At 54.9% G+C, this 57,407-nt stretch carries 50 protein-coding genes, 2 tRNA genes and 1 other RNA gene (1 of these 53 running past the window's edge); 38 read left to right on the top strand and 15 right to left on the bottom strand.

Annotated elements, in window-relative coordinates:
* Window positions 1-430, top strand: partial view of an ion transporter gene (locus tag L1F30_RS05885; RefSeq protein ID WP_253360610.1) — the 3' portion only. The gene continues 410 nt to the left of window position 1, outside the view; the window shows 430 of its 840 coding nt (coding positions 411-840); its start codon lies beyond the left edge, outside the window; it ends in the stop codon at window positions 428-430.
* Window positions 431-451: 21 nt separating this feature from the next.
* On the opposite strand, the gene L1F30_RS05890 is transcribed toward L1F30_RS05885, so the two are convergent.
* Entirely contained in the window at window positions 452-1,066 is a 615-nt protein-coding gene (locus tag L1F30_RS05890; RefSeq protein WP_253360612.1) for a LysE family translocator, read from the bottom strand.
* A gap of 88 nt (window positions 1,067-1,154) precedes the next feature.
* Between L1F30_RS05890 and L1F30_RS05895 the strand changes: the two genes are divergently transcribed.
* From L1F30_RS05895 to L1F30_RS05905, 3 genes are all read left to right on the top strand, one after another.
* Window positions 1,155-2,309 carry a serine hydrolase domain-containing protein gene (locus L1F30_RS05895; RefSeq protein WP_253360614.1) on the top strand — a complete coding sequence of 385 codons (1,155 nt, stop codon included), beginning with the start codon at window positions 1,155-1,157 and terminating at the stop codon, window positions 2,307-2,309.
* 9 nt (window positions 2,310-2,318) lie between these two features.
* Window positions 2,319-2,549, top strand: coding sequence for a SlyX family protein (locus L1F30_RS05900; RefSeq protein WP_253360616.1), 231 nt, complete (start codon window positions 2,319-2,321; stop codon window positions 2,547-2,549).
* 206 nt (window positions 2,550-2,755) lie between these two features.
* Complete coding sequence (locus L1F30_RS05905; protein WP_253360618.1) at window positions 2,756-6,097, top strand: EAL domain-containing protein; 3,342 nt, start codon at window positions 2,756-2,758, stop codon at window positions 6,095-6,097.
* 90 nt (window positions 6,098-6,187) lie between these two features.
* Here L1F30_RS05905 and argS read toward each other — a convergent pair whose 3' ends face one another.
* Window positions 6,188-7,921 (bottom strand): arginine--tRNA ligase, encoded by a 1,734-nt coding sequence (gene argS, locus L1F30_RS05910; RefSeq protein ID WP_253360619.1) that lies wholly within the window; start codon window positions 7,919-7,921, stop codon window positions 6,188-6,190.
* A 161-nt stretch (window positions 7,922-8,082) separates the two neighbouring features.
* Here argS and L1F30_RS05915 point away from each other — a divergent pair, with 161 nt between their 5' ends.
* The 3 genes from L1F30_RS05915 to L1F30_RS05925 all read left to right on the top strand — a co-directional run bounded on the left by L1F30_RS05915 (window position 8,083) and on the right by L1F30_RS05925 (window position 11,948).
* Window positions 8,083-9,891 (top strand): aminopeptidase P family protein, encoded by a 1,809-nt coding sequence (locus tag L1F30_RS05915; protein WP_253360621.1) that lies wholly within the window; start codon window positions 8,083-8,085, stop codon window positions 9,889-9,891.
* An 87-nt stretch (window positions 9,892-9,978) separates the two neighbouring features.
* Complete coding sequence (locus L1F30_RS05920) at window positions 9,979-10,989, top strand: response regulator (RefSeq protein ID WP_253360623.1); 1,011 nt, start codon at window positions 9,979-9,981, stop codon at window positions 10,987-10,989.
* Complete coding sequence (locus L1F30_RS05925) at window positions 10,989-11,948, top strand: sensor domain-containing diguanylate cyclase (protein WP_253360625.1); 960 nt, start codon at window positions 10,989-10,991, stop codon at window positions 11,946-11,948. Before L1F30_RS05920 ends, L1F30_RS05925 begins: the two co-directional genes overlap by 1 nt.
* Window positions 11,949-11,964: 16 nt before the next feature.
* On the opposite strand, the gene L1F30_RS05930 is transcribed toward L1F30_RS05925, so the two are convergent.
* On the bottom strand, window positions 11,965-12,678 hold the full coding sequence (locus L1F30_RS05930; RefSeq protein ID WP_253360626.1) for a class GN sortase: 714 nt from the start codon (window positions 12,676-12,678) through the stop codon (window positions 11,965-11,967).
* Window positions 12,675-15,005 (bottom strand): marine proteobacterial sortase target protein, encoded by a 2,331-nt coding sequence (locus tag L1F30_RS05935; RefSeq protein ID WP_253360628.1) that lies wholly within the window; start codon window positions 15,003-15,005, stop codon window positions 12,675-12,677. Before L1F30_RS05935 ends, L1F30_RS05930 begins: the two co-directional genes overlap by 4 nt.
* 210 nt (window positions 15,006-15,215) lie before the next feature.
* Between L1F30_RS05935 and pdsR the strand changes: the two genes are divergently transcribed.
* The 7 genes from pdsR to L1F30_RS05970 all read left to right on the top strand — a co-directional run bounded on the left by pdsR (window position 15,216) and on the right by L1F30_RS05970 (window position 24,566).
* Window positions 15,216-15,905 (top strand): proteobacterial dedicated sortase system response regulator, encoded by a 690-nt coding sequence (pdsR, locus tag L1F30_RS05940; RefSeq protein ID WP_253360630.1) that lies wholly within the window; start codon window positions 15,216-15,218, stop codon window positions 15,903-15,905.
* Between the two features lies 1 nt (window position 15,906).
* Window positions 15,907-17,952, top strand: coding sequence for an ATP-binding protein (locus L1F30_RS05945; protein ID WP_253360632.1), 2,046 nt, complete (start codon window positions 15,907-15,909; stop codon window positions 17,950-17,952).
* Between the two features lie 332 nt (window positions 17,953-18,284).
* Window positions 18,285-18,998, top strand: coding sequence for an OmpA family protein (locus L1F30_RS05950; protein ID WP_253360634.1), 714 nt, complete (start codon window positions 18,285-18,287; stop codon window positions 18,996-18,998).
* A gap of 824 nt (window positions 18,999-19,822) precedes the next feature.
* Window positions 19,823-20,665, top strand: coding sequence for a DMT family transporter (locus L1F30_RS05955; RefSeq protein WP_253360636.1), 843 nt, complete (start codon window positions 19,823-19,825; stop codon window positions 20,663-20,665).
* An 83-nt stretch (window positions 20,666-20,748) separates the two neighbouring features.
* Window positions 20,749-22,212 carry a diguanylate cyclase domain-containing protein gene (locus tag L1F30_RS05960; RefSeq protein WP_253360644.1) on the top strand — a complete coding sequence of 488 codons (1,464 nt, stop codon included), beginning with the start codon at window positions 20,749-20,751 and terminating at the stop codon, window positions 22,210-22,212.
* 106 nt (window positions 22,213-22,318) lie between these two features.
* Window positions 22,319-22,415, top strand: an RNA gene (ffs, locus tag L1F30_RS05965) — signal recognition particle sRNA small type.
* A 261-nt stretch (window positions 22,416-22,676) separates the two neighbouring features.
* Window positions 22,677-24,566 (top strand): DUF885 family protein, encoded by a 1,890-nt coding sequence (locus L1F30_RS05970; RefSeq protein WP_253360646.1) that lies wholly within the window; start codon window positions 22,677-22,679, stop codon window positions 24,564-24,566.
* Between the two features lie 102 nt (window positions 24,567-24,668).
* Here the strand turns inward: L1F30_RS05970 and L1F30_RS05975 are convergent, their stop codons facing one another.
* Together L1F30_RS05975 and L1F30_RS05980 are read right to left on the bottom strand one after the other, a co-directional pair.
* On the bottom strand, window positions 24,669-25,076 hold the full coding sequence (locus tag L1F30_RS05975; protein WP_253360648.1) for an HU family DNA-binding protein: 408 nt from the start codon (window positions 25,074-25,076) through the stop codon (window positions 24,669-24,671).
* 291 nt (window positions 25,077-25,367) lie between these two features.
* Complete coding sequence (locus tag L1F30_RS05980) at window positions 25,368-26,456, bottom strand: HD domain-containing phosphohydrolase (protein WP_253360650.1); 1,089 nt, start codon at window positions 26,454-26,456, stop codon at window positions 25,368-25,370.
* A gap of 170 nt (window positions 26,457-26,626) precedes the next feature.
* On the opposite strand from L1F30_RS05980, the gene L1F30_RS05985 reads away from it, so the two are divergent.
* The 22 genes from L1F30_RS05985 to L1F30_RS06090 all read left to right on the top strand — a co-directional run bounded on the left by L1F30_RS05985 (window position 26,627) and on the right by L1F30_RS06090 (window position 43,662).
* On the top strand, window positions 26,627-26,899 hold the full coding sequence (locus L1F30_RS05985; RefSeq protein ID WP_253360652.1) for a zinc ribbon domain-containing protein: 273 nt from the start codon (window positions 26,627-26,629) through the stop codon (window positions 26,897-26,899).
* 85 nt (window positions 26,900-26,984) lie between these two features.
* Window positions 26,985-28,760, top strand: a complete 1,776-nt coding sequence (aspS, locus tag L1F30_RS05990; RefSeq protein ID WP_253360659.1) for an aspartate--tRNA ligase — start codon at window positions 26,985-26,987, stop codon at window positions 28,758-28,760.
* A 41-nt stretch (window positions 28,761-28,801) separates the two neighbouring features.
* On the top strand, window positions 28,802-29,545 hold the full coding sequence (locus tag L1F30_RS05995) for a YebC/PmpR family DNA-binding transcriptional regulator (protein ID WP_253360661.1): 744 nt from the start codon (window positions 28,802-28,804) through the stop codon (window positions 29,543-29,545).
* 78 nt (window positions 29,546-29,623) lie between these two features.
* The gene (gene ruvC, locus L1F30_RS06000; protein ID WP_253360663.1) at window positions 29,624-30,142 is read left to right on the top strand and encodes a crossover junction endodeoxyribonuclease RuvC; all 519 of its coding nucleotides are present in this window, start codon (window positions 29,624-29,626) and stop codon (window positions 30,140-30,142) included.
* A gap of 28 nt (window positions 30,143-30,170) precedes the next feature.
* Window positions 30,171-30,788 (top strand): Holliday junction branch migration protein RuvA, encoded by a 618-nt coding sequence (ruvA, locus tag L1F30_RS06005; RefSeq protein WP_253360665.1) that lies wholly within the window; start codon window positions 30,171-30,173, stop codon window positions 30,786-30,788.
* Between the two features lie 73 nt (window positions 30,789-30,861).
* On the top strand, window positions 30,862-31,872 hold the full coding sequence (ruvB, locus tag L1F30_RS06010; RefSeq protein WP_253360666.1) for a Holliday junction branch migration DNA helicase RuvB: 1,011 nt from the start codon (window positions 30,862-30,864) through the stop codon (window positions 31,870-31,872).
* Window positions 31,865-32,275 carry a tol-pal system-associated acyl-CoA thioesterase gene (gene ybgC / locus L1F30_RS06015; RefSeq protein ID WP_253360668.1) on the top strand — a complete coding sequence of 137 codons (411 nt, stop codon included), beginning with the start codon at window positions 31,865-31,867 and terminating at the stop codon, window positions 32,273-32,275. Before ruvB ends, ybgC begins: the two co-directional genes overlap by 8 nt.
* Window positions 32,276-32,295: 20 nt before the next feature.
* Window positions 32,296-32,979, top strand: a complete 684-nt coding sequence (tolQ, locus tag L1F30_RS06020; RefSeq protein WP_253360670.1) for a protein TolQ — start codon at window positions 32,296-32,298, stop codon at window positions 32,977-32,979.
* 48 nt (window positions 32,980-33,027) lie between these two features.
* On the top strand, window positions 33,028-33,453 hold the full coding sequence (tolR, locus tag L1F30_RS06025) for a protein TolR (RefSeq protein WP_253360672.1): 426 nt from the start codon (window positions 33,028-33,030) through the stop codon (window positions 33,451-33,453).
* Between the two features lie 7 nt (window positions 33,454-33,460).
* Window positions 33,461-34,219, top strand: coding sequence for a cell envelope integrity protein TolA (gene tolA / locus L1F30_RS06030; RefSeq protein ID WP_253360674.1), 759 nt, complete (start codon window positions 33,461-33,463; stop codon window positions 34,217-34,219).
* 29 nt (window positions 34,220-34,248) lie between these two features.
* Window positions 34,249-35,502, top strand: coding sequence for a Tol-Pal system beta propeller repeat protein TolB (tolB, locus tag L1F30_RS06035; protein ID WP_253361755.1), 1,254 nt, complete (start codon window positions 34,249-34,251; stop codon window positions 35,500-35,502).
* A 27-nt stretch (window positions 35,503-35,529) separates the two neighbouring features.
* Window positions 35,530-36,009, top strand: coding sequence for a peptidoglycan-associated lipoprotein Pal (pal, locus tag L1F30_RS06040; RefSeq protein WP_253360676.1), 480 nt, complete (start codon window positions 35,530-35,532; stop codon window positions 36,007-36,009).
* Between the two features lie 252 nt (window positions 36,010-36,261).
* Window positions 36,262-36,978: a tol-pal system protein YbgF gene (gene ybgF / locus L1F30_RS06045; RefSeq protein WP_253360678.1), complete on the top strand. Its 717-nt coding sequence runs from the start codon at window positions 36,262-36,264 to the stop codon at window positions 36,976-36,978.
* A 79-nt stretch (window positions 36,979-37,057) separates the two neighbouring features.
* Window positions 37,058-37,708 carry a 7-carboxy-7-deazaguanine synthase QueE gene (queE, locus tag L1F30_RS06050; protein ID WP_253360680.1) on the top strand — a complete coding sequence of 217 codons (651 nt, stop codon included), beginning with the start codon at window positions 37,058-37,060 and terminating at the stop codon, window positions 37,706-37,708.
* A 2-nt stretch (window positions 37,709-37,710) separates the two neighbouring features.
* On the top strand, window positions 37,711-38,568 hold the full coding sequence (locus L1F30_RS06055; RefSeq protein WP_253360682.1) for an ABC transporter substrate-binding protein: 858 nt from the start codon (window positions 37,711-37,713) through the stop codon (window positions 38,566-38,568).
* Window positions 38,569-38,582: 14 nt separating this feature from the next.
* Window positions 38,583-39,257: a 7-cyano-7-deazaguanine synthase QueC gene (gene queC / locus L1F30_RS06060; RefSeq protein ID WP_253360684.1), complete on the top strand. Its 675-nt coding sequence runs from the start codon at window positions 38,583-38,585 to the stop codon at window positions 39,255-39,257.
* A gap of 96 nt (window positions 39,258-39,353) precedes the next feature.
* Window positions 39,354-39,429, top strand: a tRNA-Lys gene (locus L1F30_RS06065).
* A gap of 51 nt (window positions 39,430-39,480) precedes the next feature.
* Window positions 39,481-39,556: transfer RNA gene (locus tag L1F30_RS06070), tRNA-Lys, on the top strand.
* 145 nt (window positions 39,557-39,701) lie between these two features.
* A complete protein-coding gene (gene nadA, locus L1F30_RS06075; RefSeq protein WP_253360686.1) occupies window positions 39,702-40,736 on the top strand; it encodes a quinolinate synthase NadA in 1,035 nt (344 codons plus the stop codon).
* 84 nt (window positions 40,737-40,820) lie between these two features.
* Window positions 40,821-41,696, top strand: a complete 876-nt coding sequence (gene dapA, locus L1F30_RS06080; protein ID WP_253360688.1) for a 4-hydroxy-tetrahydrodipicolinate synthase — start codon at window positions 40,821-40,823, stop codon at window positions 41,694-41,696.
* Window positions 41,697-41,740: 44 nt separating this feature from the next.
* Window positions 41,741-42,904 (top strand): outer membrane protein assembly factor BamC, encoded by a 1,164-nt coding sequence (gene bamC, locus L1F30_RS06085; protein ID WP_253360690.1) that lies wholly within the window; start codon window positions 41,741-41,743, stop codon window positions 42,902-42,904.
* Window positions 42,904-43,662, top strand: coding sequence for an MBL fold metallo-hydrolase (locus L1F30_RS06090; protein WP_253360692.1), 759 nt, complete (start codon window positions 42,904-42,906; stop codon window positions 43,660-43,662). The genes bamC and L1F30_RS06090 overlap by 1 nt, the downstream gene beginning before the upstream one ends.
* Here L1F30_RS06090 and L1F30_RS06095 read toward each other — a convergent pair.
* On the bottom strand, window positions 43,655-44,086 hold the full coding sequence (locus L1F30_RS06095; RefSeq protein ID WP_253360694.1) for a PaaI family thioesterase: 432 nt from the start codon (window positions 44,084-44,086) through the stop codon (window positions 43,655-43,657). The two genes, L1F30_RS06090 and L1F30_RS06095, sit on opposite strands and share 8 nt — an antisense overlap.
* A gap of 247 nt (window positions 44,087-44,333) precedes the next feature.
* Here L1F30_RS06095 and L1F30_RS06100 point away from each other — a divergent pair, with 247 nt between their 5' ends.
* Entirely contained in the window at window positions 44,334-45,518 is a 1,185-nt protein-coding gene (locus L1F30_RS06100; protein ID WP_253360696.1) for an acetyl-CoA C-acyltransferase family protein, read from the top strand.
* A gap of 266 nt (window positions 45,519-45,784) precedes the next feature.
* Entirely contained in the window at window positions 45,785-47,077 is a 1,293-nt protein-coding gene (locus tag L1F30_RS06105) for an MFS transporter (RefSeq protein WP_253360698.1), read from the top strand.
* Between the two features lie 257 nt (window positions 47,078-47,334).
* Here L1F30_RS06105 and L1F30_RS06110 read toward each other — a convergent pair whose 3' ends face one another.
* From L1F30_RS06110 to L1F30_RS06140, 8 genes are all read right to left on the bottom strand, one after another.
* Window positions 47,335-47,961 carry a hypothetical protein gene (locus L1F30_RS06110; RefSeq protein ID WP_253360700.1) on the bottom strand — a complete coding sequence of 209 codons (627 nt, stop codon included), beginning with the start codon at window positions 47,959-47,961 and terminating at the stop codon, window positions 47,335-47,337.
* A gap of 521 nt (window positions 47,962-48,482) precedes the next feature.
* The gene (locus tag L1F30_RS06115; protein ID WP_253360702.1) at window positions 48,483-49,481 is read right to left on the bottom strand and encodes an alpha/beta hydrolase; all 999 of its coding nucleotides are present in this window, start codon (window positions 49,479-49,481) and stop codon (window positions 48,483-48,485) included.
* 383 nt (window positions 49,482-49,864) lie between these two features.
* The gene (locus L1F30_RS06120) at window positions 49,865-51,037 is read right to left on the bottom strand and encodes a hypothetical protein (protein WP_253360704.1); all 1,173 of its coding nucleotides are present in this window, start codon (window positions 51,035-51,037) and stop codon (window positions 49,865-49,867) included.
* A 174-nt stretch (window positions 51,038-51,211) separates the two neighbouring features.
* Window positions 51,212-51,553: a hypothetical protein gene (locus L1F30_RS06125; protein ID WP_253360706.1), complete on the bottom strand. Its 342-nt coding sequence runs from the start codon at window positions 51,551-51,553 to the stop codon at window positions 51,212-51,214.
* 632 nt (window positions 51,554-52,185) lie between these two features.
* Window positions 52,186-52,389, bottom strand: a complete 204-nt coding sequence (locus L1F30_RS17590; protein WP_371922651.1) for a transposase — start codon at window positions 52,387-52,389, stop codon at window positions 52,186-52,188.
* A gap of 74 nt (window positions 52,390-52,463) precedes the next feature.
* Window positions 52,464-53,294, bottom strand: coding sequence for a TIR domain-containing protein (locus L1F30_RS06130; protein ID WP_253360708.1), 831 nt, complete (start codon window positions 53,292-53,294; stop codon window positions 52,464-52,466).
* A gap of 66 nt (window positions 53,295-53,360) precedes the next feature.
* Window positions 53,361-53,816 carry a hypothetical protein gene (locus L1F30_RS06135; RefSeq protein WP_253360710.1) on the bottom strand — a complete coding sequence of 152 codons (456 nt, stop codon included), beginning with the start codon at window positions 53,814-53,816 and terminating at the stop codon, window positions 53,361-53,363.
* A 437-nt stretch (window positions 53,817-54,253) separates the two neighbouring features.
* Window positions 54,254-57,151 carry a ribonucleoside-diphosphate reductase subunit alpha gene (locus tag L1F30_RS06140; RefSeq protein WP_253360712.1) on the bottom strand — a complete coding sequence of 966 codons (2,898 nt, stop codon included), beginning with the start codon at window positions 57,149-57,151 and terminating at the stop codon, window positions 54,254-54,256.
* Between the last annotated feature and the right edge of the window lie 256 nt (window positions 57,152-57,407).

Genomic DNA, 57,407 nt, shown 5'->3' on the forward strand with positions numbered 1-57,407 from the left:
CCGCTATTTAAAAGAGGCCAATGTGCTGGTGCGTTCAATGGTGATGGCGCGCCGGAAAATACTCGTATTTTTCAGCTCGGTGTTGGTGCTTACCACTGTGTTTGGCTCGCTCATGTATGTGGTAGAAGGGCCGGAAAACGGCTTTACCAGTATCCCCAAAAGTATTTACTGGGCCATTGTGAGCATTACTACCGTGGGCTATGGCGACATTACGCCCCAAACAGGCTTTGGGCAGTTTTTAGCCGCACTGGTGATGCTCACGGGTTATTCCATCATTGCCATTCCCACGGGGATATTTACCGCAGAACTTGTGCAACAGGTAACCCAGCAGCGCCAGAGTGTGCGCTGTGGGCGCTGCACCAAGGCCGATCACGATATAGACGCACGCTTTTGCAAGCATTGCGGCCATGGGCTTGAAGGCGATACCTAGCCGCGCCACCTGCTCCGCGTACTATTGCCAGACAATACTGAGCGCGAGCGCGGCAATCACTACGGCAAATACCCGGTTAATGCGGCCCTGATGGCGCGAAAGCCAGGTGAGTACAGCAGGCGTGGCCAAGCCCCAGGCCACCAGCAGATACCAGAGGGTGTCTATCACACCGGCGGTTGCCGCAAGAATGAGCTTATCTTGCAGGCTTGCCCCGGTATCAATGAACTGGCTAAACAGCGCCAGAAAAAACACCGCCATTTTCGGGTTTAGCGCAGCAATCAAGAGGCCGCTGATAAACCCCTTGCGCTTGTGATCGGGCTCGGGCTGGCTGCCTGTTTCTTGTGGTTTGGGTTTCCCTGCAGTGAAGCTTTTGTAGGCTAAATACAACAGAAAAGCCGCACCTGCGTAGCGAATCAAATCAAAGATCATGGGTGAGCTGGCAATGATCACCGCCAGCCCAAGTGCGGTGGCTGCGGCATAGCCGGTAACGCCCAAGCCATGGCCGAGGGCCGTGAGCATGCCCGCCTGGCGCCCGTGGGACACGGTATTGTTCATTACCACCGCAAGGCTCGGGCCTGGTGACATGGCACCCAGGGTGCAAATGCCCGCCACCGCGAGCCAACTGCTTAACAGCATGGGTAAACCTCAACGCATTTCCTGAAATTCGGCCTCGGAGTGTGCAGATTTCGCGGTACAATTGCCAGCTTTTGCACAGGGCGATGTTATGGCCGCTTTTCCACTTGAGGGCGAAATTGCACCGGGGCTAGAGCCGGTAGCCGAGGTGTTTGCCGGGCTGCAAAGCACGCAATCGCAAGGTGCGGCGCTGGCGGTTTACCGCGACGGCGAATGCCTGCTGGATGTGTGGGCCGGTGCGCGCGATAAGGCCCAGAGCAGCCCTTGGGAGCGCGATACGCGGGTAAATATATTCTCTGCCGGCAAACCGCTGGTGGCACTGGTGGTGCTGCAGCTGGTGGCAGAGGGGCTACTGGATTTGGACAAACCCATTGCGGATATCTGGCCGGCCTTTGGCGCTAACGGCAAGGCAGACATCACACTTGCGCAGGTGTTGTGTCATCGTTCAGGCGTGAACGCCTTTCACGAGCCTGTGAAAGACGCGCTTATTTTCGACAACCCCGCCATTACCGAACGCATTGCCAGCGAGCGGCCCTGGTGGGAGCCTGGTAGCGCCCAGGGGTACTCGCCCATAATTTATGGCTGGATTCTCGCAGAGGTCATCAAGCGCGTAACCGGTGCCGCTCAGTTTGCCGAGGTGTTTGATGCGCGGGTAAACGGCCCGCTCGATACCGCCATTGCCTTTGGTGTGCCAGCCGCTGAACAACCGGACCTTGCTGAGGTGAGTGCCATTCGCGGTGCCAAGGCCGAGCAGGGTGTGCTCCAGCTTGGGCGCGCCATGAAAGACGACCCGCAAGGGGTGGTGAACAAGGCCTTCACCAACCCCATGAGCCTGATGGTAGGCACCAATGGCGAGGCTTGGCGCAGTGCCGAAATTCCGGCCGCTAACGGCCACGCAAGCGCCCGGGATATAGCCTGCGTGTATGACGCGCTGATCAATACCGAAACCCTGTTGCCGGCAGCACTGCGTGCCGAGTGCTGGCGCGAGCAAAGCGCGGGTGTTGATCGTGTGTTGCAAACCCCAATGCGTTTCTCCCGGGGCTTTATGCTCACCCAGGAGGGGGCAGATCGTAGGCTAGGCCGCGGCCAAAGGGCCTTTGGCCACGCCGGGGCCGGTGGCTGCCTGGGCTTTGCCGATCCGGATTACCAGCTAAGCTTCGGGTTTGTGTCTAATCACATGGCGCAAAGCTTGTTAATTGATAGCCGGGCCCAAAAATTAATAGATGCGTTATATCAGGTCATTTAGGAGGCTGTGATGTCTGACGATAGCTTGGCGACCTGTGTGGGTCGCGTGGAAGAACTGGAAATTCGCTTGGTGTTTCAAGAAGACATGTTAAGCGAGTTAAACAAGGTGCTGGCGCGCCAGGATGCCGAGTTGATCAAACTGCGTGAACAGGTAAAAAGCCTGAGTGAAAAGCACCTGGATTTACAGTACCGGGTTGATCAGCGTGGTGAAATCAGCGATGAGCGCCCACCCCACTACTAGGTAGGCCGGCCGGGCGCTATTTAGAGTCAGATGCTAGGTATTTGTGCATTGATATAAATTAGTGCTAGCCATTGACCTTATTTCTCATACTTTTGGCACGAAAATCCGCCAAAGCCCCCGGATTTACGGGTATTTAGCCGGCACTGGAGTATTAGTCAGCTAGACTCACACTGAATACGGACGTACCGCGGAGAAGTTCGCTCGCAATGACGGCGTCGCTTAGCCAGACCAAAGCCAACACCCACCAGCAGGTGCTTGATCAAAGCACCGCGGCGGCTTTGTGCTGGCAGGTAATGAACGACAACCAGGTGAGCCTGTGGCGCTGGCATATACCCAGCGGTGAATTTCTGCTCTCGCCCCAATTTCTTGCCCTTGCCCAATTGCCCGCCAGCCAGCGCATTGGCCGTTTGGATGATTTTCTGTCATTGGTGGCAATGGATCACCAAGCGGTGTTGTTAGCGCAAGTGGGCCGTATGCTCAAGGGCGCCAATACCCGGTTTCAGTGCCCGCTAACCCTAAAAAACGGCTGCCAGCTGGTGCTCTTTGGCAACTTCGATCTCTCTACCCGGGCCGCCACCGGCATGATTACCGGTGCGTTGCCAACCGGGCCCATTGCCTCGGATAACTATGCGCTGTTATTTGATGGCCTGTTTCAGCACAGCCATGTGCCCAAGGCACTGTTGGATGCAGAAGGCCACATGATGCGGGTTAATCCTGCCTGGGAGCGGCTGTTTAAACACATGCCGGGCCAGTTTTTGCAAACCCACACCCACTTCGATTTGCTGAAACACCCGGGCTGCTCGCTCACCGATGACGAGCGTGCCGACATCGCCATAAAGTTAACCGGTGGCCAATCGCAAACCTTTAACTTTTCTTTTGAGCTGGCACGGCTGCTGGATATCCAGCCGGCCGAGGCTCCCACGCTGCACTTGCGCGCCACCCATTCACCCCTGCTGGATCACGAAGGCCAGCTGCGCTGTGTATTGGTGGTGTATGAAAACCGATCGGAAGAATTACGCGCCAGCTACGATTTGGCCCGCAACACCCAGCTGCTTACGGGGGTGTTGGGCCAACGCGGTGCACCTCCGGTGGCGGTAAAGGACCTGGATGGCAACTACCTGTTTGCCAATGAACTCTACCTGAAATTGTTCATGGGCGGCGCCACCAAGGTGCAAGGCATGCGCGACGAGCACCTGCTTGATGCCGCCACCGCCAACCTCATTGCACTGCGCGAACAACAGGTGTTGGCCCAGGGCCAGGCCATTACCGCCGAGCAAAGTTTACCGTTGGCTGCCGAGCAGCCGGGCTTGTTTATTTGGTCGAGCTTTTTGGTGCGCGACGAACAAGATGTCACCTTCGCCGTGGGCCATATGCTCACCGAAATAACCCATCTGCACGAGCAGCGCCAGGTGATTGCCAGCCAACGCCAAGAGCTGCGGCTGCTGTTGGATAACGTGCAAGACATCATTCTTTATCTTGATAAGTGGGGCCGGGTAAAACACGCCAACGCTGTGGCGAGTGATTTTTTCAAAGGCGACACGCTGGTGGGCAAAACCCTGGTAGAAGTGTTTCGCGATTGCCATCAAATGGCGCAATTACAGCGTGAAGTGATGCAAGTGGTGCGCACCAATATTCCGGAATTGGGGGTGACCGAATCGCTGCACTTTGGCAACCGCCAATACTGGTTTAATTCAGATAAGGCCCCCACGGTAGATTCCCAAGGCCAGGTTAACGGCGTATTGCTGGTGATGCGCGATATCACCAAAGAAAAGGTGATAGCCCGTGAGCTGCAAGATAGTGAAAGCCGCTACCGCGCATTTATTGCCAACAGCATGGATGGCATTTGGTGTTGCCGCATAGACCCACCCATAGACACCCGTCAACCCGTTGAAAAACAAGTGGAGCAGCTGGCCGAGCGGGCGCTGTTTTCCGAGTGCAATCAGGTGATGGCGGATTTCCGCGATTGCGAAGATGCCCAATCGCTGCTTGGCATGCCGATGTTTGATCACGGGATTGAGGCGCACCGCGCAGGCATGCGCCAGTTTATTGCCTCAGGCTACCGCCTGCGCGACATTAACACCTTTCGTGATAAGGCCTCCGGTGAACGGCTTGAACTCACGGTATCAACCCTCGGTATTCTCGACGGCCATTTATTGAAACACGTCTGGGGTACCACCCGCGATGTCACCGAAAAACGACGCTATTTGGCCGAAATGGAATACCAGGCCCAGCACGACTCCCTAACGGGCCTGCCCAATCGCAACTTCATGTATCGCACAATTAAAGAGCAGTTAAGCGAGCGCCCGGAGTCACAGAAAATGGCGCTGTTGCTCATTGATCTCAACCGGTTTAAGGATTTGAACGATACCCTCGGCCACCTGATAGGCGATAAGTTGCTCAAGCAAATTGGCCCGCGCCTGCAAGATGAGTTAAGTGATGTAGATTCCTTTGTGGCGCGCCTGGGTGGCGATGAATTTGCCGTATTTTTGCCGCAAATTCGCAACCCCCAGCAGGCGGTAGTGATTGCCCACAGGTTACTTGAGGCCATCCGCGAGCCCTATGAGCTTGAGGGGTTTAACAGCGAAATAGGTGCCGCTATTGGTATTTCACTGCGCCCGGATCAGGCCAATGATGTGAGTACACTCATGCGCTACGCCGATGTAGCCATGTACAACGCCAAGTCGCAGTATTCGGGCATTACAATCTACAGCCCCGAAATAGACCCGCACTCGCCCAAGCGTTTCGCGCTCATGAGCGATTTGCGGCGCGCCATTCGCGCCAATGAATTGATGATGTATTTCCAGCCCAAGGTAGAGCTGCATACCGGCCGCCTGCACGGCTTTGAAGCCTTGTTGCGCTGGAATCATGCCACCATGGGGTTTGTGCCGCCGGGCGATTTTATTCCCATGGCAGAGGCCACCGACATTATTCACCCCCTTACTGAGTGGGTGTTGGAGGCGAGCATTCGCCAGTGCCGCGAATGGCATCGGCGGCGCTTTTACGTTTCAGTGGCGGTGAATTTATCTACCCGCAACTTATTGGATGAACGCCTGCCGAAAAAACTTGAGGCAATGCTGGCTAAAAATGAATTGCCCGCCTCGGCGCTGGAACTTGAAATTACCGAGAGCGCCATTATGGAAGATCCTAGCCGCGCGCTATTGTTGCTGCAGCAAATCAGCGATTTGGGTGTGCGGCTTTCCATTGATGATTTCGGCACCGGTTATTCATCGCTTGCCTATCTTAAACGCCTGCCGGTACAGGCACTGAAAATCGATTACTCTTTCGTGCGTTTATTGCTGCAAGATAAACAAGACGAAGTGATAGTGCGCTCTACCGTCAACCTGGGGCATAACCTTGGCTTGCACGTGGTGGCCGAAGGGGTGGAAGATCAGGCCACGCTCGATTGTTTAAAAGAGATGGGCTGTAATCAGGCGCAGGGCTATTTCCTGGGCAGGCCCATGCCCGCTGCCGACGTACCCGGTTGGTATCAAACCGCGCCCTGGTCGGCAGACCGTGAAGAGGGCGATGAATTGCCCGATTTTTCTTGAGCCTGGAAGCTGAGTTTTAATTTCTAGTTTCTAGTTTCTAGTTTCTAGTTTCTAGTTTCTAGTTTCTAGTTTCTAGGCTCATCTGTGCGATTACATTTTGTCGCTGACTTCAATGCCCAATAAATCCAGCCCCTGTGCCAGGGTTTTTGCCGTGGCCTGGCTCAGAGCCAGGCGGCTGGCTTTTACGGGGGCCGGAATGCCGTCTTTCAAAATGGGGCAGGCCTCGTAAAAACTCATAAACTGGCTGGCCAGCTCATACAGGTAATTACACAATACGTGTGGCAGTGCCTCGGCGGCCACCTGGTTTAATGCCTCGCCAAATTGCAGCAGGCGCAGTGCCAGGGCCTTTTCCTGCTCTGCCTCAAGCAGCAGCGGTGCATCGGCGGGTTGTTCGCCCGCCTTGCGGAAAATACTTTGAATACGCGTGTAGGCATATTGCAGGTAGGGTGCGGTGTTACCTTCAAAGGCGAGCATGGCATCCCAGTTAAAGATGTAATCGTTGGTGCGGGTTTTGGAAAGGTCTGAATATTTCACCGCGCCAATGCCAACTTTGCGGCCAATTTCTTTGGCTTGCTCGGCAGACAGTTCCGGATTTTTTTCGCTTACCACTTGGGTTGCTCGCTCAATGGCTTCATCAAGCAATTCTGCAAGCTTCACGGTGCCGCCCGAGCGGGTTTTAAAGGGCTTGCCATCGGTGCCCATCATGGTGCCGAAGGCGTGGTGCTCAAGGCTGACAGCGTCAGACACATAACCTGCCTTGCGCGAAAGGGTAAATACCTGCTGCATGTGCAGTGATTGGCGGGCATCAATAAAATACATGATGCGATCGGCACCGAGTGTGTTTACCCGGTAGCGCATGGCGGCCAGATCGGTGGTGGCGTAGAGGTAGCCGCCACCTTGTTTTTGAATAATCACAACCGAGGGGTTGCCCTCTTTGTCTTTCATTTCATCCAAAAAGGCAACTAAGGCGCCTTGGTCTTGCACGGCAATGCCGCGCGCCAGCAAATCTTTTACCAGTACCGGTAAATCTTCGTTGTAGGCGCTTTCGCCCATTACGTCTGCCCGGCTCAAGGTGACGTTCAAGGTGCGGTAATTTTCCTCGCCGTGTTGCAGCGAGATATCTTTGAACTTTTCCCACAGTTTTAAAATGTGGGCATCGCCACCTTGCAGCTTTACGACGTAGTCGCGGGCTTTCTGGGCGAAGGCGTCGTCGTCGTCGAAGTGCTTTTTGGCCTGTTGGTAGAATTGCTCCAAATCTTTCAGCGCAAAGGCTTCGCTGTCTTGGGTGGCCAGCTGCTCTTCCAGCTCGGCAATAAGCATTCCGAACTGGGTGCCCCAATCGCCCACGTGATTTTGGCGAATAACCTTGTGGCCCTGAAATTCCAGCAACCGTGCCAGGGCGTCGCCAATAATGGTTGAGCGAATATGGCCCACGTGCATTTCTTTGGCGAGGTTGGGCGATGAGTAATCAATAACCACCGTGGCGGGCTTGGCCACAGGTGCCAGCGCCAGGCGTGCATCGGTAATCACATGGGCCACTTGCGCGGCCAGCCACTCGGGCTTTAAGTGAATATTGATGAAACCCGGGCCTGCTACTTCAATTTTATCGGCCACCTCGTCGAGTGCCAGCGCGCCCACAATTTGCTCGGCCAGTGCCCGCGGATTGGTTTTCATCTGCTTGGCGGCGGCCATGGCGCCATTGATTTGGTAGTCGCCAAAGCCTGCCTTTTTGGCCGGTGCCACATTGGGGTTAACGCCCTCGGGGATGCCAACGGCGGCCATGGCTGCTTGCGCTTTCTGGGTGAGTAATTCGCGGATATTCATAAGGTCCGTTGCAGGCCTGTGCCCGCGCTGAGATAACTGGAAAAGGATGCGAATTTTAACGGCCCCAGAGCCATATGCAAGGCGCAATCTGGCTTGCATTGTGTAAAGGCCGCTGGTGTTCGTTACACTGGCAAGTAAATTCGGGTTAACAGGAGTCTTTCATGCCCCAGCAAGCAACAAAAACCGCCGAAATCCAGGCACGCCTCACAGCTGTACGCGCCCACATGGCAAGCGCGGGCGTTGCGGCCTACATTCAGCCCCGGGCCGACGAGTACCTGGGCGAGTATGTGCCTGCCTGCAACGAGCGGCTTTTGTGGTTATCGGGCTATACGGGCTCGGCCGGGTTTGTGGTGGTGCTGGCAGACAGCGCCGGTATCTTTGTGGATGGCCGCTACACCATTCAGGTGCGCTCACAGGCTCCCGCCGAGTGCTACAGCTACCACAGCATGAGTGATTCACTGGCAGAGTGGCTGGCCGAACGCCTGCCCGCCGGCGCCAAAATCGGCTACGACCCGCGCCTGCACACCTTGGCCTGGGCCCAAACCACTGAAAAGGCGCTCAAGCCCGCCCGCCTGACGCTGGCCCCCTTGGCAACAAACCCCGTAGATGCCAGCTGGGCGGATCGTCCGGCCGCCCCGGCCACGCCGCTGCGCCTGTTCCCGCACAGCTCAGCCGGTGCCACCAGCACAGAGAAGCGCAAGCGTGTAGGTGGGCTGATTACCAAGGCCGGTGCTGATGTGGCGCTCATCACTGCCTGCGATTCCATCGCCTGGCTGCTGAATATTCGCGGCGACGACATCCCCTACTTACCGGTGGTGCTGGGTACGGCACTGCTCTATGCCGATGGCCAGATGACATTTTTTGTAGACCCGGCCAAACGCATAGATTCTTTGGCTGAGCATGTGGGCGAAGGGGTGCGTTTCGAGCCGGAAACTGCCCTGGAGGGCGCGCTCGCCAAACTTGGCGGCCAGCGCCTGTTGGCAGACCCGGCAGAATCCAACGCCTGGTGCCAGCAGCAGGCGCAGCAGGCCGGCGCTGAACTCATTGCCGGTATGGACCCGGTAGCCCTGCCGAAGGCTGCCAAAAATGCCGCCGAGCTGGAAGGTATTCGCCAGGCGCATCTGCGTGATGGCGCCGCGGTGTGCCGGTTTTTGGCCTGGCTTGATCGCGAAGTGGCGGCAGGGCGCTTTTATGACGAGGGCCAGCTTGCCGATAAGCTGTTGTGGTTCAGGCAGCAGCTGCCTGAATTTCTGGATTTAAGCTTCGATACCATCTCCGCCGCTGGCGGCAATGCGGCCATGTGCCACTACAACCACATGAACGGCACACCGGCCATGCTGCCCAACAACAGCATTTATTTGGTGGATTCCGGCGCCCAATACCCAGATGGCACCACCGACATTACCCGCACAGTGGCCATAGGCCAGGTGACCGATGACATGCGCCGGATGGTCACGCTCGTGCTCAAAGGCCACATTGCGCTGGATCAGGCGCGCTTTCCCAAGGGCACCAGCGGCCACCAGCTCGATGTGTTGGCGCGACAGTACCTGTGGGCCGCGGGCTTTGATTTCGACCATGGTACCGGCCACGGCGTGGGCCACTACCTGAGTGTTCACGAAGGCCCACAGCGTATTTCCAAGGGCCCCAATGCCGTGGCTTTGCTCCCGGGCATGGTGTGTTCCAATGAGCCGGGCTACTACCGTGATCACGCCTTCGGCATCCGCCTGGAAAACCTGGTAGCGGTGCGCCCTTGTGAGGCCTTGGCCGGCGCCGAGCGGGAAATCTACGAATTTGAAGCCCTGACTCTGGTACCCATGGATACCCGCCTGATGGATACCTCGCTCATGAGCCGTGCCGAAATTGATTGGGTAAACCGCTACCACCGCCGGGTGTTCGATGCCATGGCCCCGCAACTGGAGGGGGAAGATTTACACTGGCTAACCCAAGCCACCCAGCCCATCGGCGCTTAGGGTTATTCAATTGCCTGCCAAGCAGGCAATTCTTCCCATCTTTGCCATACTGATTGCAGGCTTTCGAACAGGAAAACTTGGCAATCAGTGCGCATTTTAATTTGTGATGACTCCGGCATGGCGCGCAAGCAGGCTGCGCGCTCGTTGCCGGCAGGCTTTGCCGAGCAAATCACCTTTGCCGAGCACGGCGCTATGGCTATGGAGGTGCTGGCGCAGCAAACCATCGATTTGCTGCTACTGGATTTAACCATGCCGGTTATGGATGGCTTTGAAACCCTGGCCGCCATTCGCGAGCGGCAAATCGAGTGCGGCATTGTGGTGATTTCAGGCGACATTCAGCCCCAGGCCCGTGAAAAAGTCATGGCCTTGGGCGCCCTGGACTTCATTCAAAAACCCATTGATACCGATAAACTGCACAAAACCCTGCGCGACTACGGTTTTATTGGCGATGCAACACCCGCCAGTTCGGAGGCAACACCTGAGCCAGTTATAACCACTCCCGATACCGAAACCAGCCCACTCGATAGCCTGCGCGAAGTATCCAACATCGCCATGGGCGATGCCGCGGCCAAACTTGCGGTATTGCTTAAAACATTTATTCAGCTGCCGATTCCCAATGTGGCCTGGCTAACACCGGCGGAGCTTGAAATGGCTATGGGCGTGTTTCAACTGGGTGGCCAAACGGTGGTGTCGCAGGGGTTTGTATCCCGCGGGCTTGCCGGTGAAGCCATTCTCTACGCAGATCGCGATGGCGTCACGGGCCTGCGCAAGCTGATGGCCGCGCTAAAATCGGAACCCGAAACCAACAATGCGCCCATTTTGGATGCAGCCTCCGTGCTGATTGGTGCGTTTTTGTCGCGCTTTGGTCACGAGGTAGATCTCACCTTCAGTAAAAGCCAACCTATTTTGCTGGGCCAGAATGTGATGGGCAGCGAGTTCGTATACAACTCTGCACTCGATGATGTGTTGCTTATTGAAATTCCCTATGAATTTTCTGAACTGAATTTCGGTTGCGATTTGATGATTCTGTTGCCAAAGGTCAGCGGCAAAAAAATGCTTGATCGCGTGGGCTTGTTGTTGGATGGAGGGGCAGGCTGATGGAAATGCGCGAAATTCATTGGCTGATGGACATGGTGACCCACATCGACCTGGGGCTGGTGGTGTTTGATCGCAACGGCAAGATTGCCGTGTGGAACCATTTTATGGAAAACCACTCGGGTTTCAGCTCTACAGAAATGCGCGAGCAATGTTTGTTTGATGTCTACCCGATCATGAAGGAGCCCTGGTTTCAGCGCGAGCTGGATACAGTACTGCTGCTGGAAAACGAAGTGTTTATTACCTGGGAGCAGGTGCCACACCTGATGGGTTTTTCGGCCTACCGGCCCATTACCGCCAAATCCCACTTCATGTTCCAGAACATTGTGTTGCGTGCCATTCGCAGTGCCAGCGGTGAAACCGATCTGGTTTCCATGACGCTTTACGATGTCACCGATATTGCCACTAACAAACTTGCCCTGGAATCTGCCAATAAAGAGTTGGCGATTTTAAGCCGTACAGACAGGCTTACGGGCTTGTTTAACCGCGGTTACTGGCAAGAACAGCTGGAATCTTCCTGGGCGTTACACAAGCGCTATAACCGCCAATACAGCTTGGTGATTTTTGACATCGACCACTTCAAAAAAGTTAACGATACCTACGGCCACCAGGCGGGCGATGAGGTGATTAAGCTGGTGGCAGACTTGGTAAAGGAATGCGCACGCGATAGCGATTGCGTGGGGCGTTATGGCGGCGAGGAATTTACCGTAATCTTGCCCCACACAGACGGCCCGGGAGGCCGGGTGTTTGCAGAGCGGCTGCGTAAAATTATTGAGCAGCAAGTGGTTACCCACGAAGATCAAACTATCACCTTTACTATCAGCCTGGGCGTGGCTGAAATCTCCTCGCACTATGAATCTGAAACAGCTTGGCTGGAAGCGGCTGATCAGGCGCTCTACCAATGCAAGCACGGGGGGCGCAACCAAACCTGTGTTGCCCCCCTGCCTGGCCCTGCCAGCTAAGGCTTAACGGCCCGCCTTAAAACCGGAAGCTTGTTGTGCCGCCTGGGCGGCCTCGGGCGTTGGCGCGGAAGCTGGCCCGCTGCTCTGCAGGTTTTTCCAATTCCTCTATTGCACCTTCTTTAACTTCTTTAGCTACAGCATGTTTAGCTACAGCATGCACCACCCAGCGTTTCGTGGGGTCGCTCTGCAAGCCGGTAAAGGGGTAGCAGGTCACCAGTACCAGTGCGTTACTATTTTCTTTCACCAAGGGTGTTTCGTGAATATCCACCACACCCGCAAACCGGACAGTAAATAAGGTGGTAGCCGTGCGCGTGCTAACGGCCAGCGTTTGCCCCGGCAGGGCGTGTGCCAATGGCGCAAAGTGCGTGTCTCTGTGCCCGCCAATCACCGCAAAGCCCGCACCCGGTAAATCACTGCCTTCCACAAGCCCTGGTCCGAAGGCCAGGCTGTTGCCTTGTGCGCCGGCCAATACAATCAATTCTTCGCCACTGGGCAGGCGCAACTTTGCCACCGGTTGGGTGTCGGCCCAGGGCCAGGGCGTGAGTGCGCCGCTCGAGGGTTGGTGTAAGGTTTGTGCCCAGGCGCGATCAATCAGTTGTTGTGCAAGCCAGGCTTTTAGGTGTATCCAGCTTGCCGCCCACAGGCAGTAAAGGCCCAACAAAACAAGCAGCCCCACCACCATTGCCCGAGCTTGGGGCAATGGGTACTTTAAAAACCAAGCGGCGTTCATAGGTTGCCGCCTTTCAAAAGGCGTGCTGCCTGCGCGCGCGCCCGAGCGGAGCTGGGCTGCAAAAGATGTAACAGCAGCGAAAGCGCGAGGGCCATAAAGGCTGCAGCCAGCCACACAGGTGCGCCCGTTGCAGTGCGTGGGTACATGAGGCTCGGTGCCTGTTGGCCGCGGGGCAGCAGGTTGGTGACGGCGTTGCTGGCCAGTGGCTGATCCTGTGCGCGCCGTGGGGTTTCATCTACGGCAACCAGGCTTGTGTAGGGTGAAATTAGTTCATGTTGCAGCGCTATGGGCAGCACTTTATCGCGCACTTCCGAGGGCGCAATACCGCGGGTTTTTTCATCCAAAAGCGCCTCAATTTTTGCCCTGGCCCACAAAGTGGCAATGCCTTTGGGTGATTTGGTTTCTGGTGTTTGTTGGGCTTGGCCTTTCGCAAAAACGTTTGCCATTGAAAGGGTGCGCGACCAGGGGCCTGCGCTAGTAATGCCCTCTATGTGCAGTTGTGTTTCGTGCACAGGCTTCAGGGCCAAGTGTTCCAGATTGGCGCCGGAAAATTTCATGGCTAAAAGTAAGGGTTCATTGGCGTAGACATCCGGTATGCGTTCAGGCCAGATTTCTGCGCTAACGCCATCGGGCAGGGTAATGGCTAGCTGGGTAAGGTGCGCGCTTTCGAGTTTGGTAAACAGGGCGTTCATTTTCTCGGCAACTTCTGCGGTGCTGCCAATGTGGGTGAAGCTGCCGCGTCCAAATTGCGCGGCCTTGCGCATAAAATAGCTGTTTGGGGCAGCGCCAATGCCCACAGTAAACAAGCGGGTGGTGCCGAGCTTTTGGTGTATTAGCGAAAATAATTGTTGCTCGTTGCCCACACTGCCATCGGTAATAAACACCACTTGGCGCAACCCTGCTTCTGTTTTTGGTTGGGCGAGGGCGGCGGCAAGTGCCGGCGCCATTTCGGTGCCGCCGCTGGCAGAGAGCCTGCTTACAAAAGCATTGGCCAGGCCAAGGTTGTACGTGCTGGCCGCCTGTGGCGTTCTAAATAGCTGGCTGAACTGGGAGTTAAATTCAATGATGTTGAAGGTGTCTTGCGGGCCCAGGCGCGATAGCGCCAACTGCAGGCTGGCTTTTGCTTGCACGATGGAGGGGCCATCCATAGAGCCTGAAGTATCAATAATAAAAGTAATGTCGCGCGCCAGTTCGGCTGCTTGCGGTTGCAAATCATTAGGCAGCACCAGCAGCAAACCGTAGCGCTCACCGTATAGGGTTTCGCTAAATAAGGCCGCCTCCGGTTGGGCGTGGGCGACGGGCTGCCAGGTTAATTCGAAATCGCGATCCATGGGCACTTGCGCCGTGCGCGTACTCACGTGATGGGTGGGGCCTTGTTTAACTAAATTGATATCGTGGTAGCTTGCATCAATGCGCGCCAGCGGCAGGCCGGCGGTGAGTGCAATGCGTAGCCGCATAGGGTTGGTGTTGGCCGTAGCCGCCGGGTGGTATTTGGGGCTAATGAGCGGTGCATCGGGTACCGCTTGGGTGGGCAGCGCCCAGCCAAAATTTGTGAAGTCAAGTTCTGTATTATTCAGGCCTAGAGCCGCCACACCTGCCGCAGGTGCCTGCGGGTTTTCTTGATTCGCCTCGCCAATGGCTGCGGCGCGAAGTGGGGCGCCTGGAATGTAACGGGGCGTTAAGGTCATAGGCAGGCGCCAATGAAAAAGGCCGTCGCGATATTCCACGGGTTGGGTAATGTGCAGCTCAATGGATACGGTTTCACCCGGGCCGATGTTGGCAATATTCTGGGTGAACAGGTTGGGCCGCTGCTGTTCTGTTAAGGCAGCAGATTTCCCGGCAGCTTTGGCTTGTTGGTAAATTTTCCGGGCCTGCTGGCGTTCACGAATGCGGGCCACCACGCGGCGCTCGCCTATGTGCATTTCCATGCGATTGACAGCAGCGGTTTCGGCTAGCGGAAAGCTATACACGGCCTCCTGCCATTGATCAGTGGTGTTTTTAAAATGCTGGGTAAGCTGCATGCGCGCCACAAGCCCGTTAATTTCAACGAGGGCTTCGCTTTCCAGATGGGTGGCCTGGCGGTATTGCTGGCCCACTTTAAAGGCCAGGGTGCCGGATTGGCTGTGCTCGGGGTTAAATGCCCCGGTAGTTGGCCGTGGCTCAGAGTCACTCCCAAGGGCTGCCTGGCTTGCATCGGCCAGTGCCAGCCCCAGCAAAAATAATGTACTGGTTGCCACTATCAACAACCAATGGCGCGTCCATACGCTGGGTTTTTGGGGTTGTTCCAAAATTAAATGTTTGGGAATTTTTCTGGGAGTAAAGCACATAGCACACACCTGCCTGGGTAAATCTGTGAAAGTTAAGGTAGGTTTATTTATGCCAGCACTTTGGGTAATTTCCGTGTGCCAAATGCGATGATACGGTGATCAATTGTGGCAAATTGTGGCAACCTATTGCCCATGCAGTAGCCAAGGTGCCTAAAAGGCTGTAACTGGTTACAATGCGCTCTGCCAAATCAATTACCTAGAGGGGTTCGCGTGCGACATATCGCTGTTGTTGAAGATGAGGCCGACCTGGCAGAAAACTGCCGTGCAGCGTTAGAGCGCCAAGGCTTTAAGGTGAGCACCTATGCCGATCGCCCAAGTGCGTTGGCGGCCTTTCAGGCACGCCTTCCGGATTTGGCCATTATTGATGTAGGCCTGGGTGCTGAGTATGAGGGCGGCTTTGATTTGTGTCGCGAGTTACGCAGCCTTTCAAGTTCGGTACCCATTATCTTTTTAACCGCACGCGATAGTGATTTTGATGTGGTTTCGGGTTTGCGCTTGGGTGCAGATGATTACCTCACCAAAGATATTAGCCAGCCCCATATGCTCGCGCGCGTAAACGCGTTATTTCGCCGTATAGATGCACTCGCTAATGCCAGCCAAATTAAAAGCGAACTCATTGAACGGGGAAAGTTGGTGTTGGATATGGATCGCATGAGTGCAAGTTGGGCAGGTGTCACCCTCGAGTTGACCGTTACCGAGCTGTGGATTTTACAGGCGCTTGTCAAACACCCGGGCCACGTAAAAAGCCGCCAGCAACTTATGGACGCCGCCAACGTAGTGCTTGACGACAACACCATTACCTCGCACATCAAACGCTTGCGCAAAAAGTTTATGCAAGTAGATGCAGCATTTGATTGTATAAAAACCGCCTACGGCATGGGCTACCGGTGGGACGCCTGACGTGCGCCTGAGGCACCAACTGTTTTTGCTGGTGGCCTTAAGCCTGGTGTTGCCTTGGGCTGCGTTACAGTATGTGTCTGAAATGCAGTCGGTACTGCGCGCAGGGCAACTTTCTGCCATGCAGGCAAGTGCCCGTGCTGTGTCAAAATTATTGGCGAGCGATGGCGAATATCTGGCGCTCACCAGCCGCTACCTGGCACCCGTTGGCACAACACCTTTATACGCACACCCTTTGATTGCGCCGCCAATCTTAGACGGTTACGACGATGAGTGGCGGCACTTCCCCTTTGATGCCACAGCATTTTCCGGCGGCAGCAGCGAGCTACAGGCAGAGGTCAAACTGGGTGAGTTTGGCAACCAGTTGTATGCCTTTATCAACGTGCGCGATGGCAACGTGCACTACCACAATCCGGCTCGCGACGCCGTGGCCAGTGGCGATCACCTGGTGCTGCGCACGCGTAATCGCCAAGGCCGGCCGCAGGACTATGTCATATCTGCCAGTGCGCCCGGGCGTGCACAGGTATACAGGCTCGAGGGCGCGCGTGCGCAACTTGAGCATCGCATCAGTGTGGTTTGGCAAGAGCGCGTAGGTGGCTATCAGTTAGAGCTGCAAATGCCGGCGGCCGATGTGCAGGAAGGGCTGGCCTTCACCTTGGTGAGCCAGGCACCCGGTGCCCAGATTGTACGTTTGAGTAGCAGCCCAAGCCAACGGCCGGTGCCGCCGGTGATGCGTCAACACAATGAGCTCAACGGCTTATTGGCCGTGTTTGCAGAAACTGATCAGCGCTGGATGATTTTATCGCCAGGGCATTGGCTGTTGGCCGATGCCGGCAGCTTTCAGGGTGCGCGCGATGATTATGAACAAGGCGAGCGCCGCGCTACGCCCTATGCCTGGTTGTGGCGCATTTTGCTTGCAAGGCCTGATTTGCCCCAGTGGCGCGATGCTGCACGGGCGGGAAGGCTTGTGTTTGAAAAAAGTGAAACAGCCCGCTGGTTTTATGCGGGCGACAGTTGGGTTGCCCAGGTGACTGTGCCGGTATTTTCCGGCGCTGAAATAGCCGGTTTCATTGTGCTGGAGCAAAGCGCCCACGCGCAAGATGCAGGCACCCAGCAGGCATTGTGGCGCCTGCTTGTTTACTGCCTGCTAACAGTGGCTGTGCTGGGAATTGGCTTGCTGGGCTACGCCAGTTGGTTGAGTTTTCGCGTACGGCGCTTGGCGCACGCAGCTGATCAAGCCATGGATGAACACGGCGCTGTGGCCAGCGAGTTGCCCGATGCCAAGCGTGCCGATGAACTGGGTGATTTAAGCCGCAGCTTCTCGCTGGTGTTAACGCGCTTGGGCGATTACACCCGCTATTTACAGTCGTTATCCAGCAAGCTGTCGCACGAGTTGCGAACGCCCCTTGCCGTGGTAAAAAGCTCGCTTGATAACCTGGCGCAAGAGTTGCCGCTAGCGGATGCCCAGGATTCATTGGCAAAGTACCACACTCGCGCGCAGGCCGGTGCTGATAGGCTCTCGGCCATACTAAACGCCATGAGTGCTGCCACGCGGTTGGAAACCTCTCTCTCCCAGGCAGATAAAGAGCCAATTAATCTCGCCGAACTTACCACCGAGCTCGCCGTTGCCTATAGCGATACTTTCAAGCGGCCCATTGCGCTGCGTATCCAAGACAAAGATCTGCACAACTTCCAAGCGCAGGTGGCGCCAGATTTAATTGTGCAGCTGTTGGATAAGCTTATTGAAAATGCCGTAGATTTTTGCCCGCCCGATGGGCAAATAGTGTTGGCACTTGCCCGTGAGGGGCAGCACATCTGTTTGCAAGTCAGCAACGATGGGCCCTTGCTGCCACAGGCAATGCAGCACCAGTTGTTTGATTCACTGGTATCTGTACGCAACCGCACGGATAATTCTGTAACCCACCTTGGCCTTGGGTTACACATTGTGCGTTTGATAGTTGCCTTTCATGAGGGCGAGGTCAGTGCGCGCAATCGCGCCGATGGCACTGGCGTGGAGTTTGAAGTGCGGCTGCCTGTGCCGAAAAGCTAAACGGGCAATAGTTTCAGGCATCAATACAAGATACTCCTTGAAACTGCCCTTAACGCAGTAACATTAACCGCTGCCCGGGTATGAAATCTGTGGCGTAGCTTTTTACACGTCGTAAATACCCTGCGGAGCGCGCTGCAAACTCGCACGCTAGCGCCCTTGTCTGCTCATTACATGGCACTCGCCACAATTCGCCACAATTGATCCGCGCTCTATCTTTTTTGTGCCCGCGCTTTGCCTGTTTGGCTTGTTTTACTAAGCATCAAGGACAGGGAGACAGCCCTTCCCCGAAGTAGACAACCCAACCCCATGAATTGACCGAACAGGAAAACCTTATGAAAAAGATTATCGCATTTGCCGCACTGTCAACCGCCATCTCAGCTGCCACTTTGCCTGTAGAGGCTGCCAGCAAGGGTGTAACGGAGCTTAAACAGGGCACGGCATTTACCACCGGCAGTGTAGTGGGTGCCATGGTGGGTGGCCCCATCGGCATGTTGATTGGCGCACTCGGTGGCGTGTATGTGGCCGAGCAAATTAAACAGGTAGATGAACAAGAGGATTTAGCCGTGGCACTGGCGCACTCCGAACAGCAGGTGGATATTTTGAGTACAGAACTTTCAGCACGCAACGAGATGCTTTCTGCACAAGAGGTGCGCATGGATGAGCTGCAGGAACTGGCATTGGATCAGCTGCAGTTGCAGGTGCTGTTCCACACAGGCTCCGATGTGCTCACCGAGCAAGGCGAAGCGCAGGTGCAATCTTTGGCTAACTTTTTGACGAAAAACCCGGAACTTGCCATTCAATTAAATGGCCATGCAGACCCGCGCGGCACCGATGAGTACAACAACGTACTCTCACACTACCGGGCCATGTCTGTTCAGCAGCTTTTGGAAGCCGCAGGTGTTGCGCCCGATCGCATTGCCGTGAGCGCCTTTGGTGCCGGCCAGTCGAAGGCGCAACGCGGCGATTTGGAAGCCTACGCACTTGAGCGCCGGGTAGACATCACCATTCATCAGCCCAAGCCTGAAGCCATGGCCATGGGGCACTAATCCTGTAAGGTCGCCGGGCAAGGAGGCCCGGTTTGCCCACCCCAAGTAACACAAGGATGCGTTGGTTGGGGACCACAAACAGGAGGAGTGAAACTATCTGCTAATCAACAATGCGTAATTAACTGTGCTGCCACACAGTCTTGCCCACCGGGAAACCCGTGGGCTTTTTTGCCTACAGGATGTAGGTACATCCCGTGAGCCAAGGATGGCGGAAGGGAGTGCCAGGGATGTAGGTACACCGAGAAGGGCAGGACGCCCGGGAGCGGTGTTGTAGCAGGCTAAGCAAAACCCAATTATTACTTGGGATGGCGGGTCGGCGTGCTCAAGGTCACTGCCGAATACTTTTAGAGCGACAACACTATGTGCACAGATGACGCAAGGGAGTGCCAGGGATGTAGGTACACCGAGAAGGGCAGGACGCCCGGGAGCGGTGTTGTAGCAGGCTAAGCAAAACCCAATTATTACTTGGGATGGCGGGTCGGCGTGCTCAAGGTCACTGCCGAATACTTTTAGAGCGACAACACTATGTGCACAGATGACGCAAGGGAGTGCCAGGGATGTAGGTACACCGAGCAGGGCAGGACGCCCGGGAGCGGTGTTGAAGCAGGCTAAGCAGAACCCAATTATTACTTGGGATGGCGAGTCGGCGTGCTTTAACCACAGCCTTTCTATTTCTAAAATACACCTTCATTTGTGACGCCCGAGAGCGGTGTTACAACGGGCGAGGTAAAACCCAAACCTTCTACCAAACCACACACAATCACCGCTTTTGCGCCTTAAATGTTAGGATGCCCCCACATTTAATATTCCCGACGGATCACACAGTGATTAAAACCATCTCACTCACACTGGTGGCCATGGGCGCGTTTGCGGGCAACTCCATTTTATGTCGCCTGGCGCTGAAAGATACCGCCTTAGATGCCGCAAGCTTTACTGCAATACGGCTGCTTTCTGGCGCCTTGGTACTTGGGTGTATTGTGCTGATTCAGCGCCGCTCACTGTGGCGCGCGGGCAGCTGGTTGGGCGCGGCCATGCTGTTTGTGTATGCGGGCGCGTTTTCTTTTGCTTACATAGAGCTCACGGCGGCCGCCGGTGCGTTGATTTTATTTGCAGCAGTGCAGGTGACGATGATCGGTGTAGGGCTTGCCCGCGGCGAACATCTCAGCAGGTGGCAGTGGCTGGGCGTGTGTCTTGCGTGCGCGGGTTTGGTGGGCTTGTTGCTGCCCGGTGTGTCTGCTCCACCTTTGATGGCTGCCATGCTTATGTTATTGGCAGGTGTGGCCTGGGGAGTTTACTCGCTACTCGGCCGCGGCGTTGTGGGCGCCACATCCATGACCGCCGGCAATTTCCTGCGCGCAGCCGTGATGGCGCTGCTGGTGTGGCCTTTCTTGGCTGGCCAATTTAAATGGCACAGTGCCGGCGCGCTTTACGCTGTTGCCTCCGGTGCACTCGCCTCGGGCGCGGGCTACGCGGTGTGGTATGCGGTGCTGCCATCGCTGCGTGCGGCAACGGCCTCCACGGTACAGCTAACGGTGCCAGTGCTTACGGCCATGTTGGGTGTGCTGTTTTTGCAAGAGCTGTTGAGCGTTCGCTTGTTGGTGGCCTGCACGGTAGTGCTGGGCGGTATTGCGCTGGTTATTCGCCCCCTAGCCCATACCAGAAGTTAACGCCGCTGCACTGATACCAGCACGGCCACCTGCCAGATAGCGGCTATACTGTCACTATTCTCAGCTTAAAATCCGGCCCGGTATTGACTGACTTCCGCACCCACCAAAGCCCGCCAGTGGTACTTACCAACTTACGCCACTATCGTCCGCTTGAGATTCTGGCAGTGGCTGCCCTGTACGTGGTATTCGCGCGCGTAAGCCAGGTGTTCGCCATTGAGCCTGGCAATGTCACCCCCTTTTGGATTCCCTCCGGGTTGATGGTGGCCTTGGCGCTGTATCGCGGGCCCGTTATTTGGCCGGGTGTGTTTTTGGGCGCTTTTGGTGGCAACATCTGGGCGTACATCCAGTTTGATTCGCCTGCAGGCGTGTTGGCTGCCGTGGCCTCGGCCAGCTTTAATGGTGTGGGCGATGTGCTAAGTACCGTGGTGATGGCCCAGTTTATTGTGCGCTTAACGGGTTCTTGCTACCCCTTTACTGCCCCCCGGCCCTTTGTCATTTACGCCTTGTTTGCCGTGCTATTGGGGCCTTTTATCAGTGCGGTATTTGGCATAACCGGCATGGTGCTTTTTGGGCATCTGGAATCTGCCTATTGGTGGGCCGCGGTATATACCTGGTTTGTGGGTGACGGGGTAGGGGCCTTGGTGTTCGGGCCTCTGATATTAAGCTGGTTGTTTCCAACCCAAAAAAAGTACGCCCATCGCATTTGGGTTTTTTTGGTGGTAAACGCAGTAGTGGCGGTCAATGCTTGCGCCTTTTTTGGGTTGATTGATGTACCTCAGGTGCTTGCCTATGGCGCCATGGTGTTAATCCCCGGGGCTTTTTATCTGGTGATTAACTACGAACAACGCCTGGCATTTACAGCCCAGGCATTGCTGGCGTTTGTGGCGGTCTCGTCCATTTGGTTAAACGTGGGCCCGCTGGTGTCAGATTCGCAAACTCAATCGCTATTGCAGCTGCAGCTGTATTTGGCCGTTTCCTCATTCATGGTGTATGTGATCGCGGTGGTGGGCTATGAGCGCGAATCGCGGCTGGCATTGCTAGAGTCGCAAAAATCGGATTTGGAGCACCTATACCGTAAAGATCAACTCACAGGCCTCTGGAACCGCTACCGGTTATCGGAATTTATTCAGCGTGAATTGGCTTTGTTCAAGCGCGATTTACGGCCCTTTGGCGTCATGCTCATAGATGTAGATGATTTCAAACTACTCAACGACAGCCACGGGCATCTGGCGGGTGACACGGTGCTGGTTGAATTGGCGCGCCTGCTGGAAACCCACACCCGCGAGAGCGATTTGTTGGGCCGCTGGGGGGGCGAGGAGTTTGTGGTGGTAGTGCACCATTGCAATAAAAGCTCGCTTCAAAGCCTGGGCCAGAAAATCTGCGAGCGGGTAGCCGCGGAGGCATTCACGGGCAGTTTTGCTATCACCGTTAGTATTGGTGCCACGCTTGTGCAAGCTAATGATACCGAGCTTACCCTGCTTGATAGGGCCGATGAAGCGCTCTATGCCAGTAAAGCGCGAGGCAAAAACCAGATTACCTTGGCTTAGCAGGCTACGCCGGCTTGCAATGTTTTGGTTGAAAAACGAACAGCTTCTGCCGCCTTGCAATCGTACGCCAACTTCCCCATAATGCGCCGCTCGTTATGGCGGCCCCTTTTGGTCCTCCCGCAATGAAGCCCTGTGAACCCCGCCAGGCCCGGAAGGGAGCAACGGTAGCAGAATCTTTATGTGCCGGGATGCGGCTGACTGGGGTTGCCACCCAACGCCCCTCTGGCAATCGCCACCACACTTTACCCGCGTTTTAACTGGCCCGCTAATTCAGCCTGGGCGCTCCTGCTTGTTGCTCATCTAACAGCTCGATGCCTTTGGGTGGCGACTAAGCCGCCGTTGGTGGCATAGGGCGCGCGGCACTTCGCTTTATCTTGGGTTTTGCTCTGGCTGCCGACATTGCACCGGGAAATAACCGGTTGGCTCGTCTAGCATTCAACCAACCCTGTTTACCGGAGTTCCCCATGTTTAACCCTTTAAAAGGTGCCCCTGCGGCGCGGGCCTTGTTGTTGCCATTGGTATTACTCTTGGCAGCCTTAGTGGCCGCCTGCAGTGGCCAGCCGGCGTCACCTGCCAAGGCGCTCACTGATGCCCCCAGTGTGGCCGAAGAAAATGCACAATCTCTCAATGCCTTTTTTCAGGCGCAATTCGAGGCGCAGCTTGCGCGCTCACCCCAGGCCAAAACCTATTTGGGTATGCGCGATGACCTTGAAGCCTACGGCCAGTGGGATGACCCAAGCCATGCCGCGCGTGATGAAGAAGTGGCACTTACCAAAGCCTCTCTAGCAGAAATGCGCAGCCGCTTTGCCAATGCTGACTTGCCCGAGGCCGCAAGGGTGTCTTACAAGTTTGCAGAATTTGTGGCCGAGAACAGTTTGCGCCAGGCGGCGTTTGAAGACCAAAACTACGTGTTCACCCAATTTTTTGGCCCGCACAGCGACATGAGTACGCTCCTGATCGGCTATCACAGTGTCAACACCGTGGCCGAGGCCGAGGCCTACATTAGCCGCCTAAACAGTTATGGCGAAGTGCTAAATACCCACATCGATCACGCCCAAGCGCGGGCAAAAGCAGGCGTAATGCCGCCGGCATTTGCCTACCCCGTGGTTATAGAAACCAGCCGCGGTTTGATTACCGGCGCACCCTTTGAAAGCGACGCAAGCACTGTGGGCAACTCGCCATTGTGGGCTGATTTTGTGGCCAAGGTGGATGCGCTCGATGCCAGCAAGGCCAAGAAAGAAGCCTTAAAGGCGCGCGCCAAGCAGGCACTAATAGGCAGCGTAAAGCCTGCTTATGATCGCCTTATTAGCGTGATGCAAGGGCAGGCCAAGCAGGTAGGCGAGGGCGATGGCGTATGGAAATTACCTCGCGGAAAGGCCTATTACCAAGCCCAGTTGGCCAACTACACCACCCGCGACGATCTTACCGCCGAAGACATTCACAGCCTTGGCCTTCTTGAGGTTGCGCGCATTCACGGTGAGATGCGTGAGATTATGGCAAAGGTGAAATTCAATGGCAGCCTGCAGGCGTTTTTTAAACACTTGCGTGAAAGCGATGAATTTTATTACACCAATAACGACGCCGGGCGTGCCCGTTACCTGCGTGAGGCCACAGCCTACATTGATGCCATGATGGCACGCGCACCCGAGTACTTTGGCACCTTGCCAAAGGCCGATTTGGAAGTGCGCGCCGTGGAGCCCTACCGCATTGAAACGGCCACCGGTGCGTTTTATGAGCCGGGTTCGCTGGATGGCACCCGCCCAGGTGCTTATTACGTCAACCTCAGCAACATGCGTGAACTGCCGGTCTACCAAATGGAAACCCTGGCCTATCACGAAGGTGCGCCCGGGCATCACTTTCAGGGCAGCATTGCGCAAGAGTTGAACAACGTGCCCATGTTCCAAAAGCTCACCTGGTATTCCGCCTATGGCGAAGGCTGGGCGCTGTATGCCGAAAAAATGGGTAAAGATATGGGCGCCTTTACGGATCCATACCAGGATTTCGGGCGCCTGAGCTATGAGGTGTTTCGCGCCGCACGCCTGGTGGTAGATACCGGTATTCACGCCAAGCGCTGGACAGAAAGCGAAGCGCGTAAATACATGCTGGCCAATACCCCGATGACCGAAGGCGACATTGAAAATGAAGTGCGCCGCTACATTGTGTGGCCTGGCCAGGCGGTGTCTTACAAGGTGGGTATGCTCACCATTTTGGAGTTGCGTCAGAAGGCTATGGATGCACTGGGTGATAAATTCGATTACCGCGAGTTTCACGATGCGGTGCTTACCAGCGGCTCTTTGCCGTTGTCGTTGCTGGCAGAGCAGGTGGATGCCTATATTCAATCGAAAGGGCAGTAAATCCTTTGTTGGGGCCACCCCTTAGCCCATAAAAATAGCGCTAAAACGCCGCCATAAAAAAAGCACCCGAAGGTGCTTTTTTTATTACCGGGAAAGGCGCGTTTAAACTGCCATTTCCTTCAGCTTTTTCAGCGGGCGAATTTTAACCGAGGTGCTGGCAGGCTTGGCCTTGAACACAGTTTCTTCGCCAGTGAAAGGGTTGATACCCTTGCGCGCTTTTTTGGCGGGCTTTTTCACGGTGTTGATTTTCAACATGCCGGGCAGCACAAACTCGCCACAGGCTTTTTTCTTGATGTGAGCTTCAATGACGTTGCCCAGCTCTTCCAGTACCGCGCTCACTTCTTTTTTGCTGAGTTCGGTGGTTTCGGCAATGTGGGTCACGATTTGGGTTTTAGTAAAGCGCTCGCCCACGGCTTTCAGTGGTTTTTTGGCAGCCGCTTTGGCGGGTGCTTTTTTGGCAGGAGCTTTTTTAGCTGGAGCTTTCTTGGCTGGTGCTTTTTTGGCGGCCATGCGTGAATCCTTTTAACGTTGGTCTAGAAGGTGTAAAACCGTAAATTTTGGGGGTAAGCAACCGGGGCCGGCTGGTTCAGCCATCCCATTAACACCCAGAGGAAAAAGCCCTTGTTTTATAGGCCTAAACGCCTCTCGGTACGCTTGGGCACTATATATAAAGCATTCTCGGGGTGGCGGCAATAATAGTTTGGTAAAAAGCGCAAAAAAACCGGTTTTTTATGGTGTGCAGCGCAGGGCTACGCAAAAGAGTCACCATTTTTCACACGGGTAACAGTTGCTGCGGCTCGGCTACTGGCGGTTGTTGGGCCTGGCAATGGTGTTGAACACATCTACCCAGCATTGGCTGAACTGGCTACCGGCGTAGCGGTTGATTTCAAGAATCGCGCGAATCAGTGGCCGCTGGGGCAGGTTCACATGGGCGCGGCTGTTCACGCAGGCATCAAAGGCATCCACAATGGCAATGATTTTCGCACCATCGCAAATCTGGCTTTCGTTGAGCCCGTTGGGGTAGCCGGTGCCGTTCATGGTTTCGTGGTGCTGGCCCACCATTTCGGCGGCGGCGTCCCAGTCGCCCATGGTTTTTAACAAATCCACGGCTATGTGCAGGTGGCGACGCACCAGGGTGCGCTCAGCCTCCGTGTAGGTGCCCGGCTTGTGCAACAGGCTCAGGGGTAAAAACGCCATACCGAAGTCGTGCATGTACACTGCTGCCAGCAATTGTTGCGGGTCTACGGGGTTGTCGGCCAGGCGGTTCATGGCCAGTGCCAGCTCTGCAATGCGGTGAGTGCGGCCCTGCCAATAGGGAGAGCGCTCGTCAATGGCGGGCAGCAGTTGCGCAAAAAAGGCGAGATCTTGATTGTGGGCAATGCCGAAATCCGCGTAGGCATTTCCTTGGGCTGCCGGTTTTTCGGTTTTCGGATCTAGCAGGGCAATGCACTGGCGTATCAGTGCCGGGCGCTCTTCACGGGTGCAGCTGGCCAAGTGGCTGATGGCTTCGCAGATGGGCGGCATGTGATCGGCATCAATGGGCGCGGGCTGGCCGTTCAGGCTTGAGTCTACCAGTTTGTGGGTGGCATCCATGGCCAGCAAAATGACATCACTGAGCAGGTCGTCGTAGATGATTTTGCCCTGGCGCAGGGGTTCCAGCACATCTTCAACGCTTTGCAGTATCGGGCAGATGTTGGCCAGGCCAATGTAGATGAGGTTGCCCTTGATGGTGTGTACCCGCCGGAACAGGTCTGCCAGCAACTCGGTATCTGTGGGGTTGCGCTCAAGTTTTAGCAGCAGCCGTTCGGCGGCCTGGTAGGCTTCTTCAAAATCTGCAAAGAAGTCTGCCACCATGTCTTGATCGGGGTTGGAGAAGTCGATGGCGCTCATGGGCGGGTCTCTTTGGCCATTGCCTGAAGCTTAGACCAGAAACGTGGTTTATCCGCCGCCACGCACAGGCTATAATCGCCCGTTTTTCACGCTCAGCCCCCAAATATCGGGCCGCTGGCCGGGAAAGCCCCGAATATCCGATATTGCCAGTTTGATTGTCAGGAGCTGTTATGCCCATTTATGAGTATCGCTGTGGGTCCTGTGGACACGAACTAGAGGCGCTGCAAAAGATCAGCGACGCGCCTTTAACCGATTGCCCGGAGTGCAAGCAGGCCAGTTTGGCCAAGCAGGTCTCTGCCGCCGGATTCCGGCTCAAAGGTGGCGGTTGGTATGAAACCGATTTTAAGGGCGGTAAAAAGAAGAATCTGGCTGGTGAGGCCGGCGCGCCGGCGAAATCCGCTAATGCCACCAAGGGTGGCAGTGGGGCGGCAGGCGCGGCCTAAGCAGCCCTCGCATTTTGCACCTTCTATTAATGCAGCAGGCTATTAATAGAACATACATTTTATTTTGATAACGGGATTTCAGATTATGCGCACCGATTATTGTGGCGCCCTAAACGCATCATTCATCGATCAAGAGGTCACCCTGTGTGGCTGGGTAGACCGTCGACGAGACCACGGCGGCGTGATTTTCCTCGATCTGCGCGACCGCGATGGCATCGTGCAGGTGGTGTTTGATCCCGATTCCACCAATTTCGCCCTGGCCGACAAGGTGCGCAGCGAATACGTACTGAAAGTGACCGGCCGCGTGCGCGCCCGTAGCGAAGCCACCGTAAACCCGAAAATGGCCACAGGTGAAGTTGAAGTCTACGGCACGGGCCTGGAAATTCTGAATACCGCAGAAACCCCACCATTCCAGCTGGACTCACACGTAAGCGTGGGCGAAGACGTGCGCCTGAAATACCGCTACGTGGATTTGCGCCGCACAGAGATGCAGCACAACCTGCGCTTTCGCTCGAAGGTGACCACCGCCATTCGCAACTACCTGGATCTGGCGGGCTTTCTGGATATCGAAACCCCCATCCTGACCCGTGCCACACCAGAGGGCGCGCGCGACTACCTGGTGCCTTCGCGCACCCACGATGGCAAGTTCTTTGCGCTGCCCCAGTCGCCCCAGCTGTTCAAGCAGTTGTTGATGGTGTCGGGCTTTGATCGCTACTACCAGGTGGCTAAGTGCTTCCGCGATGAAGACCTGCGGGCCGATCGTCAGCCGGAATTTACCCAGATTGATATCGAAACCTCGTTCATGGACGAGGCCGGCATCATGGGCATTGCAGAGGGCATGATCAAAGAGCTGTTTAGCACCTTGATGGATGTAGACCTGGGTGATTTCCCGCACATGACCTGGCAAGAGGCCATGGATCGCTACGGTTCAGACAAGCCAGACCTGCGTATTCCGCTGGAGCTTGTGGAAATCAAAGACCTGCTTAAAGACATCGAATTCAAAGTGTTTGCCGGCCCCGCCAACGATCCAAAGTGCCGCGTAACGGCGTTGAAAGTGACCGGCGGTGCGGAAATTTCCCGCAAGCAAATTGACGACTACACCAAGTTTGTGGGCATCTATGGCGCCAAGGGCCTGGCGTGGATCAAGGTCAACGAAATTGAAAAAGGTGTGGAAGGCTTGCAGTCGCCCATCATCAAGTTCCTGGGCGACGAGGTCACCCTGAAAGTGATGGAGCGCGTGGGTGCCCAAAATGGCGATATCGTGTTTTTCGGTGCCGATACTACCAAAGTGGTGTCTGAAGCGCTGGGTGCCTTGCGCTGTAAAGTGGGCGAAGATTTAAACCTCTACACCTGCCAGTGGGCGCCATTGTGGGTAGTAGACTTCCCCATGTTTGAAGAAACCGATGGCGGCGTGGCGGCACTGCACCACCCCTTCACCGCGCCTTCTTGCAGCCCGGAAGATCTGGTGGCCAACCCGGCCTCGGCGCTCTCGCGCGCCTATGACATGGTGCTCAACGGCACCGAGTTGGGCGGGGGCTCTGTGCGTATTCACGATCAATCCATGCAGCAGGCGGTATTCAAAATTTTGGGTATCAGCGCCGAAGAGCAGCGCGAGAAGTTCGGCTTCCTGCTGGATGCCCTCAAGTACGGTGCGCCACCGCACGGCGGCCTGGCCTTTGGTTTGGATCGCCTGATCATGCTGATGACGGGTTCATCGTCTATCCGCGATGTGATTGCCTTCCCGAAAACCCAGTCGGCCGCCTGTGTGATGACCGATGCCCCGGGCGCGGTAGACACCAAGCAGCTGCGTGAACTGCACATCAAGTTGCGCGAAAAAGAGAAAAAAGACGAGGCCAAATAAGGCCCGTTTCATCCAGTTAGCGGAGTAGGGGATACACCACTATGGCAGGCCACAGTAAGTGGGCAAATATTCGGCATCGCAAGGCGGCACAAGACGCCAAGCGCGGCAAAATTTTTACCAAAATCATTCGTGAGCTTACCGTGGCGGCCAAGGGTGGCCCCAACCCCGACGACAACCCCCGTTTGCGCGCCGCGGTAGATAAAGCCCTGGGCGCAAACATGAAGCGCGATACCATCGAAAAGGCCATTGCCAAAGGCTCGGGCCAGCACGATGGCGACAACTACGAAGAGTGCACCTACGAAGGCTACGCCGTATCGGGCGTGGCGGTACTCATCGAGTGCATGACCGATAACCGCAATCGCACCGTGGCCGAAGTGCGCCATGCGTTCAGCAAGCGCGGTGGCAACTTGGGTACCGACGGTTCTGTGGCCTACCTGTTTACCCGCACAGGCGTGATCCTGTTTGAAACAGGCGACGAAGATGCGTTGATGGAAGTGGCTATTGAGGCGGGCGCCGAAGATGTGGTTACCCAAGACGACGGCAGCATTGAAATTCAAACGGCCTTTGAAGACTTTCTGAATGTAAAAGAGGCCCTCATTGCGGCAGGCTTTACGCCCGACAACGCCGAAGTGACCATGTTGCCCTCAACCCAGGTGCCCATAGACGATGCCGACACCGCCCAAAAAGTGCTGGGCCTGATCGACATGCTGGAAGATCTGGACGATGTACAAAACGTCTACACCAATGCCGATATTGCGCCCGACGTAATGGCGCAGCTGGGCTAGCTTGCCCGGCGCTACCCGCCGTGGGACACTCCACCAAGAACATATTGCCCGTGCAACGGCCACTACCAAGACGCCACTATGCCAATAATTCTGGGGATAGACCCCGGTTCACTGAAAACGGGTTTCGGCATTATTGACACCCGCCAAGCCAAGCCGCGCTATGTCACCAGTGGCGTGATTCGCTTGCCCTCCGGTGAGCTGCCCGCGCGACTTAAAATTATTTTCGACGGCATAACGCAGATTATTGGCGAATACTCGCCCGATGAATTTGCCATTGAGCATGTGTTCATGGCCAAGAGTGCCGGCAGTGCACTCAAGCTTGGGCAGGCGCGCGGTGCGGCAATTGTGGCAGCCGTGCACGCCAATTTGCCGGTGGCAGAATATGAGGCGCGCAAGGTCAAACAAGCGGTGGTGGGCAATGGTGGCGCCAGCAAAGCGCAGGTGCAGCACATGGTAAAAACGCTACTGGCATTGCCCGGCACGCCGCAGGAAGATGCCGCCGACGCGCTGGCCATTGCCTTGTGCCATAGCCATTCGCGCGCCATGATGTCCAGCACCGAGGCCGGGCGCTATCGCCGCGGGCGTATCGTAAAATAGCGCAGGCCCCAATAAAAAGAGACTACACATGATAGGACGCATCACCGGCCGGCTGGTTGAAAAACAGCCGCCTTACCTTGTGATAGACGCACAAGGCGTGGGTTATGAAATTCAGGCACCCATGACCACCTTCTACCAATTGCCCGAGCTCGGCAGTGCCATTACCTTGCACACCCATTTGGCAATTTCAGAAACCGCCCATCAACTGTTTGGCTTTGCCAGCCCCTCTGATCGCGCTTTGTTTCGCACCCTTATCAAGGTAAGCGGCGTGGGCCCCAAGATGGCGCTCGGTATTTTGTCGGGCATGGAGGCGGCCACCATTGCCCGCTGTGTAGCGGAAGATAATGTAGGCGCTCTGGTAAAGGTGCCAGGTGTGGGCAAGAAAACCGCCGAGCGGCTGGTGATTGAGTTGCGCGATAAACTGGGCAATTTCGGCACCGATTCAGGCGCATTGGCGGCTATGGAGCAAGCCAGCGGCGCGCCCAAGCCCGTGGATGCCCGCGACGATGCCGAAGCCGCGCTGATCGCCCTGGGCTACAAGCCCACTGATGCCACCAAGGCCATTGCCGCCGCCCACAAGCACTCGCCAGAAGCCGCAAGCCAAGAGCTTATTCGCCTGGCCCTTAAGGCCATGATTCCGGCCTAGTGCGCACAAGCTCGCAAGGCATGTGTTGCGCGCGCAAATAAACCAAACCCGTGCAAATAACCAGAAGCTGCCCATGATAGAAAAAGACAGATTAATCAGTGCCCAGCCGGGCGAGCGCGAAGAGTTGCTAGACCGCACCGTGCGCCCGCAAATGCTCAACGACTATGTGGGCCAGGCCAAGGTGCGCGAGCAAATGGAGATCTTCATTGCCGCAGCTCTCGGGCGCAAAGAGGCGCTCGATCACACCTTGGTGTTCGGCCCGCCCGGGCTTGGCAAAACCACGCTCGCCAATATTGTGGCCAATGAAATGGGCGTGGCCCTCAAAAGCACCTCCGGCCCGGTGCTTGATAAAGCCGGCGATCTGGCAGCCATCATGACCAACCTTGAGCCGGGCGATGTGCTGTTTATTGATGAAATTCACCGCCTGAGCCCGGCCGTAGAAGAAATACTTTACCCCGCTATGGAAGATTTCCAGCTGGATATCATGATTGGCGAAGGGCCGGCGGCGCGCTCAATCAAACTTGATTTGCCGCCGTTTACCCTGGTGGGTGCCACCACGCGCGCGGGCCTGCTCACCTCGCCCCTGCGCGATCGCTTCGGCATTGTGCAGCGCCTGGAGTTCTACAACGTAAAAGACCTCACCCACATAGTGACCCGCTCGGCCAAATTAATGGGCATCGCCATGGATGAATCGGGCGCCTTTGAAGTGGCGCGCCGTTCGCGGGGCACGCCGCGCATTGCTAATCGGCTGTTGCGCAGGGTGCGCGATTTTGCCGAGGTGAAAAGCGACGGCAATGTCACCGCCCAAGTGGCAGATGCGGCGCTCAACATGTTGAGTGTGGATGAACAGGGCTTCGATCAAATGGATCGCCGCCTGCTGTTGGCGATGATTGAAAAGTTCGCCGGCGGCCCGGTAGGGGTTGAAAGCCTGGCGGCGGCCATCAGCGAAGAGCGCGACACCATTGAAGATGTGCTGGAGCCCTATTTGATTCAGCAGGGCTATATGCTGCGTACCCCGCGCGGGCGCATGGTTACCCAGCTTGCCTACCAGGTGTTTGGCCTGAAGGAGCCCGGCTGTGACTGACTGCCCGCCGTTTTCCACTGCCGTGCGCGTGTACATAGAAGACACAGATGCCGGGGGTATTGTGTACTACGTGAACTATTTAAAGTTTATGGAGCGTGCCCGCACTGAATTTATGCGAGCGCTCGGGTATGATAAGCCGGCGTTTTTATCGGGCGATCGCCTGTTGGTGGTTCATTCTGCCAACACGCGTTACCTGAAACCCGCGCGTCTGGACGACCACTTGCAGGTGTCTGCCGAGGTCAGTAGATTAGCGCGCAGTTACCTTGTGTTTCGCCAGTGTGTAAAACGCGCCGACGAACTTTTGTGTGAAGCTGAAATCAAAGTGGCCTGTGTGCGGCAATCCGACATGCGCCCAGTGCCCCTGCCGGAAGACGTTCAACGCGCGCTGGCAGCCAAAACCTAACTCCATCGAGACCTGTCTGCATGAACACACCCGAAACCTTATCCATTTGGAGCCTGATTGCCGAGGCGAGCTTATTGGTTCAGCTGGTAATGGCGCTGCTGTTTCTGGCCTCTGTGGTGTCTTGGGCGATGATCGTACAGCGCGGCATGTATCAGCACCGCGCCGCCCAGCTTGTGAAAGAGTTTGAGCGCCACTTTTGGTCGGGCGTGGATTTAAGCCAGCTGTACCGCCAGGGCAGCGGCAAGGGCGGGCAGACCGAAGGGCTGGAAAATATTTTTCGCGCAGGCTTTAAAGAGTTTACCCGCCTGCGCCAGCAGTCTGGCGTAGACCCGGACGCCGTAATGGAAGGTGTGCAGCGCGCCATGCGCGTGGCCACCGCCCGCGAAGAAGAAAAGCTGGAAGCGCACCTGCCATTTTTGGCCTCTGTGGCCTCGGTAAGCCCCTACATCGGTTTGTTCGGCACTGTGTGGGGCATCATGAATTCCTTCCGCGGTCTTGCCAATGTGCACCAGGCAACACTTGCCACAGTGGCGCCCGGTATTTCCGAGGCGTTGGTGGCCACGGCCATGGGCCTGTTTGCCGCCATTCCTGCAGTGCTCGCCTACAACCGCTATAGCGCCAAGGCGGAATCGCTCACGGCCACCTATGAAACCTTCGCCGATGAATTCTCCGCGATTTTGCACCGTCAGGTTCATACCAAGTAATGATGAATCAGATGCAAACCATTCGTCCGTGCAGGCAGGGGTAATCACATGAGCGGCAAGCGCGTAAAGAAAAAGCCCATGGCAGAAATCAACGTCGTGCCCTACATCGACGTGATGCTGGTATTGCTGGTGGTGTTTATGGTTACCGCGCCCTTGCTCATGCAGGGTGTGAAGGTGGATCTGCCCAAGGCGCCGTCTGCGCCTATGGATCAAAACGATGAAGAGCCGTTAATAGTCTCGGTTAAAAAAGACGGCACCTATTACCTGAACCTGGGTGCAGACCAGAAAGCTGCCAAACCCTTGAAAGACATTACCGAAACTGTGGCCAAAATTCTGCGCCAAAAGCCCCAAACGCCGGTGCTGGTGTGGGGCGACCACAAGGCCGAATACGGATTAGTGGTGTCTTTGATGTCAGATTTGCAGGCCGCCGGCGCGCCGTCTGTGGGCCTGGTTACCGAACCGCCTGTGTTGTAGGTACCCTGTGCAGCTACCGGCATTTCCCATCATTGTTAGTATCGGGTTGCATTTGATTTTAGTGTGCGTGCTGGCCTTTGGCTGGGAATCTGCCCCGGTTGAAAAAAAGCGCAGCACCCCTAACTATGTGCAGGCGCAACTGGTGAAGCTGGAAACGGCGGCGCCCAAGCAGCAGCGTGCCAAACCCCAAAAAGTGGTTGATGTAGCCGCCAAGCGCCGCGAGCAGGAGCGCCGTGAGGCCGAGGCGCGCAAGCAACGCGAGCAAAAACTGGCCCGTGAAAAGGCTGCCCGCGAGAAAGCCGCCCGTGAAAAGGCCGCGCGCGACAAAGCCGCTGCAGAGAAAGCCAAGCGTGAGCGCGAAGTAAAAGAAAAACAGGCCGCCGAAGAGCGAAGGCGCCGCCGGGAGGCGGAGCTCTTTGACGCCGTTGAAGAAGAAGACGAGTTTTTGTCTGAAAAAATCAGCGCAGAGGCAGCCCAAAGTTATATGGCAGCCATTCAGAACCGCGTTGAAATGAACTGGAGCCGGCCGCCCTCGGCCCGCAATGGCATGAGTTGCACCTTGCGTATCCAGTTGGTGCCCACCGGGCGGGTGATAGATGTAAAAGTGGTCAAATCGAGCGGGCACCCCGCGTTTGATCGCAGCGCCGAGGCAGCGGTGCGCAAGGCGGAGCGCTTCCCGGAGTTGCAGGGCATGGACCCGCAGCACTTTGAGCGCAACTTTAGGCAATTTAATTTGAAATTCGAACCACAGGATTTGCGGCAGTGAAAAAACTCATCGTTGTGTTGTTGGGCTTGATGTTTTGCTTGCGCGCGCAGGCAGACCTCACCATTGAAATTACCCAGGGCGTGGATAACCCCACCATCATCGGCATTGTGCCCTTTGGTTGGGGCGGCACCCGTGGCCTGCCGGAAGACATCCCGGAAATTGTGCGGGCAGACTTAACCCTGAGCGGCCAGTTCCGCTCGGTGCCCGTAAAAGACATGCTGGCCTTTCCGCGCACTGAGGCCGAAGTGATTTACCGCGACTGGCGCATTTTGGGCACCGAGTTTTTGGTGACTGGCGACATTCAGGAAGTGGGCGGGCGCTTTACCGTCACCTTCGAGCTGTTTGATATTCTGGGCCAGCGCAAGGTGTTTCGTAAGTCGGTTTCTGGCAGTGAGTCGCAGCTGCGCGATCTTGCCCACCACATCAGCGATGAAGTTTACGAGCAGATCACCGGCATTCGCGGTGCCTTTTCAACCCAGGTGCTCTATGTTGAAGCCTTCCAGCAGGGCAAGCCCACCGATCGCTTCCGTTTGATGCTGGCCGATGCCGATGGCGCCCGCCCGCGTTTGTTGCTGGAATCCAAGCACCCGCTCATGTCGCCCACCTGGTCGGCCGATGGCAAGCGCATTGCTTATGTATCTTTTGAAACCGGCCGCGCGGCTATCTTTGTGCAGGAGCTGGCAACGGCCAGGCGCGAACAGGTAACCAATTTCCGGGGCTTGAATGGCGCGCCGTCTTTCTCGCCCGACGGTGAGCGGCTGGCGCTGGTGCTGTCAAAAGATGGCAATCCCGAGCTCTATACCTTGCATCTTGGCACGCGGCAGTTGTCGCGGGTAACGCAGCATTTTGCGATTGATACCGAGCCAAGCTGGACGCCCGACGGAAAGGCGCTGGTTTTTACCTCTAATCGTGGTGGAAAGCCACAAATTTACAAAGTAACACTTGCAACCGGCATAGTAGAACGCTTAACCTTTGCCGGCGATTACAACGCCAGGGCGCGTGTTTCCCCTGATGGAAAGAGTTTGGTAATGGTGCATCGCTCAAACGGTGTTTTCCATATTGCTACTCAAGACATTCAAAGTGGTGATCTGCGAGTTTTGACAGAGACCTACTTGGACGAGTCGCCAAGTATTGCACCTAACGGTGCTATGCTGATGTACGCGACACGCTATCAGGGCAAAGGCATTTTGGCTGCTGTGTCCCTCGATGCCGGTGTGAAGTTTAGATTGCCGTCCAAACAGGGAGATGTTCGGGAGCCAGCTTGGTCACCCTTTTTCGACTAAAACCTCAAATCCAAAGTGGAGTGAGATATGACTTTTCAAACAATCAAGCGTGGTATGGGTCTGGCAGTTGTTCTGGCGGTAGTGGCTGGCTGTAGCAACACCGCTCAGAAAGAAGAAGTAGATCCAAATGCCAATGCTCAACCAGTGGTACAACAACCTGTAGAGAAAGCAGAGCCAGCTCCAGAAGTTCTGGAAACTGTGTTCTACTTCGACTTCGACGAATCAACGCTGAAGCCAGGTGCCCGTGCCGAGCTGACCAAGCACGCGATGCGTTTGAAGGAAACACCACGTAACGTGCGCATCGAAGGTCACACTGATGAGCGCGGTTCACGTGAATACAACATGGCTTTGGGTGAGCGTCGTGCCAATGCTGTTCGCGACTTCCTGGTACTGCAAGGCGTAGATGCCTCTATGCTGGAAGTAGTGAGCTACGGTGAAGAGCGTCCTGCCGCTATGGGTAGCACTGAAAGCGCCTACGGCCAGAACCGTCGCGCCGAAGTTAAGTAAGTTACTTAACTGCTTGAACAAAAAGGCCGGTCTTACCGGCCTTTTTGCATTTTAGGGTGTGTACGGCGTATATTGGCAGCTGTTTTTTGCGCCGCCAGCCCGAGTTAGATCCCGTCTTTTATTAGCCTTGGTGCTAACCCCTCGTGTTGTTAGGCGCTAATTGAACATTGTGATGCAGTCAGGCCAACAATGGCCAAGTGATGACTGGTGCGCAGTGTTAAACCTTTTGTTACAGATTGAAAGAGAACTCCTATGAAGTTGATGCTCACACTGGGTGCTGCCGGTTTTTTGAGTTGGGCCGGCGTGGCTATGGCACAGGTAACAGTGGTAGAAGCGCGCCCGGCGGCGCAGGCAACACCCACTCAGCAAGCTGCCGCACCGGCAAGCGCGCAGCAAACTGATTTGTATTTCAGGCTGCAGGCACTGCAGCAAGAGGTGTTGGAATTGCGCGGCTTGGTGGAAGAGCAATCCTTTGAAATCAAGCGCTTAAAGCAGCAGCGTCAGGAAGACTACCTGGATCTCGATCGCCGCATCAGCGCCTTTAGTGGCGGTGCCGGGGCGGGCAGTGCCGCGGCCGATATCCCCATCAAAGCCGATAACGCCGATGATGGCGCCGCCTATAAAGGGGCCTACGGTAAGCTGCGCGAGCGGGATTTGGCCGGTGCCGCCGAGGGCTTCAAGCAATACCTGGCACAATTTCCCAAGGGCCAATACGCCGCCAATAGCCAGTACTGGCTGGGCGAAATCTACCTGGTTGAGGGCAAGCTCGAGCAGGCGCGCCAATGGTTTGAGCGCGTAACCCAGGATTTCCCAAGTAGCCGCAAGGCCCCCGATGCCAAGTTCAAGCTTGGTACCGTGCTGTTCCAGCTGGGCCAGAAAGACAAAGCCCGCGCCCTGTTGCAACAGGTGGCTGCCAGCAACGCAGATGCCGCGCGCTTGGCTAAAGACTACTTGAATCAAAATTTCTAAGGGCTGTGCTGGCGCGTAATTCCTCGCATGCCGACCAGGTTTTGCGTAACATTGCCGGCTTTTTAGCGTGGATACAGGCATGGCTGAGCCCAACCTAAAAATTACCGAAATCTTCCACTCGCTCCAGGGCGAGGCACGCGCCATTGGTTTGCCAACGGTATTTGTGCGGCTCACAGGTTGCCCCCTGCGGTGCCATTATTGCGATTCGGCCTATGCCTTTCACGGTGGTGAGCGCCGTGATCTGGCAGATATTCTGGCCGAGGTGGCAAGCTACAAGTGCCGGCATGTGTGCGTGACCGGCGGCGAACCTCTGGCCCAGGCCAATTGCATCGGCCTGCTTCAGGCCCTGTGTGATGCAGGTTACAGCGTATCGCTTGAAACCAGCGGCGCTATCGATATCAGCCCGGTGGATACCCGCGTAAGCCGCGTGCTGGATTTGAAAACACCGGCGTCTGGCGAGTGCCATCGCAACCTGTGGAGTAATATTGCCCACCTGACCCCGCACGATCAGGTGAAGTTCGTGATTTGCGACAAGGCCGATTTCGAGTGGGCTTGCTTTAAGGTCACCGAGCACGATTTGTGCGCGCGCGCAGGCGATGTGCTGTTTTCGCCGTCTTTCGGGCAGGTGGATGCCACACAGCTTGCCGATTGGGTGGTTGCCTCAGGCTTGCCCGTGCGTTTTCAGTTGCAGTTACACAAGCTCCTTTGGGGCGATAAACCAGGCCATTAACTATGCATCTCGCCTGCCTTTCAGGGCTTCTCTCACCCTTGTTTTGGCTGCTTTTGGCAGCCAGTTCGATGGTGTGCGCAGAATCCCAAGGCCAGGCTCCGGCACGCCTGCAGCTGGCAACGGCGAGTGTTGCGCCCTGGGGGCTTGTGGGTGAGCAGGGTGAGCCCGCGGGGCTGCTTGTGCAGTTTCAGCGGGAGCTTGCGGCCCGTGCGGGCCTTGCCGTGCAAAACAAGCTTGCGCCTTACCCGCGCGTGATTCACGACCTTGCCAGTGGCAAGGTGGATTTGGCGGTGATGTTTGTGAGCCCCCAGGCCCAGCAGGTAGGGCGCTCGCTCGGGCAGGTGGTAGACATGTCTGTGGTGGCATTGGTGCCCGCCGCTGCGCCGGATTATGGGGCGCTTGAGGATTTTAAGGGGCTCAGGGTGGGTTATGTGCGGGGCTCAAAGTATGGCCCGGCGTTTGATAATAACCCCGATTTCGAGCGGGTGGGCGTGTTGTCGGCAAGTCAGGGTTTGCTCATGCTGAGCAAGGGGCGGCTGGATGCCCTGGTGGCTACCGAGCAGGCGCTCGCCTATGGCCTGATTCAGGAATCGGTGGGCGAGGGTGCCTATAAAGTGGTATTCCAGGTGGCCAAGGCGCGCGCCGATCTGTACGTGAATCGCTTGCGCATGCTAGATGGCTGGGTGCCAAGCCTGCGCCGTGCGCTGGCCGACATGCGCGCCGATGGCAGCCTGCGGCGGGTGTTTTATGATCACACCTTGTGGCCCGCCAGCGGCGTGTGCCTGGCCAACAATCACTGCCTGGCTGCACCGGCGCCAGCTGGCACTGGCGATAAAACCCATCAAGCAATTGTTAAGTAGGATTTGAGGTAGCTATGACGCGCAAAAAAGCCGTGGTGTTGGTGTCTGGCGGGCTGGATTCCACCACCGTTGTGGCCATGGCCCAGGCCGAGGGTTACGAGGTGTACGCCCTGAGCTTTGATTACGGCCAGCGCCATCAATCCGAGCTGCAGGCCGCCGCGCGCACAGCAAAGGTGCTGGGCGTGGCTGCCCACAAAGTGGTGCAGCTGGATTTGCGCACCATTGGCGGCTCTGCCCTGACAGACAGCGCCATCGCAGTGCCCGAAGAGGAAAGCGCTGGTATTCCCGTTACCTATGTGCCGGCACGCAATACCGTGTTTTTGTCTATCGCTTTGGGTTGGGCCGAAGTGCTGGGTGCGCTGGACATTTTTGTGGGCGTAAACGCGGTGGATTACAGCGGCTACCCCGATTGCCGGCCCGAGTTTATTGCAGCCTTTGAGCAGATGGCCAATTTGGCCACCAAGGCCTCTGTGGAAGGGCGCAAGCTCACCATCCACACGCCACTGATCAACCTGAGCAAGGCCGATATCGTGCAGCGCGGCACCGAGCTGGGTGTGGATTACCGTTTAACGGTGTCTTGCTATCAGGCCACAGAGGCGGGTGCTGCCTGCGGCAAGTGCGACAGTTGCCGGCTGAGACGGGCAGGTTTCGAGGCGGCAGGCCTGCCCGACGCCACGATTTACGCCTGATTTAAGCCCTTTTGTTGGTGCTTTTTTAACCAGAAAAAACCCTAATAATTGCTTGTCTTTTCTAATTAAATCAGTACTATATGCGCCTCCTTACGGGGGTCGTTAGCTCAGTCGGTAGAGCAGTTGGCTTTTAACCAATTGGTCGCGCGTTCGAGTCGCGCACGACCCACCATTTATACCGGTTTGCTTGTTGGCAGTAAGGCAGGTAAACCACCCCGTTTATGGGTCGTTAGCTCAGTCGGTAGAGCAGTTGGCTTTTAACCAATTGGTCGCGCGTTCGAGTCGCGCACGACCCACCATATTCGGCAAGGCCTGCGCATTAGCGTGTGGCCTAACCCCTTAAAAAAACCGCCTCTCTGGCGGTTTTTTTATGCCCGGGGATGGGCCTTCGCGCAGGCTCAACCTGTGATAGAATCCGCCGGCTACCCGCATGTTGAGAGTGATATGACCGAAGTACTTGATCGCGAGCTGGTTCAGGCCCATTTGGCCGCCGAGCCCGCCACTGCGCTAAACCCCGAGCAGCTGGACGCCGCCAAGGCGCGTATTAAGGCGCTGCTGGCCCGTGAAAACGCGGTCATTGTGGCCCACTACTACACAGATCCGCTGATCCAGGCGCTGGCTGAAGAAACCGGCGGCTGCGTGGCAGATTCCCTTGAAATGGCCCGCTTTGGTAGCCAGCACCCGGCCACCACCTTATTGGTTGCCGGGGTGAAATTTATGGGCGAAACCGCGAAAATCCTCACCCCGGAAAAGCGCGTGTTAATGCCTACCCTTGAGGCCACCTGCTCGCTGGATATCGGCTGCCCGGTGGACGAATTCAGCGCATTTTGTGATGCCCACCCCGACCGCACGGTGGTGGTTTATGCCAACACCTCGGCTGCGGTAAAGGCGCGTGCTGATTGGGTGGTGACCTCAAGCATCGCGCTCGATGTGGTAGAGCATCTGGATGCCCAGGGGCAGAAAATTATCTGGGCGCCCGATAAACACCTGGGCGGCTATGTGCAAAAGCAGACCGGTGCCGACATGCTGCTGTGGGATGGCGCCTGTATTGTGCACGAGGAATTCAAGGCCCAGGGCGTGCAGGATCTGGTGCGCCGCCACCCGGAGGCGGCAGTGCTGGTGCACCCGGAATCGCCGGCGGCTGTGGTGGAGCTGGCCGATGTTGTGGGCTCAACCTCGCAACTTATTAAAGCGGCACAAACGCTGCCCAATCAGGCCTTTATTGTGGCAACAGACCAAGGCATTTTTTACAAAATGCAGCAGCTCTGCCCCGATAAAACCTTTCACATTGCGCCAACTGCGGGCTCTGGCGCAACCTGTCGCAGCTGCGCCAACTGCCCCTGGATGGCAATGAATGGCCTGGACAACATGGCCGCAACCCTTGAGCAGGGGCGTAATGAAATATTTGTTGATCGCGCCCTCGGCGAGCGCGCTATGGTGCCGCTGAACCGGATGCTGGCGTTTACCAAAAAGGGCTAGCTTAACTATTCAACGGGCCTGCACGGGCGGGCCCGCAATAATGAAAACGCCCACGCAGATGGGTGTATTTATACGGAGTGAGTCATGTTGCAAGGTAGTATGGTCGCGTTGGTGACCCCAATGACAGCCGAGGGTGCGCTGGATTGGGCAAGCCTTAATGCGTTGGTGGAGTGGCATATTGAACAGGGCACCCACGCCATTGTGGCGGTGGGTACCACCGGTGAGTCGGCCACGCTGGATGTGGATGAGCACCTGGCGGTGATTACTGCGGTAGTGAAACAGGTGGCCGGGCGCATTCCCGTTATTGCCGGTACCGGTGCCAACTCTACCCAAGAGGCAGTGGAGCTCACCGAGCGCGCCAAAAGCGCCGGTGCCGATGCCTGCTTGCTGGTGACGCCTTACTACAACAAACCCACCCAAGAGGGTTTGTACCGCCACTTCAAGTACATTGCCGATGCCGTAGACATTCCGCAAATTCTTTACAATGTGCCAGGGCGCACCGGCGTAGACATGCAGCCTGAAACGGTTTTGCGCTTGGTAGACCACCCCAATATCATCGGCATTAAAGAGGCCACCGGCGATTTGCAGCGCGCGCGTTTGTTGATTGAAAAATCGCCCGCCAACTTCCTGATTTATTCAGGTGATGATGAAACTGCCGTAGAGCTGATGCTCGCCGGTGGCAAGGGCAATATCAGTGTGACTGCCAACGTTGCGCCAAAGGCCGTGGCCCAAATGTGTGAACTTGCACTCGCCGATAGCGTCGAACAAGCACGGGCCATTAACGCGAAGCTGATGTCCGTGCACCAGGCGATGTTTGTGGAATCTAACCCCATACCCGTCAAATGGGCAGTGGCGGCACAAGGGCGCATGCCCGATGGCATTCGCCTGCCGCTGACACCGCTGTCAGAAACTTATCACCAACAGGTGCGCGATGCCTTGAGCGGCGCGGATTTGTTGTAATTTTTTGCAGGCGTGCCTGCTTGGTAGAACCCGAAGAGATTTGCATGATAAAACCAATAACAACCTGGCGTACCCTGATCCTGTTGCCCGTGAGCGCCGCCGTTGGCTGTAGCTGGCTGGGCAACGATTTCCGCGATCGCGGCAACGATTATCTGCACGCAGAGCCCATCAAGCCCATTGTGGTGCCTGCCGATATGAAGGCCACCTCGCTGGATCAGCTCTACGTTGTGCCAGAGGTGCAATCAGACGACTTCGACGTTACCGAAGAATTTGAAGCCCCGCGCCCGCAGCCGCTGGCGGCCAATAACTTTTCTGAGAGTGTAAAAATCCAGAAGCTCGGCGCACGCCGCTGGATTCTGGTTAACTCGCCGCCCAGCGAAGTGTGGCCGCGCACGCGCAACTTCCTGGCAACCAACCGCATCCAGTTGGCCGGTGCCGATGCTGTGGCAGGCACCATCGATACCACCTGGTTGCAGTTTAAGGATTCGCCCGATACCCGCGATCGCTATCGCATTTTTGTAGAGCAGGGCGTACAACCCGATTCCACCGAGCTGCACGTGCGCCATATTTCTGCGCCTGCAGGCGAGCCTGCGGGTTTCGATACGCCCTGGCCCGAGCTTTCGGTTAACCCCGAGCGCGAAGCCTGGATGCTCGACGAACTGGCGGCCACCCTTGCCAGTGAATCCGCCAATGGCGCCACCAGCCTGCTGGCCCAAAACATTGGCGGCGGTGCCAAGATTTCGGTGACCTCTATTCAGGGTGAGCCGGTGCTGCGTATGGCGCTCAGCTATGAACGCGCGCGCGCCACCATTGCCCATGCATTGCGCCAAGAGGGCTTTGTCACCTTCGCCTCAGATACAGACCTGGGCATTTTCTACGTGGGCTGGGCCGAGCCGGTAGACCCCCAAGAGCAGGGCTGGTTTTCATCGCTGTTTAGCGGTGAGCCCGAAGTGCTTACAACCCCCTACAGCCTGACCCAGGTACTCACCCACCTGAAGCTTGCAGACAACGCGGAAAACCGTGCGATATTCGAGCGCCTGGAACTTGCCAACCAAGGCAAGGCCCTGAAAGATGTGCCCGGCTACCTGGTGGTTGTACGCGGCAGCGATGAGCAGGTAGATATTCGTATTCGCGATGCCTACGGCCTGCGCTTGAAAAACCGCGACGCCAAAGAAAAGCTCAACATTATTCGCCGGAACCTTATCTAATGCGATTTGCCTCTTTAGGCAGCGGCAGTAAGGGCAACGGTACCCTGGTTGAGTTCGACGGTGAAACCCTGCTCATTGATTGCGGGTTTTCCGTGAAAGACACAGTGGCGCGCCTGGCGCGCCACGGCAAAACCCCTGAAGACCTCTCGGCCGTGCTGGTAACCCACGAGCACGGCGATCACCTGCGCGGCGTGCCGGCGCTGGCGCGCAAGTACAATTTGCCGGTGTACATCACCCCCGGCACCTTGAAGGCCAAGGCGCTCGGCAAAATGCCGGATATCCGGCTCATAGAAGGCTACCGCGCCTTCGAGCTGGGGCCCTTCAAGGTGCAGCCGGTGGCGGTGCCCCACGATGCCCGCGAGCCCGCGCAATTTGTGATCAGTGCCAACCAGAAAACCCTGGGCGTGCTTACCGATTTGGGCATGATTACCGCCCATGTGCAAGACAGCTACCAGCATTGCGATGCCCTGGTGCTGGAGGCCAATCACGACCCGGTCATGCTCGCCTATGGCGCCTACCCGCAATCTTTAAAGCAGCGAGTGGGTGGCCCCTGGGGCCATTTGAGCAACCAGCAAAGTGCAGGCTTTCTTGAGCACTTTGACGTGGCGCGCCTGCAGCAATTGGTGATTGCCCACATCAGCCAGCAAAACAACAGCCTGGAGGCGGCAGAGGCGGCCTTGGGCCCGGTGTCTACCGGTGTCGGCCAAATACTCTACGCCTGCCAGGATCAGGGCTTCGACTGGTTGGAAATCAACTAGCTCCCACTTGTTTCACAATACCCGTCACATCGGCCACCAGCCGTTCGCCCTGCCAAATACTTGCAGCCACAAACACCAGTGAGCGCTTTTCCGAGCGGATGTGCCCGCGGGCAATCAGCGCAATGCCCGCTTGGGCGGGCGCAATAAAATCTGTTTGCATAGATACAGTCACCACCGCCGGGTTTTGTTTGGGCACCGCCAGCGCCATACAGAGTGCGTAATCCCCAAGGCTCATCAATACGCCCCCGTGCACGCTGCCGTGCAGGTTGCAGTGGTGCGCTTCAGGCATGAGGGCGCAGGCTACGCTATTGTCTTCGGGCAGGTAGAAAAACGGGCCCAGGCGATCTTCTGCAGGGTCGCCCGGCCAGTGGCTGTAATCGGCCGGTAGGCCAAAGTCTGTTGCCTTATGGGTTTGCTGGGGCATGGTGGTTTTCGCCTTTATTCAAGCGTTGGGTTTTAGCATCGGGTTTTTGGCTCTGCACTTGCTCTTGCTCTTGCTCTTGCGCTTGCGCTTGCAAGCACCGAGCCTCCTTGCTGGTTTAAGGGTATTAAGCCCGGTGCATGTTGTCATTCATTTATTCTGCGAATGAATCGTTGAAATCTTTAAAGTTTCAAACAGGTGTTTTATTTGGCAGAATGGCGGTTCAATTTTTCTCTGTGGGAGCACAAGTATGAGTCAGCGTGAAGTGGTGGTATTAAGCGGTGTACGCACACCCATCGGAACCTTCGGCGGCAGCCTGAAAGACATAGCACCCACAGAGCTTGCGGGCCAGGTGGTGGCAGAGGCGGTAAAGCGTGCAGGCATTGCGCCCGAGGCCGTGGGCCATTGTGTGATTGGTAACGTAACCCATTCCGATCGCAAAGATATGTACATGAGCCGGGTTGCGGGCATCAAGGGCGGCCTGCCTGAAACCACCCCTGCGGTAACCGTTAACCGCCTGTGTGGCTCAGGCCTGCAGGCGCTGGTGTCTGCCTCGCAGCTTATTTTGCTGGGCGATTGCGACGCCGCGGTAACGGGCGGCGCCGAATCCATGAGCCGCGTGCCCTATTGGTTGCCGCAGGCACGCTTTGGCGCACGCATGGGCGACGCCGCCATGGTAGATGCCATGACCGGTGCGCTCACTTGCCCCATCAACGATGTGCACATGGGCATCACCGCAGAAAACGTGGCAGAAAAGTGGGGCATTTCCCGTGAAGATCAAGACGCGCTGGCAGTAGAGAGTCATCAGCGTGCAGCGCGCGCCACCGAAGAGGGCCGCTTTAAAGACCAGATTTTACCCATCGAGCTGAAAACCCGTAAGGGCACTGTGACTTTCGCCCACGATGAACACGTGCGTGCCGATGCCTCATTGGAAGGCATGGCCAAGCTGCGCCCGGTGTTCAAAAAAGACGGCACTGTCACCGCCGGCAATGCCTCGGGTTTGAATGATGCCGCCGCCGCCATGGTGCTTATGGAGCGGGCCGAGGCTGAAAAGCAGGGCTTGAAGCCCATGGCGCGTTTGGTGGGTTATAGCTTTGCAGGCGTCGAGCCCAAGTACATGGGCATAGGCCCGGTACCGGCGGTGAAAAAGCTGCTGGCAACCCACAATCTCACGGTGGCAGATATCGACGTGTGGGAAGTCAACGAAGCTTTCGCAGCCCAGGCCATTGCCGTGGCGCGCGATCTGGAAATTCCTGCAGATAAACTCAACCCCAATGGTTCGGGCATTTCCTTGGGCCACCCCATTGGTGCAACCGGCGCGGTGATTACCGTCAAGGCCTTGTACGAATTGCAGCGCACCCAGTCGCGTTACGCGGTGGTAACCATGTGCATCGGCGGCGGCCAGGGCATTGCTGCACTGTTTGAAAGAATGTAATTACGCGGGTTGAATTTTAGGAAAGCTAGGGCCGGTAGTGTGACTACCGGCCTTTTTTGTATGTGAACGCATAGCACAGTGGGGCTTGGTGCGTTGCCGCGGCCGGCAGGCCAAGGGTCATAATGAAACCTGCAGCTGGCGCTGCCAGCCGTGCTGCCTGGTGTTTGTGCGCGCGCAGCGATTGCTTGTGGTATTGGCGCGCCGGTTTTGAGTATGATGGTGAGCCAGTGATAACAATAAATTCCAGCCAAGGATGATACATCGCTATGCAGGCTCAGCAACCCCTGCCAACACCTTATGAGAAGCCAAACTATCGCTTGTATGTGTTGGCGTTGCTCACCCTTGCCTACGTATTTAATTTTGTAGACAGGCAAATAATTTCAATACTGCAAGAGCCCATCAAGCTGGAATTCGGCCTTACCGATACCCAGTTGGGTGTGTTGAACGGCTTTGTGTTTGCGATTTTCTATGTGGGCTTTGGCATTCCCATTGCGCGCTGGGCTGATCGTGGCAAGCGCAAGAATATTATCGCCATTGCCATTAGCCTGTGGAGTGTCATGACAGCCCTGTGTGGCATGGCCCAATCTTACGTGCAATTATTGGCAGCGCGCATTGGGGTAGGCATTGGCGAGGCCGGCTGCAGCCCGCCGGCGCACTCGATGATTTCCGATATATTCCCGAAAAAATTCCGCGCCACCGCCATGGCAACCTATTCGCTGGGCATTAACATTGGCATATTGGTGGGGCTGTTATTGGGTGGCTGGTTAAACGAGCTTTACGGTTGGCGGGTTGCGCTGTGGGCAGTGGCGGTACCCGGCATCATTATTGGTTTGTTAATTAAATTTACCGTGGCCGAACCGCCGCGCGCTACCACACTTTCTGGCGAACAAACCTTGCTTTTTATGCAAGTGGTGGCGCATTTTTGGGCGCAGCGCACCTTGCGTTGGATGGCCATAGGCGCGGGCTTGAGCAGTTTTGTAGGCTATGGCCTTGCCAATTGGATGCCCTCATTTTTGGCCCGCAGTCACGCAATGGGCACTGGCGAAATCGGCAGCTGGCTTGCGCTTATTGCAGGAGTTGGTGGAGCCATTGGCACTTTTGCCGGTGGCTACTTTGCAGATAAATTAAGCCATCGCGATGTGCGCTGGGCCCTCTGGGTGCCCATGGCTATCTTGCTTATTTGTGTGCCTATGTTGTCGCTCACATTACTCATAGATACCAAGCTCAGCGCCATGATTGTGTACATTATTCCCGGCAGCATTATGACAGGCTACATGGGCCCGGCCATTGCCGTAACTCACAACCTCAGCGACAGCCGCATGCGCGCCATGGGCTCTGCCTTGTTATTTTTGGTGATTAACATTGTGGGGCTGGGTTTTGGCCCGCTGTTTGTGGGCGTTGTGAGTGATTGGTTAGGCGCCAGCATGGGCAGTGAAGGCCTGCGCTACGCGATTTTAAGTGCGGTTGTGTTGGGTGGCGTACTGGCTGCCGGGTGTTTTTACCGCGCCAGCGGCTTTTACACCCAAGAGTTAAAGGCACTGAATGTTGAATTGAAGTAGCCCGGCTTGGCCAAGCGGCCTGGGCAGAACCGGGCGGTGTTGCACAGATTGCATTTGGTTGCTTGTGAAATGCATAGAGATTTATTCATGGGTACCGTAAGCGCCATGGCCAATAGCCCCCGATTTTTGCCGATTTAGATGGCCGCTCCGCAAGGGGCCCAAAGGGGGCGGCTTCGTGGTTTGTGTTGTTAGGGGGCTGCCTGATTCTGTTCGCTAATTCACTCCGGCCCCTTTATCCTATTTCTTGATCGAAGATGTTAGCTTCCACAATCGGCTAGTGCATGTGATTGATATTGGATTTGACGAGCTAATGAATCAATTGATGTGAAGTAATCTGATTCAACTTTGGGGCTATTAGTTTTTAATGAATTTAGTATTTCTAGAGCGCGACAACTATCTCCTTGTTCATGATATGACCAAGCAAGAATTTTCTGTTCTTCTAAAGCCATTGGTGAGATGGAGTTGTCTCGTTGATTTAATGCCAAAATGACCTCTTCATATTGATATTTCGTGAAATATACGTTAGCTATTGTATCTAGGGCCATATTTCTAAGGCTTGGAGGTATATCTTTTAGCTGGGAAATCTTTTCGTAAGACTCTACGGATTTATCTATATCTCCAAGGGAGCTATTTGCGGAGGCTTGCAAGAGATATATCTGTGATAGTTGGTATTGGCTTAGCGTGCCTGCATGATCTTTCAATATCTTATCTAGCTTCGAAATTGATAAGTTGTATTGAGCGTTGTCGTGAGCGGTCTTTGCTTCCAGAATTTCTTGGTGAGCTGTTTCGCTTACAAAATCGTTTGAATATTTCTTGTCGCTTATTGGTGCGCAGCCGAAGGAAAGGAGTAATAGGGTCAATATAAGAGGGTGCTTATAATTCATGATTGGTGTTCTTGATTTTTTAATGTGGTTATTGAGTTAAGATTGTAGCTCAGAGTGTGGAAATGTTGAAGCTCGCCTGGTTGTGCATCAGCGCTGCTTTTCAGTCTTATCTCTTGGTTTCCTGATGGTTATAAATTAACGCTAATTCACTCGGGCCCTTTATCTTGGTGGCTTGGGTTTTTTAATTCGCTTGTTCATTTTCTTTTTATACGAAAAGAAAACGAACCAAAAGAAACGTACCCCGGCTGCGCTTTACCCATTTAAAGCAGTGAAATTCGGGGTCGCGCCAACAGGCGTCCTGCCTGACGGCGCTGATGCACAGGGATGTGCGAATGCTGCAATGGCAGGAGCCAATGAGCAGCCAATTGGCCTTCCATGGCCAATTGAGCCCAAATTTCATACTTTAAATGGCCGCTCCGCAAGGGGCCCCAAGGGCGCGGCTTCGTAGTTGGAGTTGTTAGGGGGCTGCCAACTTGATTCTGGTCGGTAATTCACTCCGGCCCCTTTATCCATAACAAGACTTAGGGTGCAGCTAAAAAATTGCGTACAGCCTGATTGATTTCATCGCCTGCACAGGCCGAGCTAATATGCCCGCAATAGGTATTTAGCTCTAAGGTTTTCGCGCCCAAAAGCTCGCTAAAACGTATTGCAGGCCTTGGGGTTACCATGTGGTCTTGCAGATCAACAATGCTCAAAACCTGAGCCATTACCGCGGCTGCCGCCTTGGCCATGGAGCCGTCAAAGTTTCGGCTTATGTCGTGGCTGAGCATGGCTTCTAATTGCGCAGCTTTATCGCGTAGATCGCGCTTATCGCTGGTTTGGGTGGTGTGAATAAACGCCTGTGCCTGGCTTACGGGTGTACGCCTTGCGTGGTACTCCGGTGTGAAAAGTGCCAGTGCATCAATCATGGCTACCACTTTATTAGCGGCTTGAATGTCGCCTGCTTTTTCCGCCAGTGCAATGGCTTCCAGCTGGGTTTGCCAGAGCAGACGATCATAGGTGTCTAGCCTGGGTGAACCCACAAGGCTGATGGCTTTGCGCATAAAGGTGGGGTGGCGCGTAATCCACTCAAAAGCTTGCATGCCGCCCATAGAGGTGCCCACCACGGCATAAAGTTGCGTGATACCGAGAGTCTTGGTGAGTAGTTGGTGCTGGGCTTGTACCATGTCGCCAATGGTAATAGCCGGGAAGTTTTTGTGATTGGAGGGCGATGCAGACACGCCGTTGCCAAAGGCATCTACCACAATCACAAAATATTTTGAGGTGTCTATCGGGTCTATGGCGCCATAGTTAAACATGTCTTTAGAGCTGCCGCCAAACCAGGTGGGGTACAAAATGGCGTTGTCGCCGGCGGCGTTTAACTTGCCCGCCGTGCGGTAGCCTAGTTTCGCCTGCTTTAGCACCCCACCGCTTTCGAGTGTTAGATTTTTGAGTGCCGCCATCTGCAGGGGAGGGGCCTCCAGTGCTTGAGTGGTGATGCTGGTAAGTATTAAAAGGGTGAAGAGTATAAGCTGGCGCATGGTGATCCCTATTTTGGTTATGTGTAGTGCATGTTTCGCAGCTGTTGTTTGAAATCTGTGGTTGCGGGTGGTTTTGATCCTTGAATTCGCTTGTTCATTTTTTTTGTTTGGCCAAAGAGCCGAAGTGTAGCGGAGGCATGAGCGCTAGCGAAAGCGACTGTGTCGCGTTCAAACGAACCAGCCGGAGCGCAGCGGAGACCACGCGTATTTTGCGTCAAAGAAACGTACCCCGGCTGCGCTTTAAATGGCCGCTCCGCATGGGGCCCCAAAGGCGCGGCTTTGTAGTTGATTTTTATCCGTTTGTGTGGGCCTAGCACCGGTGTCATTGGTGTGTTGTGGAATATTTTCATAACCCCATTGAGCTGGCTTTCTTTTAGTGAGATTTAGGTGTCAGAACTGTCTGCTGTCCTCAAATTTTCTACCCATCTATAGTTTAGTTTTCCTGGTTTTTGGCTAACTATCAGCTTATCCCCGACCTCGGCTAAGTCATAATACTGTTTTGAAACCTTGAAAGATCTAGAGGTGTCGATATTATTCCAGTCTTCAACCTGAATCATATGATAAAACCGTTTTACATTATCTGATGCGGTTTTAAAAAAAAATCCTCCTCTACTTCTTATTCTTTTGTGCTCCTGTAGATACCTTCCGACTATTTTTACTTCATAAAGGTCGGGCCTGGCCTTATCGAACTCGATATTAATGTCTCGCAATTCGGCATAGGATGTGGCTATGGCGCCCAGAGAGCCTATAATTAGCACCTCAAACATCACAATATGGGCCCTGGCACTTCGGCCTAGTAAAACCAATGCAGAGGCGAGTATTACAATTGTGATGCCTGATCCTACATATATGGCATCTTGAAGTAATTTATCTGCATCAATTATGACCGGGTAATCGGTGATTTTTAGTCGAACGAACTGAACTAAACCATTAATGGCAAGCCCTGTACTAATGGCCAGGATAATCATAGCGCGAATATTGAAAGGGTCCTTCCACCTTTCCTTGGCGGGCAAGGGGGTTTTTCCATGCTCGCTAGAAATGGTGTTGAGCAAGGTGGCAATTTCATAGCTCAGTTTCCTGAACTGATCATCCTCAAATTTTATTTTTGGCCTCAGGTCTACCCAAAGTCTGCCTGATTGGTGCCGGATTCTTTTTACCTTAAAGCTATTCATAAGGGCTGCGTCGAATATCCTAATGACCGAGTCAGCAATTGTATTGTTTGAAGATAGCTGCTTTAGGACTTTTTTATTGTCTGAGACAATGTAAATTCTGTCATCAAACTCTTTGTTGCCGGTTTGATGTTCAACAGATAAGCCAATAATTTTAAAAAATCGATCAATTAAGGTTTCATTTTTCAGTATGTAGTCGTAGCCCGATTGACCTTCAACGAAAACGCATAGTTTTACAGCGTGCCCATACTTGTTTTTTACAATATTGTTGCCATAGGGAATGCCAGAAGTTCTATACAACTTACCTTTAGGTGCGCCATTTAATCGCTTGAACAGTGAGTAAATGGTAAATCCAGCAAGGGATATAAATCCAAATGCGAACCACATTGCTTAGAATCCTGAATAGTAGTAAGGGTAGGTATGAAGGTTGATTGAGGTCTGATTTTTGTGCGCCATTGTTGGTTTATCGATGTGCTTTCCATCCGATTTTAGTAGCTGTTAAATGTCACACCCATGGAGTGTTGTTCGGGTGCTTTTGACCATGTTTCTACTGGTTAAGTGTCATTTTTTGTAAGTCCTCTCGAATGCTTTCAACTCTCTAATTAGACTTTTTTCAGTTTTCAGCATTTCCTGCATAAGTTTGCTGAACTCCAAGTCGACTTCATCGGGTTCGGTGGTCATGCGTTTCCGGGCTTGTATCATCGATTCTTCTGTTTCTTTCACATGATTTTCGAGGTCTTCTACAATCTTTTGCCGTTCCTTGGCGGCTATTTGTTCTCTAATAGATCTAAGTTTTTTTTCGTGGGCATTCCTGCCAAATCTTGCACTTTCCTTTATGAATACTACAAAAAGTATTATTAGCAAGATCATCAAATTTTCAAAAAATCCCGTAGTCCCTGACATGTTGTATTCCTGAATCTCCTTTTGTAGTCAAAAATTGAACTGTTTGGGTTGGTTTAAGGCCGCAGATAGCGCGTATTATGACATTTTTGCATAACAATATTAAATTGGTTTGGTTTAACTTTCGGTGTTGAAATTTGCTAGGTTAAAGTGGGGCTAAAGTGGGGCTGGTTCACAGCTTTTGTTTAGATTGTTCACTTTATTTGATTTGCCGAAGGGTCGGAGCGTTGCGGGGCCAGGGGCGCGGCTTTGTAGTATGTGTTGTTAGGGGGGCTGCCAACCTGATTCTGTTCGGTAATTCACTCCGGCCACTTTATTCAAATTCCTTCCTGCCACGTTATTCGATGCGTGTGGTTGCTGGTGGTTTTGATCCTTGAATTTGCTTGTTCATTTTCTTTTTATACGAAAAGAAAACGAACCAAAAGAAACGTACCCCGGCTGCGCTTTACCCATTTAAAGCAGCGAAATTCGGGGTCGCGCCAACAGGCGTCCTGCCTGACGGCGCTCAATTGGGCGTCCTGCCCAATTGTCCCCGAATTTCACTGCTTTAAATGGCCGCTCCGCAAGGGGCCCCGAGAGCGCGGCTTCGTAGTTGGGTTTTTTTGGGGGCTGCCGGCCTGATTCTGGTCGGTAATTCACTCCGGCCCCTTTATTCCCACTCCGGCCCCTTTATTCCACTTGTACGGCTGATTTCGGCGCAACCCCAACTCTCTCGCTATCTCGGCAGTAGGCCGATCAGATGCTTCCATCCGGCGAGCTGCCTCAAGTTTGAACTCTTTAGAATAGGTCTTATAGGGTCTACGTTTTGCTGTCATATTGAACACTCCTGAGGGCTCCATTGTCCCTGATTAAAAGTGTCCGTTAAACTGTAACAGGTTCAATCTGACTCCAATTGTTCTGACCGCAGTTGTTCCTAAAATGGAACGTCATTATCAAAGTTTTGGGTAACCTGATTGATCTTAGGGTGAAGTAAGTCTTCGTTTTGCAATAAAACATCTAAACCCATTTCTGTAATTGAATAGGCGTAATAATCGTTGTCATATTGATGGTCAGTTTCCACAGTCTTGCTTATATAGCCCATTCGCTCTAATTTTATTAGGGATATTTGTAATGCTACCTCTTCTGTACCTCTAAAGTTGTTAGAAATTCTGTTGAATGGAAGTCCAGTAGGGTTGGCAGTATGGCTCTCTAAACATGCAGCTAAAAATCTATAGTCATGCTCTTTTAGTTCATAGTTAGTTGGGTTGGCGATAATCCTTTTTGATTCTGATAGACTTGCGTGGTTTATAAGACCTAATGTTTCGATCTGAGCTTTAATTAAGGAACAAGCTCGATTCGTTGCTGAAACTAAATCACCATCCGATCGGCTTGCATCATAATCAGCAGGAGTTACGCCTAGCAAATCAGTTGGTAGATGCATTTCTGTATTGCGAGGTTTTAATATGAATGATCTTGATTTGCCGATTGCCCCAACAAACAGACCCATTTCAAAGAGAACGTTGTCTCTAACTACATGCTCACTTCTGCTTCTAATTGTTGCAATATCATCGGGAGCAAATATAAACAAAGCGAAGTCTACAACTGACGATTTCTCTACAAGATCATCAATAGCAGTTGATGAAAGCTTGAACGTCCCATTTTTCCACAATGTTACTTCAAGTTCATGATCTAGATTTACGTTCACAGCTTCAGCAACAGGCAAGCTCTCAATAGATGAAGCAATGAATAGTCTTGGTTTTCTCAACTTATTTTCTCCATACTATATTGAACGTAACTTCCGGAAGCATAGCGAGGCGGCTGCTTGTGATTGTTATGCATTTAGTTTGTTTCCCATTGCGAGCACGGCCTTGCCTAGATCGACAGCGAGGTTAAGTATCTCGTGCCTTATTGGAGCTGCATTGTTCGTCTCGTACCAGTATCGTATTTTTACGAAAGCATCATCGAATTTTTTAAACTCAGAATCCCAATTAATCTCATTGGAAATATTTTCTAGCTCTTCAAAAAGCATTGTTTTGTGATGATTTTCTATTCTATTTATCAGGCTGCTAAATTGATGGCCAGGTTCAGCTTTAAATTCTTTAACGACACCGCTTGGATTTAATATATTCAATGAAAGAAGAGATTTTAAATATAGTTCAATCGCCAGTGCAGCATTAACAGCCATCGGCTGTATCAGATTGTTTTTGGAGCAAAGAATGGCTGCTTCTTTGAAGGACTCTGCGTGCCTCCATATCCGAGCATTAGGTCTTATTCCTTGAGCTTTCATAAGTTTCTACTTTACATAACAGCCTTAATCAATGCCTCGAAGGCGTAATATGTTGCGCCCTCGAGGTATATATCAGCACAGACCTTTTAGTTTATTTTTAAGTCTGCTTTCCACCAATCGCTCAGTCATGGCACCCAACCCCCTTGCGCAGCACCCAGCCAAAGCCCGAAATTTCAGGGGCAATTGGGCAGGAGCCCAATTGAGCGACGATCAGGCATGGATGCCTGTTTTCGCGACCCTGAAATTTCGGGCTTTGGCTGGATCAGTGCGTAGCCGGGGTGGCCTTTCTTTTGGTTCGTTTTCTTTGGCCAAACAAAGAAAATGAACACCCCGTTCAGGGTAAAAAAACCAAAACCACTCCAATGTCGATTTAAACGACAAACCCTTCGCCCACAAAAAAGCCGCACCTAAGCGCGGCTTTTTGTATCAAACAAAGCTTACTGACAAGCCTCACAATCCGGGTCATCCAACGAACACGCCTTCGGCACTTCCGCAGGCCCTGCCGGAGCTGCTTGCACCGGCGCAGGGGCGGCGCCGGAGGATACTTTGTTCAGGGTGCCTTGCGACACGGTGGATTTCTCCGTGGTGGTGGCGGCCAGTGCGCGCAGGTAGTAGGTGGTTTTCAGGCCACGGAACCACGCCATGCGGTAGGTGAGATCCAGTTTCTTACCCGAGGCGCCGGCGATGTAGAGGTTCAGGCTTTGGGCCTGGTCGATCCACTTCTGGCGGCGGCTGGCGGCGTCTACAATCCAGCGCGGTTCCACTTCAAAGGCGTTGGCGTAAAGCAGTTTCAGATCATCGGGAATGCGATCGATCTGCAGTACGGAACCTTCGTAGTATTTGAGGTCGTTTACCATCACGCTGTCCCACAGGCCGCGATCTTTCAGATCGTGTACCAGGTAGGGGTTAACCACTGTGAATTCGCCAGACAGGTTCGATTTCACGTACAGGTTTTGGTAGGTGGGCTCGATGGATTGCGACACACCAGTAATGTTGGCGATGGTGGCGGTGGGTGCAATGGCCATCACGTTGGAGTTGCGCATGCCGTTTGATTGCACTTTGGCGCGTAGGCTGTCCCAATCCAGGCGTTGGGTGCGGTCTACTTCAATGAATTGGTCGCCACGGTTTTTGGCCAGCAGTTCAATGGAGTCGATGGGCAGAATGCCTTGGTCCCACAGTGAGCCTTTAAAGCTTGAGTAGGCACCGCGCTCGGTTGCCAGTTCGCTTGAGGCTTCAATGGCGTAGTAGCTGATGGCCTCCATGGAGGTGTCGGCAAATTCCACGGCGGCGTCTGAGCCGTAGGGAATGCGCTGCTCGTAGAGGGCATCCTGGAAGCCCATGAGGCCCAGGCCCACAGGGCGGTGACGGGCGTTAGACTGCTTGGCGGTATCTACGCTGTAGTAGTTGATGTCGATGACGTTATCGAGCATACGTACGGCGGTGCGCACGGTGGCGCGCAGTTTCGCCTGATCCAGCTTGCCATCCACAATGTGTTGCTTGAGGTTCACTGAACCCAGGTTACATACGGCAATTTCTTCATCGGCTTTGGTGTTCAGGGTGATTTCTGTACACAGGTTCGATGAGTGCACCACACCGGCGTGCTGCTGCGGGCTGCGCAGGTTGCAGGCATCTTTAAAGGTGATCCAGGGGTGGCCGGTTTCAAACAGCATGCCCAGCATTTTGCGCCACAGGTCTGCCGCTTTTACGGTTTTATACAGGCGCATCTTGCCTTCGGCGGCCAGTTGCTCGTAGTGCTCGTAGCGATCCTGGAAGGCCTGGCCGAACAGGTCGTGCAGGTCGGGTACGTCGTTGGGTGAGAAGAGCGTCCAGTGTTTGTCTTCAAACACGCGCTTCATGAACAAGTCGGGCACCCAGTTGGCGGTGTTCATGTCGTGGGTGCGGCGGCGGTCGTCGCCGGTGTTTTTGCGCAGCTCCAGAAACTCTTCAATATCCAGGTGCCAGGTTTCGAGGTAGGCACACACCGCGCCCTTGCGCTTGCCACCCTGGTTTACGGCTACGGCTGTGTCGTTGGCCACTTTCAAAAAGGGCACAACACCTTGTGATTTGCCGTTGGTGCCTTTGATGTAGGCGCCCAGTGAGCGTACGGGTGTCCAATCGTTACCCAGACCGCCGGCAAATTTAGAGAGCATGGCGTTGTCTTGAATGGCGCCGTAGATGCCGTGCAGGTCGTCGGGGATGGTGGTGAGGTAGCAAGACGACAGCTGTGGGCGCAGGGTGCCTGCGTTAAACAGCGTGGGCGTTGAGCTCATGTAATCGAACGAAGACAACAGGCGGTAGAACTCGATGGCGCGCTCGTTTTTGTTTTCTTCTTCAACGGCCAGGCCCATGGCAACGCGCATGAAGAACAGCTGTGGCAGTTCAAAGCGGGTGCCGTTGGAGTGAATGAAGTAGCGGTCGTACAGGGTTTGCAGGCCGAGGTAGGTGAACTTCAGGTCGTTTTCGGCAATCAGTGCGCGGCCCAATGCGTCCAGATCAAAGCTTGCCAGCACCGGGTCTATCAGCTCAAGCTCAATACCTTTCTGGATGTACACAGGTAGGGCAGCCGCGTACAGGTGCTCCATGTCGTGCTGGGTGGCAGCGGTGGCCACGCCTAAGAAAGTGAGCGCCTCGGCGCGCAACTTGTCGCACAGCAGGCGGGCGGTGGCGTAGGTGTAGTTGGGCTCTTTTTCTACCAGGGTGCGGGCGGTAATTACCAGTGAGGTGTTCACGTCTTCCAGGGTAACGCCGTCATAGAGGTTGCGCATGGCTTCGGCCAGAATGGCTTCGTCGCTCACGTCTTTCAAGCCGGCACAGGCTTCCGAAACCACGGTGCGAATGCGGTTTACATCCAGCGGGGCAATGCTGCCGTCTGGCTGGGTAACGTTGAGGCTTGGCAGCAGCGGATCTGCCGGTGCGGTATCTGCAGGCTTTTTCGCGGCCCGTGCGCGGGCGTGCTCTTCACGGTAGAGCACGTAATCGCGGGCCACTTTATGGTCGCCAGAGCGCATCAGTGCAAGTTCTACCTGATCTTGAATTTCTTCAATGTGAATGGTGCCGCCTGATGGCATGCGGCGGGTAAATACCGCGGCCACCATCTGGGTGAGGCTTTTTACGGTTTCGCGAATGCGCGAAGAGGCCGCTGCGGTGCCGCCTTCAACGGCCAAAAAGGCCTTGGTGACCGCCACTTCGATTTTGGATGCATCAAAGGGTACCACTGTGCCATTGCGCTTGATGACGCGAATCTTGCCGGGCGCGGTAGCGCTGACAGTGGACTGGCTGGTGGTGGAGGGGGCAGCAGCGGGTTGGCTGGTGCTGTTTTCGGTCTCGGTTTGCATGAACGTCTCCGCGTTTCTGATGAGTGGATAATCCCGCGTGCGGAATTAACTACAGTGTCGTCAATTTAAATGGTGTGTTTTCTAGCGTTGTCTATCTAAATTCTTGGTTTCGCAGGCGCTGAACTCTGCAACTGCGGCGCGCAGGGCGCCGCTTTTTAGCGTCTAGCCGGGCCTTTTTCAGGCATCACAATGCCGCCGCCCACAATAGCCCGAGGGCCTGTGTGCCAGGGTGGCGCCAGGATGTTTAACAAAGGTT

The sequence above is a fragment of the Simiduia sp. 21SJ11W-1 genome, from assembly GCF_024138675.1.
In the GTDB taxonomy this organism is placed as follows: Bacteria; Pseudomonadota; Gammaproteobacteria; order Pseudomonadales; family Cellvibrionaceae; genus Simiduia.

What these genes read in the sequence shown, in the direction of transcription:
- L1F30_RS05890 (WP_253360612.1), bottom strand. Translation starts at nt 1,066, where the DNA reads ATGCTGTTAAGCAGTTGGCTCGCGGTGGCGGGCATTTGCACCCTGGGT.
- L1F30_RS05895 (WP_253360614.1), top strand. Translation starts at nt 1,155, where the DNA reads ATGGCCGCTTTTCCACTTGAGGGCGAAATTGCACCGGGGCTAGAGCCG.
- L1F30_RS05900 (WP_253360616.1), top strand. Translation starts at nt 2,319, where the DNA reads ATGTCTGACGATAGCTTGGCGACCTGTGTGGGTCGCGTGGAAGAACTG.
- L1F30_RS05905 (WP_253360618.1), top strand. Translation starts at nt 2,756, where the DNA reads ATGACGGCGTCGCTTAGCCAGACCAAAGCCAACACCCACCAGCAGGTG.
- argS (WP_253360619.1), bottom strand. Translation starts at nt 7,921, where the DNA reads ATGAATATCCGCGAATTACTCACCCAGAAAGCGCAAGCAGCCATGGCC.
- L1F30_RS05915 (WP_253360621.1), top strand. Translation starts at nt 8,083, where the DNA reads ATGCCCCAGCAAGCAACAAAAACCGCCGAAATCCAGGCACGCCTCACA.
- L1F30_RS05925 (WP_253360625.1), top strand. Translation starts at nt 10,989, where the DNA reads ATGGAAATGCGCGAAATTCATTGGCTGATGGACATGGTGACCCACATC.
- L1F30_RS05930 (WP_253360626.1), bottom strand. Translation starts at nt 12,678, where the DNA reads ATGAACGCCGCTTGGTTTTTAAAGTACCCATTGCCCCAAGCTCGGGCA.
- L1F30_RS05935 (WP_253360628.1), bottom strand. Translation starts at nt 15,005, where the DNA reads ATGTGCTTTACTCCCAGAAAAATTCCCAAACATTTAATTTTGGAACAA.
- L1F30_RS05950 (WP_253360634.1), top strand. Translation starts at nt 18,285, where the DNA reads ATGAAAAAGATTATCGCATTTGCCGCACTGTCAACCGCCATCTCAGCT.
- L1F30_RS05970 (WP_253360646.1), top strand. Translation starts at nt 22,677, where the DNA reads ATGTTTAACCCTTTAAAAGGTGCCCCTGCGGCGCGGGCCTTGTTGTTG.
- L1F30_RS05975 (WP_253360648.1), bottom strand. Translation starts at nt 25,076, where the DNA reads ATGGCCGCCAAAAAAGCACCAGCCAAGAAAGCTCCAGCTAAAAAAGCT.
- L1F30_RS05980 (WP_253360650.1), bottom strand. Translation starts at nt 26,456, where the DNA reads ATGAGCGCCATCGACTTCTCCAACCCCGATCAAGACATGGTGGCAGAC.
- L1F30_RS05985 (WP_253360652.1), top strand. Translation starts at nt 26,627, where the DNA reads ATGCCCATTTATGAGTATCGCTGTGGGTCCTGTGGACACGAACTAGAG.
- aspS (WP_253360659.1), top strand. Translation starts at nt 26,985, where the DNA reads ATGCGCACCGATTATTGTGGCGCCCTAAACGCATCATTCATCGATCAA.
- L1F30_RS05995 (WP_253360661.1), top strand. Translation starts at nt 28,802, where the DNA reads ATGGCAGGCCACAGTAAGTGGGCAAATATTCGGCATCGCAAGGCGGCA.
- ruvC (WP_253360663.1), top strand. Translation starts at nt 29,624, where the DNA reads ATGCCAATAATTCTGGGGATAGACCCCGGTTCACTGAAAACGGGTTTC.
- ruvA (WP_253360665.1), top strand. Translation starts at nt 30,171, where the DNA reads ATGATAGGACGCATCACCGGCCGGCTGGTTGAAAAACAGCCGCCTTAC.
- ruvB (WP_253360666.1), top strand. Translation starts at nt 30,862, where the DNA reads ATGATAGAAAAAGACAGATTAATCAGTGCCCAGCCGGGCGAGCGCGAA.
- tolQ (WP_253360670.1), top strand. Translation starts at nt 32,296, where the DNA reads ATGAACACACCCGAAACCTTATCCATTTGGAGCCTGATTGCCGAGGCG.
- tolR (WP_253360672.1), top strand. Translation starts at nt 33,028, where the DNA reads ATGAGCGGCAAGCGCGTAAAGAAAAAGCCCATGGCAGAAATCAACGTC.
- tolB (WP_253361755.1), top strand. Translation starts at nt 34,249, where the DNA reads ATGTTTTGCTTGCGCGCGCAGGCAGACCTCACCATTGAAATTACCCAG.
- pal (WP_253360676.1), top strand. Translation starts at nt 35,530, where the DNA reads ATGACTTTTCAAACAATCAAGCGTGGTATGGGTCTGGCAGTTGTTCTG.
- ybgF (WP_253360678.1), top strand. Translation starts at nt 36,262, where the DNA reads ATGAAGTTGATGCTCACACTGGGTGCTGCCGGTTTTTTGAGTTGGGCC.
- queE (WP_253360680.1), top strand. Translation starts at nt 37,058, where the DNA reads ATGGCTGAGCCCAACCTAAAAATTACCGAAATCTTCCACTCGCTCCAG.
- L1F30_RS06055 (WP_253360682.1), top strand. Translation starts at nt 37,711, where the DNA reads ATGCATCTCGCCTGCCTTTCAGGGCTTCTCTCACCCTTGTTTTGGCTG.
- queC (WP_253360684.1), top strand. Translation starts at nt 38,583, where the DNA reads ATGACGCGCAAAAAAGCCGTGGTGTTGGTGTCTGGCGGGCTGGATTCC.
- nadA (WP_253360686.1), top strand. Translation starts at nt 39,702, where the DNA reads ATGACCGAAGTACTTGATCGCGAGCTGGTTCAGGCCCATTTGGCCGCC.
- dapA (WP_253360688.1), top strand. Translation starts at nt 40,821, where the DNA reads ATGTTGCAAGGTAGTATGGTCGCGTTGGTGACCCCAATGACAGCCGAG.
- bamC (WP_253360690.1), top strand. Translation starts at nt 41,741, where the DNA reads ATGATAAAACCAATAACAACCTGGCGTACCCTGATCCTGTTGCCCGTG.
- L1F30_RS06090 (WP_253360692.1), top strand. Translation starts at nt 42,904, where the DNA reads ATGCGATTTGCCTCTTTAGGCAGCGGCAGTAAGGGCAACGGTACCCTG.
- L1F30_RS06095 (WP_253360694.1), bottom strand. Translation starts at nt 44,086, where the DNA reads ATGCCCCAGCAAACCCATAAGGCAACAGACTTTGGCCTACCGGCCGAT.
- L1F30_RS06100 (WP_253360696.1), top strand. Translation starts at nt 44,334, where the DNA reads ATGAGTCAGCGTGAAGTGGTGGTATTAAGCGGTGTACGCACACCCATC.
- L1F30_RS06105 (WP_253360698.1), top strand. Translation starts at nt 45,785, where the DNA reads ATGCAGGCTCAGCAACCCCTGCCAACACCTTATGAGAAGCCAAACTAT.
- L1F30_RS06110 (WP_253360700.1), bottom strand. Translation starts at nt 47,961, where the DNA reads ATGAATTATAAGCACCCTCTTATATTGACCCTATTACTCCTTTCCTTC.
- L1F30_RS06115 (WP_253360702.1), bottom strand. Translation starts at nt 49,481, where the DNA reads ATGCGCCAGCTTATACTCTTCACCCTTTTAATACTTACCAGCATCACC.
- L1F30_RS06120 (WP_253360704.1), bottom strand. Translation starts at nt 51,037, where the DNA reads ATGTGGTTCGCATTTGGATTTATATCCCTTGCTGGATTTACCATTTAC.
- L1F30_RS06125 (WP_253360706.1), bottom strand. Translation starts at nt 51,553, where the DNA reads ATGTCAGGGACTACGGGATTTTTTGAAAATTTGATGATCTTGCTAATA.
- L1F30_RS17590 (WP_371922651.1), bottom strand. Translation starts at nt 52,389, where the DNA reads ATGGAGCCCTCAGGAGTGTTCAATATGACAGCAAAACGTAGACCCTAT.
- L1F30_RS06135 (WP_253360710.1), bottom strand. Translation starts at nt 53,816, where the DNA reads ATGAAAGCTCAAGGAATAAGACCTAATGCTCGGATATGGAGGCACGCA.
- L1F30_RS06140 (WP_253360712.1), bottom strand. Translation starts at nt 57,151, where the DNA reads ATGCAAACCGAGACCGAAAACAGCACCAGCCAACCCGCTGCTGCCCCC.